The 54362-nt window shown below is 66.9% G+C and carries 61 protein-coding genes and 1 pseudogene (1 of these 62 running past the window's edge); 35 read left to right on the forward strand and 27 right to left on the reverse strand.

What is annotated here, in order from left to right:
• Positions 1-489: pseudogene (locus tag QA609_RS14745) on the reverse strand (electron transfer flavoprotein subunit beta/FixA family protein); the annotation flags it as partial.
• Positions 490-689: 200 nt separating this feature from the next.
• On the opposite strand from QA609_RS14745, the gene QA609_RS14750 reads away from it, so the two are divergent.
• The 6 genes from QA609_RS14750 to QA609_RS14775 all read left to right on the forward strand — a co-directional run bounded on the left by QA609_RS14750 (position 690) and on the right by QA609_RS14775 (position 5220).
• Complete coding sequence (locus QA609_RS14750; protein WP_278303373.1) at positions 690-1196, forward strand: TRAM domain-containing protein; 507 nt, start codon at positions 690-692, stop codon at positions 1194-1196.
• Positions 1197-1330: 134 nt separating this feature from the next.
• Positions 1331-1789, forward strand: a complete 459-nt coding sequence (locus QA609_RS14755) for a Tfx family DNA-binding protein (protein ID WP_278303374.1) — start codon at positions 1331-1333, stop codon at positions 1787-1789.
• 52 nt (positions 1790-1841) lie between these two features.
• A complete protein-coding gene (locus tag QA609_RS14760) occupies positions 1842-2627 on the forward strand; it encodes an SDR family oxidoreductase (RefSeq protein ID WP_278303375.1) in 786 nt (261 codons plus the stop codon).
• A 99-nt stretch (positions 2628-2726) separates the two neighbouring features.
• Complete coding sequence (locus tag QA609_RS14765) at positions 2727-3752, forward strand: AIR synthase-related protein (RefSeq protein ID WP_278303376.1); 1026 nt, start codon at positions 2727-2729, stop codon at positions 3750-3752.
• A 235-nt stretch (positions 3753-3987) separates the two neighbouring features.
• Positions 3988-4311: a hypothetical protein gene (locus QA609_RS14770; RefSeq protein WP_278303377.1), complete on the forward strand. Its 324-nt coding sequence runs from the start codon at positions 3988-3990 to the stop codon at positions 4309-4311.
• 81 nt (positions 4312-4392) lie between these two features.
• Complete coding sequence (locus QA609_RS14775; protein WP_278303488.1) at positions 4393-5220, forward strand: MBL fold metallo-hydrolase; 828 nt, start codon at positions 4393-4395, stop codon at positions 5218-5220.
• 22 nt (positions 5221-5242) lie between these two features.
• On the opposite strand, the gene QA609_RS14780 is transcribed toward QA609_RS14775, so the two are convergent.
• Both QA609_RS14780 and QA609_RS14785 read right to left on the reverse strand, forming a co-directional pair.
• The gene (locus tag QA609_RS14780) at positions 5243-6514 is read right to left on the reverse strand and encodes a divalent metal cation transporter (RefSeq protein ID WP_278303378.1); all 1272 of its coding nucleotides are present in this window, start codon (positions 6512-6514) and stop codon (positions 5243-5245) included.
• A 182-nt stretch (positions 6515-6696) separates the two neighbouring features.
• Positions 6697-7674, reverse strand: a complete 978-nt coding sequence (locus tag QA609_RS14785) for a DUF5787 family protein (protein ID WP_278303379.1) — start codon at positions 7672-7674, stop codon at positions 6697-6699.
• Between the two features lie 114 nt (positions 7675-7788).
• On the opposite strand from QA609_RS14785, the gene QA609_RS14790 reads away from it, so the two are divergent.
• Positions 7789-7932, forward strand: a complete 144-nt coding sequence (locus tag QA609_RS14790; protein ID WP_278303380.1) for a hypothetical protein — start codon at positions 7789-7791, stop codon at positions 7930-7932.
• A gap of 99 nt (positions 7933-8031) precedes the next feature.
• Positions 8032-8220, forward strand: a complete 189-nt coding sequence (locus QA609_RS14795) for a hypothetical protein (RefSeq protein ID WP_278303381.1) — start codon at positions 8032-8034, stop codon at positions 8218-8220.
• A gap of 148 nt (positions 8221-8368) precedes the next feature.
• Here QA609_RS14795 and QA609_RS14800 read toward each other — a convergent pair whose 3' ends face one another.
• Positions 8369-8689 (reverse strand): hypothetical protein, encoded by a 321-nt coding sequence (locus tag QA609_RS14800; RefSeq protein ID WP_278303382.1) that lies wholly within the window; start codon positions 8687-8689, stop codon positions 8369-8371.
• Between the two features lie 260 nt (positions 8690-8949).
• Positions 8950-9900, reverse strand: a complete 951-nt coding sequence (locus tag QA609_RS14805; protein ID WP_278303383.1) for a winged helix-turn-helix domain-containing protein — start codon at positions 9898-9900, stop codon at positions 8950-8952.
• 182 nt (positions 9901-10082) lie between these two features.
• On the opposite strand from QA609_RS14805, the gene QA609_RS14810 reads away from it, so the two are divergent.
• The 6 genes from QA609_RS14810 (at position 10083) to QA609_RS14835 (ending at position 13784) form a co-directional block, all read left to right on the forward strand.
• The gene (locus QA609_RS14810) at positions 10083-10673 is read left to right on the forward strand and encodes a hypothetical protein (RefSeq protein ID WP_278303384.1); all 591 of its coding nucleotides are present in this window, start codon (positions 10083-10085) and stop codon (positions 10671-10673) included.
• A gap of 113 nt (positions 10674-10786) precedes the next feature.
• A complete protein-coding gene (locus tag QA609_RS14815; protein WP_278303385.1) occupies positions 10787-12040 on the forward strand; it encodes a translation initiation factor IF-2 subunit gamma in 1254 nt (417 codons plus the stop codon).
• 16 nt (positions 12041-12056) lie between these two features.
• A complete protein-coding gene (locus QA609_RS14820) occupies positions 12057-12443 on the forward strand; it encodes a DUF188 domain-containing protein (protein ID WP_278303386.1) in 387 nt (128 codons plus the stop codon).
• Positions 12444-13013, forward strand: coding sequence for a DNA-directed RNA polymerase (locus QA609_RS14825; protein ID WP_005553099.1), 570 nt, complete (start codon positions 12444-12446; stop codon positions 13011-13013).
• 2 nt (positions 13014-13015) lie between these two features.
• Entirely contained in the window at positions 13016-13213 is a 198-nt protein-coding gene (gene spt4 / locus QA609_RS14830) for a transcription elongation factor subunit Spt4 (RefSeq protein WP_278303387.1), read from the forward strand.
• A 1-nt stretch (position 13214) separates the two neighbouring features.
• Positions 13215-13784, forward strand: a complete 570-nt coding sequence (locus QA609_RS14835; protein ID WP_278303388.1) for a GTP-dependent dephospho-CoA kinase family protein — start codon at positions 13215-13217, stop codon at positions 13782-13784.
• A 106-nt stretch (positions 13785-13890) separates the two neighbouring features.
• On the opposite strand, the gene QA609_RS14840 is transcribed toward QA609_RS14835, so the two are convergent.
• Positions 13891-15303, reverse strand: a complete 1413-nt coding sequence (locus tag QA609_RS14840) for an NAD(P)-binding protein (RefSeq protein ID WP_278303389.1) — start codon at positions 15301-15303, stop codon at positions 13891-13893.
• 149 nt (positions 15304-15452) lie between these two features.
• On the opposite strand from QA609_RS14840, the gene QA609_RS14845 reads away from it, so the two are divergent.
• The gene (locus tag QA609_RS14845; protein ID WP_278303390.1) at positions 15453-15632 is read left to right on the forward strand and encodes a hypothetical protein; all 180 of its coding nucleotides are present in this window, start codon (positions 15453-15455) and stop codon (positions 15630-15632) included.
• Between the two features lie 112 nt (positions 15633-15744).
• On the opposite strand, the gene QA609_RS14850 is transcribed toward QA609_RS14845, so the two are convergent.
• The gene (locus tag QA609_RS14850) at positions 15745-16122 is read right to left on the reverse strand and encodes a hypothetical protein (protein ID WP_278303391.1); all 378 of its coding nucleotides are present in this window, start codon (positions 16120-16122) and stop codon (positions 15745-15747) included.
• Positions 16123-16248: 126 nt separating this feature from the next.
• Between QA609_RS14850 and QA609_RS14855 the strand changes: the two genes are divergently transcribed.
• Both QA609_RS14855 and QA609_RS14860 read left to right on the forward strand, forming a co-directional pair.
• Entirely contained in the window at positions 16249-17340 is a 1092-nt protein-coding gene (locus QA609_RS14855; protein ID WP_278303392.1) for a geranylgeranyl reductase family protein, read from the forward strand.
• Between the two features lie 82 nt (positions 17341-17422).
• On the forward strand, positions 17423-18853 hold the full coding sequence (locus tag QA609_RS14860; protein WP_278303393.1) for an MATE family efflux transporter: 1431 nt from the start codon (positions 17423-17425) through the stop codon (positions 18851-18853).
• Between the two features lie 35 nt (positions 18854-18888).
• Here QA609_RS14860 and hisS read toward each other — a convergent pair whose 3' ends face one another.
• On the reverse strand, positions 18889-20187 hold the full coding sequence (hisS, locus tag QA609_RS14865) for a histidine--tRNA ligase (RefSeq protein WP_278303394.1): 1299 nt from the start codon (positions 20185-20187) through the stop codon (positions 18889-18891).
• Between the two features lie 138 nt (positions 20188-20325).
• Between hisS and QA609_RS14870 the strand changes: the two genes are divergently transcribed.
• On the forward strand, positions 20326-20850 hold the full coding sequence (locus QA609_RS14870) for a TspO/MBR family protein (protein WP_278303395.1): 525 nt from the start codon (positions 20326-20328) through the stop codon (positions 20848-20850).
• 4 nt (positions 20851-20854) lie between these two features.
• Here QA609_RS14870 and QA609_RS14875 read toward each other — a convergent pair whose 3' ends face one another.
• From QA609_RS14875 to QA609_RS14885, 3 genes are all read right to left on the reverse strand, one after another.
• Positions 20855-21445 (reverse strand): asparagine synthase-related protein, encoded by a 591-nt coding sequence (locus QA609_RS14875; protein WP_278303396.1) that lies wholly within the window; start codon positions 21443-21445, stop codon positions 20855-20857.
• Positions 21445-21801, reverse strand: a complete 357-nt coding sequence (locus tag QA609_RS14880) for a DNA-binding protein (RefSeq protein WP_005553060.1) — start codon at positions 21799-21801, stop codon at positions 21445-21447. Before QA609_RS14880 ends, QA609_RS14875 begins: the two co-directional genes overlap by 1 nt.
• 102 nt (positions 21802-21903) lie before the next feature.
• Complete coding sequence (locus tag QA609_RS14885; protein WP_005553061.1) at positions 21904-22359, reverse strand: 30S ribosomal protein S19e; 456 nt, start codon at positions 22357-22359, stop codon at positions 21904-21906.
• A gap of 115 nt (positions 22360-22474) precedes the next feature.
• On the opposite strand from QA609_RS14885, the gene thiL reads away from it, so the two are divergent.
• Complete coding sequence (gene thiL, locus QA609_RS14890) at positions 22475-23380, forward strand: thiamine-phosphate kinase (protein WP_278303397.1); 906 nt, start codon at positions 22475-22477, stop codon at positions 23378-23380.
• On the opposite strand, the gene QA609_RS14895 is transcribed toward thiL, so the two are convergent.
• The 3 genes from QA609_RS14895 to QA609_RS14905 form a co-directional block, all read right to left on the reverse strand.
• Complete coding sequence (locus QA609_RS14895; RefSeq protein ID WP_278303398.1) at positions 23381-24538, reverse strand: site-2 protease family protein; 1158 nt, start codon at positions 24536-24538, stop codon at positions 23381-23383.
• A 203-nt stretch (positions 24539-24741) separates the two neighbouring features.
• On the reverse strand, positions 24742-24987 hold the full coding sequence (locus QA609_RS14900; RefSeq protein WP_278303399.1) for a hypothetical protein: 246 nt from the start codon (positions 24985-24987) through the stop codon (positions 24742-24744).
• 332 nt (positions 24988-25319) lie between these two features.
• Positions 25320-26141, reverse strand: coding sequence for a molybdopterin synthase (locus tag QA609_RS14905; protein ID WP_278303400.1), 822 nt, complete (start codon positions 26139-26141; stop codon positions 25320-25322).
• Positions 26142-26219: 78 nt separating this feature from the next.
• Between QA609_RS14905 and QA609_RS14910 the strand changes: the two genes are divergently transcribed.
• The 4 genes from QA609_RS14910 (at position 26220) to QA609_RS14925 (ending at position 31644) form a co-directional block, all read left to right on the forward strand.
• Positions 26220-27215, forward strand: coding sequence for a CapA family protein (locus QA609_RS14910; protein WP_278303401.1), 996 nt, complete (start codon positions 26220-26222; stop codon positions 27213-27215).
• Between the two features lie 102 nt (positions 27216-27317).
• The gene (gene pyrH, locus QA609_RS14915; protein WP_278303402.1) at positions 27318-28043 is read left to right on the forward strand and encodes a UMP kinase; all 726 of its coding nucleotides are present in this window, start codon (positions 27318-27320) and stop codon (positions 28041-28043) included.
• A complete protein-coding gene (gene lysS, locus QA609_RS14920) occupies positions 28040-29737 on the forward strand; it encodes a lysine--tRNA ligase (protein WP_278303403.1) in 1698 nt (565 codons plus the stop codon). Before pyrH ends, lysS begins: the two co-directional genes overlap by 4 nt.
• A gap of 74 nt (positions 29738-29811) precedes the next feature.
• A complete protein-coding gene (locus tag QA609_RS14925) occupies positions 29812-31644 on the forward strand; it encodes a site-2 protease family protein (RefSeq protein ID WP_278303404.1) in 1833 nt (610 codons plus the stop codon).
• A gap of 166 nt (positions 31645-31810) precedes the next feature.
• On the opposite strand, the gene QA609_RS14930 is transcribed toward QA609_RS14925, so the two are convergent.
• Positions 31811-32335: a PadR family transcriptional regulator gene (locus QA609_RS14930; RefSeq protein ID WP_278303405.1), complete on the reverse strand. Its 525-nt coding sequence runs from the start codon at positions 32333-32335 to the stop codon at positions 31811-31813.
• 256 nt (positions 32336-32591) lie between these two features.
• Positions 32592-33113 (reverse strand): hypothetical protein, encoded by a 522-nt coding sequence (locus tag QA609_RS14935; protein WP_278303406.1) that lies wholly within the window; start codon positions 33111-33113, stop codon positions 32592-32594.
• A gap of 117 nt (positions 33114-33230) precedes the next feature.
• Here QA609_RS14935 and QA609_RS14940 point away from each other — a divergent pair, with 117 nt between their 5' ends.
• On the forward strand, positions 33231-34733 hold the full coding sequence (locus tag QA609_RS14940) for a heme-binding protein (protein ID WP_278303407.1): 1503 nt from the start codon (positions 33231-33233) through the stop codon (positions 34731-34733).
• On the opposite strand, the gene QA609_RS14945 is transcribed toward QA609_RS14940, so the two are convergent.
• From QA609_RS14945 to QA609_RS14955, 3 genes are all read right to left on the reverse strand, one after another.
• Positions 34730-34918: a hypothetical protein gene (locus tag QA609_RS14945; RefSeq protein ID WP_278303408.1), complete on the reverse strand. Its 189-nt coding sequence runs from the start codon at positions 34916-34918 to the stop codon at positions 34730-34732. The genes QA609_RS14940 and QA609_RS14945 overlap by 4 nt on opposite strands.
• Positions 34919-35185: 267 nt before the next feature.
• Positions 35186-35572 (reverse strand): DUF5611 family protein, encoded by a 387-nt coding sequence (locus QA609_RS14950; protein ID WP_278303409.1) that lies wholly within the window; start codon positions 35570-35572, stop codon positions 35186-35188.
• Positions 35573-35716: 144 nt separating this feature from the next.
• Positions 35717-36802, reverse strand: a complete 1086-nt coding sequence (locus QA609_RS14955) for a hypothetical protein (protein WP_278303410.1) — start codon at positions 36800-36802, stop codon at positions 35717-35719.
• A 140-nt stretch (positions 36803-36942) separates the two neighbouring features.
• On the opposite strand from QA609_RS14955, the gene QA609_RS14960 reads away from it, so the two are divergent.
• The 5 genes from QA609_RS14960 to QA609_RS14980 all read left to right on the forward strand — a co-directional run bounded on the left by QA609_RS14960 (position 36943) and on the right by QA609_RS14980 (position 42008).
• Complete coding sequence (locus QA609_RS14960; RefSeq protein ID WP_278303411.1) at positions 36943-37242, forward strand: DUF6432 family protein; 300 nt, start codon at positions 36943-36945, stop codon at positions 37240-37242.
• A 39-nt stretch (positions 37243-37281) separates the two neighbouring features.
• Positions 37282-38373 (forward strand): aminomethyltransferase family protein, encoded by a 1092-nt coding sequence (locus tag QA609_RS14965; protein WP_278303412.1) that lies wholly within the window; start codon positions 37282-37284, stop codon positions 38371-38373.
• Positions 38374-38698: 325 nt separating this feature from the next.
• The gene (locus QA609_RS14970) at positions 38699-39148 is read left to right on the forward strand and encodes a hypothetical protein (RefSeq protein WP_278303413.1); all 450 of its coding nucleotides are present in this window, start codon (positions 38699-38701) and stop codon (positions 39146-39148) included.
• 65 nt (positions 39149-39213) lie between these two features.
• Complete coding sequence (locus QA609_RS14975) at positions 39214-40512, forward strand: TIGR00341 family protein (protein WP_278303414.1); 1299 nt, start codon at positions 39214-39216, stop codon at positions 40510-40512.
• Positions 40513-40580: 68 nt separating this feature from the next.
• A complete protein-coding gene (locus QA609_RS14980) occupies positions 40581-42008 on the forward strand; it encodes an FAD-binding oxidoreductase (protein ID WP_278303415.1) in 1428 nt (475 codons plus the stop codon).
• Between the two features lie 22 nt (positions 42009-42030).
• Here the strand turns inward: QA609_RS14980 and QA609_RS14985 are convergent, their stop codons facing one another.
• The gene (locus QA609_RS14985) at positions 42031-42189 is read right to left on the reverse strand and encodes a hypothetical protein (protein WP_278303416.1); all 159 of its coding nucleotides are present in this window, start codon (positions 42187-42189) and stop codon (positions 42031-42033) included.
• Positions 42190-42305: 116 nt separating this feature from the next.
• On the opposite strand from QA609_RS14985, the gene QA609_RS14990 reads away from it, so the two are divergent.
• From QA609_RS14990 to QA609_RS15000, 3 genes are all read left to right on the forward strand, one after another.
• On the forward strand, positions 42306-43763 hold the full coding sequence (locus QA609_RS14990) for a sulfatase-like hydrolase/transferase (protein WP_278303417.1): 1458 nt from the start codon (positions 42306-42308) through the stop codon (positions 43761-43763).
• Between the two features lie 98 nt (positions 43764-43861).
• On the forward strand, positions 43862-44302 hold the full coding sequence (locus QA609_RS14995) for a hypothetical protein (RefSeq protein WP_278303418.1): 441 nt from the start codon (positions 43862-43864) through the stop codon (positions 44300-44302).
• A gap of 68 nt (positions 44303-44370) precedes the next feature.
• Positions 44371-45426: a S66 peptidase family protein gene (locus tag QA609_RS15000; RefSeq protein WP_278303419.1), complete on the forward strand. Its 1056-nt coding sequence runs from the start codon at positions 44371-44373 to the stop codon at positions 45424-45426.
• A gap of 10 nt (positions 45427-45436) precedes the next feature.
• On the opposite strand, the gene QA609_RS15005 is transcribed toward QA609_RS15000, so the two are convergent.
• From QA609_RS15005 to QA609_RS15025, 5 genes are all read right to left on the reverse strand, one after another.
• Positions 45437-45847 carry a desampylase gene (locus tag QA609_RS15005; RefSeq protein ID WP_278303420.1) on the reverse strand — a complete coding sequence of 137 codons (411 nt, stop codon included), beginning with the start codon at positions 45845-45847 and terminating at the stop codon, positions 45437-45439.
• Between the two features lie 2 nt (positions 45848-45849).
• Positions 45850-46821: an ABC transporter substrate-binding protein gene (locus QA609_RS15010; RefSeq protein WP_278303421.1), complete on the reverse strand. Its 972-nt coding sequence runs from the start codon at positions 46819-46821 to the stop codon at positions 45850-45852.
• Positions 46822-46875: 54 nt separating this feature from the next.
• On the reverse strand, positions 46876-47436 hold the full coding sequence (locus tag QA609_RS15015; protein ID WP_278303422.1) for a hypothetical protein: 561 nt from the start codon (positions 47434-47436) through the stop codon (positions 46876-46878).
• Positions 47437-47525: 89 nt separating this feature from the next.
• On the reverse strand, positions 47526-48266 hold the full coding sequence (locus tag QA609_RS15020; protein WP_278303423.1) for an SDR family oxidoreductase: 741 nt from the start codon (positions 48264-48266) through the stop codon (positions 47526-47528).
• Between the two features lie 70 nt (positions 48267-48336).
• Positions 48337-49872, reverse strand: a complete 1536-nt coding sequence (locus QA609_RS15025; RefSeq protein ID WP_278303424.1) for a carboxypeptidase M32 — start codon at positions 49870-49872, stop codon at positions 48337-48339.
• Between the two features lie 160 nt (positions 49873-50032).
• Between QA609_RS15025 and QA609_RS15030 the strand changes: the two genes are divergently transcribed.
• Complete coding sequence (locus QA609_RS15030; protein ID WP_278303425.1) at positions 50033-50959, forward strand: EamA family transporter; 927 nt, start codon at positions 50033-50035, stop codon at positions 50957-50959.
• 159 nt (positions 50960-51118) lie between these two features.
• Here QA609_RS15030 and QA609_RS15035 read toward each other — a convergent pair whose 3' ends face one another.
• Entirely contained in the window at positions 51119-52648 is a 1530-nt protein-coding gene (locus tag QA609_RS15035) for a carboxypeptidase M32 (RefSeq protein ID WP_278303426.1), read from the reverse strand.
• Between the two features lie 160 nt (positions 52649-52808).
• Here QA609_RS15035 and QA609_RS15040 point away from each other — a divergent pair, with 160 nt between their 5' ends.
• Positions 52809-53165: a hypothetical protein gene (locus QA609_RS15040; protein WP_278303427.1), complete on the forward strand. Its 357-nt coding sequence runs from the start codon at positions 52809-52811 to the stop codon at positions 53163-53165.
• 223 nt (positions 53166-53388) lie between these two features.
• The gene (locus tag QA609_RS15045; protein WP_278303428.1) at positions 53389-53694 is read left to right on the forward strand and encodes a zinc ribbon domain-containing protein; all 306 of its coding nucleotides are present in this window, start codon (positions 53389-53391) and stop codon (positions 53692-53694) included.
• A gap of 30 nt (positions 53695-53724) precedes the next feature.
• On the opposite strand, the gene QA609_RS15050 is transcribed toward QA609_RS15045, so the two are convergent.
• Positions 53725-54362, reverse strand: the 3' portion of a protein-coding gene (locus QA609_RS15050; RefSeq protein WP_278303429.1) for a M20/M25/M40 family metallo-hydrolase. Its footprint extends 442 nt past the window's final position; the window shows 638 of its 1080 coding nt (coding positions 443-1080); its start codon lies off the right edge, out of view — the gene reads right to left on this strand; its stop codon occupies positions 53725-53727.

The following is a 54362-nucleotide window of genomic DNA, read 5'->3' on the forward strand; positions in this document are numbered from 1 at the left end:
TTCGCGCCGGACCGAGGCGACGCCGTCCTCGAGGTCGTGCTCGAGGTGGTTGACGACGGCGCCCCACTCGAAGCCCAGGTCCTGGGCCAGGGAGACACCGGTGCCGCCCCAGTTGTCGTCGCCGGACTGGACGCCAGTCAGCACGAGGTCGGGCTCCTCGGCCTCGACGACCGCCCGCAGGATTTCGGTCTTCGCGCCGACGTCGAGCAGGTCGACGTCCTCGAGGGCGTCGTCCCAGACGCGGATCGCGCGGTCGGCGCCCTTCGCAAGCGCCTGGCGGATCGTCTGCTCGCACTCCTCGGGGCCGATCGTCACCGTGACGACTTCGTCAGCGATGCCGTCCTCCTGGAGCTGAACCGCCTCCTCGACGGCGTAGTCGTCCCACTCGTTGAGGTCGGCGCCGAGATACTGGTCGGCGATGGTCGTGCCTTCGATCTCGAACTCGTCTTCGACGGTCGAGACCTCTTTTACCGTCACGAGGATCTTCATCATTTATCGGTCGGACGCCCCTCCCGTAAACGTTTTCGAAACACCGTGTCACGAACGACCAGTTGATTCGGCGTTCGTCCCACGAATTCCTCTCTTGGCGCTCACCCGTCACACTCTCGGCGGGCGAATCCCGTGGGAGACGGTCCCAGCCCGGATCTCGAGACGGAAACGGTTTAACGGCGCCACCGGTAGTATACCGCATGGCAGACTGTCCACTCGCTGATGACTGCCCGAGCTTCTCCGAGCGAATCTCGGGGATGGGCTGTCAACACTACGGCGATCGGGGTGGCAAGGAGTGGTGTAACCACTACAACCAGCCCATCGAGGATCTGAAGACCCAGCCCGTCAAACCCAGCGAGGAGGTCGTGATCGACGTCGTCGACATGCACGAGAGCGGCGCCGGCGTTGGTCGAACCGAGGACGGTTTCATCGTGATGGTCGACGGCGTCCTGCCGGAGGCCCGGGCGCGAGTCGAGATCACCCGGGTCCACAGTAATCACGCACGCGCGGAGAAACTCGAACTCCTGCCGATGGACGGCGAGGAAGACGACGGGGACGAAGACGACGACGACGATGGCGACGGCGGCGAGGGAGTCGACGACGGTGACGACGTCACCCCCGCCGACGACGAGACCGAGTCCAACGAGAGACACACCGCACCGAAGCGCGAGCGACTCGGTAGCCGCGAGAACTTCTGGGGCTCGTAGCCCCCTCGAGTGGACAGCTCCGCTTCCGTTCGAACTCCCGGTCCGGCCGCGACCGTGGAAGCTTTCATCCCGCCACCGACTAGTGCCTCGTATGCCGACGCGAGCCCACTCGACTGGCGGTGGAGGGGATCGTCGTGATCGATGACATCGCGACGGTCCTCGAGGAGATCGGTTTCGATCCCGAGAACAGCGTGCTGACCTACCGCCAGGCGCAGGTGCTCGCGTTGCGCGAACGAGACGTCTCCCAGGCCGATATCGCCGACGCGCTGGGAACCTCCCGGGCCAACGTCTCCTCGATCGAGGCCAGCGCCCGAGAAAACGTCGCGAAGGCCAGGGAGACCGTCGCCTTCGCCGAGGCGCTTCAGGCCCCGGTCCGAGTTCGGGTTCCCGAGGGAACCGACCTCTACGACGTGCCACAGCTCGTCTACGAGGCCTGCGACGAGGCCGGCGTCAAGGTCGACCACACCGCCCCGGACCTGATGAAGGTCGTCAGCGACGCCGCCGGAAACGCGATCACGGGCCGGCAGGTCGCCGCGCCGCTGACCGTCAGCGTCAGCTCCGAGGGCGTGGTTCGGGTTCGCCACCAGGAGTGACCGCGGTGCCGGAGTCCGGAGGGCTTTGTATCCGGACGACATCGGTCGCGGTATGGAACTGGACCTCGACGACACGACGGCGCTGGTAACGGCCTCCTCGAGCGGGCTCGGGTTCGCGAGTGCTCGGGCGCTGGCCGAGGCGGGAGCGAACGTGACGATTTGTGGCCGGGACACCGAGCGACTCGAGGACGCCCGCGAGGAACTCGAGGAGACGGCCGCGGGCGAGGTGCTGGCCGTCGAGGCCGACCTCACCGACCCCGACCACGTCTCGCGACTCGTGAGCGAGACGGTCGAGAGCTTTGGCGGGCTCGATCACCTCGTCACCTCCGCGGGCGGCCCGCCGAGTACGACCTTCCTCGAAACCAGCGAACAGCAGTGGTACCAGGCCTACGACCTGCTGGTGATGAGCGTCGTCTGGACGATCGAGGAGGCCCACCCTCACCTGCTCGACTCCGAGCACGGGACGATCACCTGCATCACCTCCCGGACGGTCAGGGAGGTCGCCGACGGTCTCCTGCTGTCGAACTCCGTTCGCCGGGGCGTGATCGGACTCGTGAAGACGGTCTCGCGGGAGTTCGCTCCGGAGGTTCGCGCCAACACCGTGTTGCCAGGGACGATCGAAACGCCCCGCATCGAGGAGCTCGTCGACGCCCGCGTCGAACGCGGCGAGTACGACGACTACGAGTCGGGACTGGCCGACCTCGCGGACGACATCCCGATGGATCGCATCGGCGACCCGCGAGAGCTTGGCGAGGTCGTCGCCTTCCTCTCGAGCCCGCGGGCGAGTTTCGTCAACGGCGCCGAGGTACCGATCGACGGCGGCCTGTTGCGGAGTTAGGATCGACAGCGGCGGGCCGACCGCGTCCCGGGTGAAGTGCCTCGGTCGTCCGTTCCGGGAACCGCTGTCGCTAAGAACCCGTCCCCGCATTCACCGATCGTGAGCGACCTCGGCAAGATCGACCGACAGTTCTTCGAATCGCGGATCGCCCCCAACCTCGGCGCCGAGCGCGACGACGTCGCCCTGGGGCCGAGCCACGGCGTCGACTTCGGCGTCATCGACGTCGGCGGGCGGGCGCTGGTGACCGCCACAGATCCCGTTTCGATCCCTCCCGCACTCGGCCTCGAGCGCGCCGCCCGGTTCGCCCTCGACTTGATCCTCGCGGACGTCGCCGTCAGCGGCGTCCCGCCCTCGCATCTCTCGATCTGCTTTACGCTTCCGGAGACGATGAGCGACGAGGCGTTCGCCACGGTCTGGGAGACGATCCACGAGGAGTGTGCCGACCTCGGCGTCGCCGTCGTGACTGGCCATACCGCCCGGTACTCCGATCCCTCCCACCCCTGGGTCGGCGCCGCGACCGCGATGGGTGTCGGCGACCACGCTGACATCGTCCGTCCGGACGGCGCACGGCCGGGTGACCGCCTCCTGCTGACCACTGGCCCCGCCGTCGAATCGGTCGGGCTCCTGAGCACGCTCTTTCCCGAGGCACTCGGGCTTCCCGACGACGTGATCGCCGACGCCCAGGAACGGCTCGAGGAGGTCCACTGCGTCCGGGACGCCCTCACCGCAGCCGCGGCGGGACCCGCTCGAGCGATGCACGACGTCACTGAGGGGGGATTGGCGGGCGCGCTGAACGAGATGGCCGCCGGCGCCGGCGCGCGGTTCGAGATCGACCGCGCTGCCGTCCCGATGCGTCCCGGCGTCGCCGACGTCTGCGAGCACCTCGAGATCGACCCCTGGGCGGCGACCAGTTGCGGCTCGCTCGTCATCGCCGTCGATCCCGAGGGCGTCGACGCGGTTCGCGAGGCGCTCGAGGATCGAGGGACTGTGGTGGCCGAGATCGGGCGTGTCGAGGCGGACGAAGACGGGGACGGAACGGTAGCCGTCGACGGCGAGGTCCTCGAGCACCCGCGGGGCGACCCCTCGTGGGACGCCTACGCGGAGCTGGCTGAGAGACAGACGTAACGAATTTCTTCCCAAGAACGTCGCGTGAAACGTGTGTTCTGTACAGGTGAAGCAGGTATCACCGCCAGCATCCGCGAGCGAAGCGAGCGGTTCCCCGCCGAAGCGGGCGAAGCCCGCGGAGGCGGCTTTTTAGCGTAGATTTTTGCGCGAGTGGTTCCGCGCTTCGCGCGGAATCCCGACGCGGAAAAAGGTACGTGGGGAACACCCTTTATACGACGGCTTCGAATGGCCGACGATGAGCGATGGATCGAATCCGACGGACGCGACGGCGGCGTTCGCCGAGCGGGCGCAGGCCGAGTACGGCGAGTCGATCCGTCACCTCGTCGCGTTCGGCAGCGCCGTTCGCGGCGACGACCGCGACGTCCACAGCGAGGCGGAGCTCCTACTGGTACTCGAGGATCTCGAGCCCGAGCGCGAACTCGAGGCGCTGGCCCGCGAGGTCGGCCTCGAGCACGGGACCGTGCTCTCGGTACACGTCCTGCCGGCAGATCGCTACGAGGAGCGAACGGACCACGAGTTCGTCGAACGGGCGTTCGCCGAAGGGGAGGTATATGTGTAGGCGACGGTCGCCCGCGGGCGGTTCGGACCCGGACTCCGGCCGTTCGAGCGACGTCACCCTCGAGGTGACGGGTCGGTGACGATGCGGGTCACGCTGCTCGGCACCGGCGACACGACCGGGACCCCGACCGTGGGCTGTGACTGCGAGACCTGCCGGACGGCCCGCGAGCGGGGGATCGAGCGTACTCGCTTCTCGGTCCACGTCGAGAACGAGCGCACCGACGAATCCCTGCTGATCGACTTCAGTCCGGACTTTCGCTACCAGTTCCTACGCGACGACGTCGCCCTGCCCGATGCGGGGATCATCACCCACGTCCACTTCGACCACCTCGACGGGCTGGGCAACGCCTTCCGGGTGTTCGACTCGCTCGAGGTGTACGCGGCCGACGAAACCGATCCCCGAACCGGGAAGAGCGTGGCCGAGACCGTCGCCGAGGACTACCACTATCTGAACACGATCTCCGTTCGGCCGACGACGCCGCTCGAGCCGACCCGGATCTGCGGGCTCGACGTGACGTTCGTCCCGGTCGACCACCCGCCGCTGGTCTGCTACGGGCTCGCGATCGAAGATCCAGAGACGGGCGCAAAGCTGTCGATCACGGGCGATACGAGCTACGCTGTTCCCGATCGCTCTCGGGAGATCCTCGCCGATCCGGACCTCCTGCTGGCCGACGCGATCGTCCCGGCACACCTCTGTGCCTCCCATCCCGCCGGCGGGCGCCACGAGGGACCCGACGGGACGCCCTACACGTTCGGTTCGAAGCACATGACCCGCGAGGGGGCGCTGACGCTGGCCGAGGAACTCGAGGCGAGTCGAACCCGGCTCGTTCACCTGGCACACTACTATCCCGCAGAAGAAGCGTTCGAGGAGCCGCTCGCCGTCGACGGCGAGCGGTACGTTCTCGAGTGAGTGGCCTCGACCGCGACGGCGGTTAGAAGCCGCCGCCGAACAGCAGATCGAGGAAGTCCTGGACCGCGAAGATCGCCAGGACGAACGCCAGCAACACCAGGAACGCGTTGACGACGTTCAGCAGCGTCGTGTTCCGGTACTCGCCCATCGTCTCCTCGTCGTTGACCGCCCAGAACAACAGGAGGGCGGCCAGCGGCAGGCCGAAGATCCCGTTGTACGTCGGGAAGAGGATGACCATGTCGACGACCGAGAGGTCGAGGACGCTACTGATCAGCGGCGAGGCGAGCCCCAGCCCGGTCAGGCCGACGAAGATGAGTTTGAACAGTCGGCTGCCCTGATCGACCTCGATGTCCATCGCCTGCGGGATAATGTACGCCGGCGTCCACATGATCGGGATGATGCTGTTGAACGCCGCGGCCGTCACGCCCGCGATGAACAGGACCATCGCCCACGTGCCAAGCACCTCGACGAGGGCCTCGCCGGGCGTAATAAAGGACTCGAGTTCGGTGAACCCCATCGGCTGTAACACCGCGGCCGAGACGACCAGGATCGCGACCGTGGTGATCCCACCGACGGTGAAGCCGACGGCGAGGTCCCGGCGGGCGTCGGAGACGTCGCTTTCGTCGGTCCAGCCCTTCTCCTCGACGAGGATCGACTCGAGGAAGAAGTTGGGCCATAGCGCGGTCGTTCCGAGCAGGCCGGCCGCGATCGCGAGCGCGCCCAACGAGTCCGACGTCGGGACGAAGCCGAGCGCGACCGCGCCGAGATCCGGATTGCTCGGTCCGGCGACGGCGAGGTAGAGGACCATCACCGACAACATCATGATGATCATCAGCTTCTCGATCTTGTCGTAGTTCAACAGTCCGACGCCCATAGCCAGCAGCGTCGTCAGGACGGCGATCGGCTGCCAGGCGATGGCTCCCCCCGTGACGAACGAGACGCCCGCGCCGACGGCGGCGACGAGTCCGAGCGTCCAGGCGACGCAGCCGATCGAGAGGAATACGGCAATCGCCGTCGCGGGGCCTTTTCCGAGCTTCTCGCGGACGAAGGGCATGAGCGGCCGGCCGTGTATGCCCAGCCGTGCGCTCATATCCTGTGCCATGACGCCGAGCAACACCGCACCGACGACGGCCCACAGCAGCGTGTAGCCGTGCATGAGCCCGGCCTGGCTCGCGATGAACACGGATCCGGAGCCGAAGTAGCTGGCGACCATGACGAACGCCAGTCCGTACTCCTTTACCGCATCTGACAATTCTTGCGTTATTCGTGTCGTGAAGTTTTCAGTAGTTCCCATGAATTAAATTTCCCGGCAGTTTCGCCCGAGGCAGTTCGGTCAATGTACAGAGATAGTATCGCTAAGTCAACCAAATACAACGACTCCGTACGGAAAAGGCTCGGCGTTTCACTTTCCAGGTGAGGGCGACGACAGCCTTCGATACTCAGTATCGAAGGCGATCCGTATTCATCGGCGATCGCTCACCGAAAGCGCTCGAGTCCGGCCTGACTGTGGCGTTTTCCGTCGGGGTCTGCGACCCAGTCGGTTCGGTCGTCCCGTTCGGTTTCGAGATCGATCTCCGGTCCTGGTCCGGGCTCGTACCCCGGGCAGTCGGCGCCACAGTCGGTCTCCCAGTCGACGACTCGGCCCGCCCACTCGCAGTACGGTAGCGTCGCGCCGCTCGAGCCGTGGGCTCGACAGCTCGCACAGTCCGGAAAGCCGTAGGTTCGCCACCCCTTGCCGTAGGCTCGCTCGGCGAGGCGCCGACGAGCACGTGCCTTGGCCGCGGGCGAGACGACGGCGACGTCGGTCCGACCTGGGTGACTCTCGAGGGGTTCGACTCCCGGCTCGGCGACCGACAGGGGGGTCGACTCGCGGAGCACGTCGATCTCGCGGACCGCCCCTTCCTCGCGGTGGACTCGCCAGATCCCGACCTCGTCGGGAATCCGGTTGCGGTGGGCGCCCGTGACGTAGCTCTCGGTCGCCAGCACGACCTCGTCGACGAGCCCGAGGCTGACGTCCGTTCGAAGCTGGGCCTCGAGCTCCCCGGGCCGGCCGAGATCGGGCTTGTTCTCGATACCGACGATCCGGTCGTACCAGTCGTGGTAGCGGGCGACCTGCCGGACGTACTCCCGTCCGCTCTGGCGCTCGCGCTCGAAGAAACCGATCTCGAGGGCGCGCTCGGTCGCCCGCCGCGCCCGTTCGGGATGGCAGTCGAACGCGTCCTTCCAGTACCGCGCGCGGCCGGGGCCGACTCGCGATTCGATCGCCGCGGTGGGAATCGACTCGGCCGTGATCGCGGTCCGCTCCGCGAACGCGGGGCCGGGCTCGACGGCGACGATATCGAGGACGCGCCCGCCCGGATTCGCGACGCCCGCGCCGAGCTGTCGGGCCAGGAGGCGGTCGCCGCGGGACTCGAGGGCGGCACACAGCTCGAGTTCGAACGCAAACTCGCTCACGACGGGACGAACGGGCGGTAGCGAGAAAAGGAGGGTGGTCGCCCACTCCAGTGAGACACAGTGTCACGATAGACAACAGGATTAATCACCCTGCGGTTTGAAGCCGGATGGTGTATGGGGGTACTCGATGCACTCGGTGTTCGAGGCCGGGACGGGACGACGCGCTACGAGTGTCGAAACTGCGGGCGAGAGCTGACGGCCGACGACGAGGAGTGTTCCGGCTGTAGCTCCCGAGAGATCGCACACTACGAGTTCTGACTCCGTTTCGGTTCCACCTCTCAGATCCGAACGCCCGGAGTACGCGTCCCACCGCGAGCGAAACGCTGATTTACGAACAGCGCCATCGCCCGATGAAGGATGGCGAACAGGGACGACGTTTCCAGAGAACTCGCAGAATGTACGGAGTGCGGCACGGTCTACGCGGCCAGGCAGTGGCCCGACGGGAGGGTCAAGACGATCGGAAGCGAGAGCTGTCAGTGTGGCTGCACCGAGTTCGCTCTCGTTGAGACCGACGAGGAGACGATGCCGCCCGACAGGGCAGAGTAACCGACCCCACCGTCGGGTGGCGTTCGCGACGGGTCGATGCGCGAGGAGCGTCCGTCGACGCCCCGCCGACGGAGACGACACCAGCCCGGTTCGCGAGCGGCAAGCGTCGCTCGCGGCACGAACTACGGGTCCTCGACCGCGTCGGAACTCACCGCGCTTTCGGCCGCGGATCGGGATGGTTCAGATCGTCGGTCGCCGGTCGGCGACCGCGCCGGCGATAGCGCTCGAGTAGCCACCGACCTCCGATCGACGCTCCGACGGGAACGGCAACGACGGTCGCGAAGCCGACCGCTAGCGCGACCGAGGCGGTGACCAGCGGCGGTCCCGTAACGACCGCCGCCGTGGTCGTCGCGGCCACGAGCGCGGCGCTGAACGCGACGACGGTGAGGACACACGAGGCGAACGCCGACGCGAGACTGCGATCGGTGCCGGGCGGTACGGACGGAGACGGGGCATGTGGTTGGTGCATCGGTTTTCGGCCGTACTGACGCACCGGCGCGGATTAAGTGTAACCTGAAAAACATTTCTGTAACGTCCGTTACTGAAGGAGATTTCAGGGCGGTTGGCCGACTGTACGGCTACTCGATCGGTTCGCCCGTTCGGTCTCGAGCGATAGCTTCTCCGGTGGCTACGCGGTTCCATGCGGCGACGGTCCGCTATCGCTTCCACGATCGGTCCCAGCTGCGCCTCCGCCGCGGCAGCCCCCTGTCGTCCATCGGTCCCGTCCGCTCACCGACTCGTCTCGAGCACCGAGAGGTCCTCGGCCATCCTGACCCGGAGTTCGTCCCCGGCCACCGGCAGCCGGACCTCGAGACGGTAGGGGTCGCGCTCGAGGACCTGCGTGTACTCGGGGGAGACACACCACGGGAGCGTCCAGTAGGGCCGCTCGTCGAGCGAGACACCTCGCTCGTCGTGAAAGCGAACCACCGTCGAGTGATCGAGCAATCGGAGCCCGGTGGCCGAGCAGAGGGTGTGACCGCACTGGGCGCACTCGTGGTCGACGCGAACGTCGACGCCGAGACAGCACTCTTCGGACTCGACGATTCGGGTTTCCATCCGACCGCTGCACTCAGGACAGACGCCGTCGGCCGCCAGACAGTGGAGATGACGGACGCGCTGGTCGAAGGCGTCGGCGATCTCCGCGGGGCTTCGGTCGTTCAGACCACCGGGCGGGAAGCCGTACTCGCCGTGGCACTGCCCGCAGTCCCGACAGTCGATCGCGAGGTGCTCGTCCGCGTAGGCGGCCCGAAGCGAACCGCCGCAGTCGAAACACTCCCCCCTAACGGCGAACGGCTCGAGCGTCGGCCGCTGGTTGAACGAGCCCGCGATCACCGAGCGGACGACCTTCCGTCCGGCGTGTTTGAACGCGTACCCGACATCGGACCGTTGGCCCGGCGAGCCGCCGCTCCCTTCGGTCGCGGAGACGCCCTCGCACTTCGTGACGAAGTGGCCAGTGAGCTTCTGCAGGTGGTAGTTGAACTGTGCGGAGTCGCGCATCCCGACCGCTCGGCGCAGCTCCGAGAACGATACCGGGCGCTCGTCGGCCGCCCACAGCGCCTCGAGGATCGCGAGGCGGGTCTCGTTGCCGATCAGCGCGAACGCGTCGGCTGGCTCGAGACACTCCGTACACTCGAGAACCGATTCGGGATCGGTATCGCTCGAAACGGATGAGTCACTCATGCGAAAAGCTACCACCCGGCCGAGCTAAAGCGTTCGCTCAACGTCGTTTCTGTAACATGGCTGTCATTCCGACGGAACGGGAGTCGGCCCGACCCGATCCGCGGGGATCACTGGACCTTCAACCGCCAGCGGACGCGTTCGCGATCGGAAGGTGTTTAGGTCGTTGCAACGGCGTGCAATCGATGACCGGTAATCGACGCCCGACGACGCGCCGTCGGCTACTCGCCAGCGCGAGTTCGATCGCGGTTCTCGGAGCCGCCGGCTGTCTCGACGATGACGGCGAGTCCGGCGAATCAGCCGACGACTCGAGTCACGAAGACCACGACGACGGAGGAACCGACGAGCCCGACGACGGCGAGTTCGACGACGATCTGGTCGACGATCCGGTCGACGACGCGGACCACGAGGTCGATATCTCCGAGCTACTCGTCTACGAGCGCGACGGCGAGCAGGTCGCGAACTCCCACAGGGGTCACTGGCACTACGAGACCGAGACGAACGGACTACCGACGATCGAGCCGGGATCGACGATCGAACTCGAGACCGTCTTCACGAAAGACGGCGAGGAACTTCCGGTAGGCGAAGACGAGCCGTACCGCCTGGATGTCGAACTCGCGGACGGGAAAGACGAAATCGTCGACATCGACGTCGACCCCGCGACCGTCTCGGTTTCGGGCGAGCAGGCGGGAGAGACCGCAACCGTCTTCGAGCTGCTCGAGGACGGAGACGTCGTCTGGGAGGCGCCCCCGATCGACACCTTCGTCGAGGAGTAACAAGGCCGAGATCGCCCGACTGCACGGAACTGTTTGGCACCGTGATTCGGCCCGAGAACAGTAGGTTTATCAGTCGCACGGCGGAACCTCTACCTAAGATTACTCATCGTCTTATGGCAGGAAATCAACAACCGGAGGTGAACATCGGACTCGTCGGCCACGTCGATCACGGCAAGACGACGCTGGTGCAGGCTCTCAGCGGATCGTGGACGGACCAGCACAGCGAGGAGATGAAACGCGGCATCTCCATCCGGCTGGGGTATGCGGACGCGACGTTCCGTCACTGTCCCGAGCTCGACGAGCCCGAACGGTACACCGTCGAACAGGAGTGTGCGGACGGCTCGCCGAGCGAGCCGCTTCGAACGGTCTCGTTCGTCGACGCACCGGGCCACGAGACCCTGATGGCGACGATGCTCTCGGGGGCCTCGCTGATGGACGGCGCCGTGCTGGTCGTCAGCGCTAACGAGCCCGTCCCACAGCCCCAGACCGAGGAGCACCTGATGGCGCTCGACATCATCGGGATCGACAACATCGTCATCGCCCAGAACAAGGTCGACCTCGTCGACTCCCAGCAGGCCCGACAGAACTACCAGGAGATCCAGGAGTTCGTCGAGGGAACCGTCGCCGAGGACGCGCCCGTCGTTCCCGTCTCGGCCGGCCAGGAGGTCAACCTCGACCTGCTGATCCAGGCGATCGAGGAGGAGATCCCGACGCCCGAGCGCGATCCCGAGGCCGACGCTCGGATGCACGTCGCCCGGAGCTTCGACATCAACAAACCCGGGACGACCGCCGCGAACCTCGCCGGCGGCGTCCTCGGCGGAAGCCTCGTTCGAGGCGAACTCGAGCTCGACGACGACCTCGAGATCCGTCCGGGACGGGAGGTCGAGGAGGGCGGTCAGACCGAGTACGTGCCGATCCAGACGACGGTTCGATCGCTGCAGGCGGGCGGCGCCGACGCGGAGTCGGTCACGCCCGGCGGACTGCTCGGGGTCGGAACCGGACTCGATCCCTCGTTGACGAAGGGCGACGCCCTCGCGGGCCGGATCGCCGGCCCGCCGGGGTCGCTCCCGCCGACCTGGGAGCAGTTCACGATGGACGTCGATCTGCTCGATCGGGTCGTCGGCAACGTCGACGAGACGGAGGGGCCGGGCGACGCGGCCGACATCGACGAGATCAGCACGGGCGAGCCCCTGATGATGACCGTCGGCACCGCGACGACCGTCGGCGCGGTCACGAGCGCCCGCAGCGGGGAGTGTGAGGTCAAGCTCAAACGCCCCGTCGCGGCCGAACCCGGCGCGAAGATCGCGATCAACCGCCGGATCGGCGCCCGCTGGCGACTGATCGGACTGGGAACGCTTCGCGAGTAAGACGACGACAGCGAGCATGAGCACCCGGGTTGCCCTCGATACAAGCGCGCTGATGATGCCGGTCGAACTGGACGTCCGGCTGTTCGACGAACTCGAGCGACTGATCGGGTCCGCCGAACTGGTTGCACCCCAACCCGTAATCGAGGAGCTCCAGCGGCTCTCGGAGAAGGGCGGCACCGAGGGGACCGCCGCGTCGGTCGGCCACGACCTAGCGACCGAACGCTGTCTCGTCGTCGACACGGAGGAATCGTACGCCGACGACGCCCTGGTCGAACTCGCCCGCGAGGGAAGCGTCGACTACGTCGTCACGAACGATCGCCCGCTGCGCGACCGGGTGCTCGAGGCGAGCATACCGGTACTTGCATTACGCGGGAGAAACAAGCTGGCAATCACTCAACCATAGATGTACAAACGGGTCAAACTGAAGGATACGGTCGAAGTACCGCCGAAAGCGCTCGGTGACGTCTCGCCGAAGCTGGTCAAGCAACTGCTGCAGGACAAACTCGAGGGTCGGATGGACGAGCAGGTCGGCAGCGTCGTCTCGGTCACCCAGGTCCACGATATCGGCGAGGGAGCCGTGCTCCCGAACAAGCCGGGGGTCTACTACGAGGCCGAGTTCGACGCCGTCACGTTCGATCCGGATATGCAGGAGGTCGTCGACGGCACGATCGTCGAGGTCGTCGAGTTCGGCGCCTTCGTCGGGATCGGCCCCGTCGACGGGCTGCTCCACGTCTCCCAGATCTCCGACGAGTACCTCGCCTTCGACGGCGAGAACCAGCAGCTCGCCTCGAACGAGTCCAACCGCACGCTGGGCGTCGACGACGCCGTTCGAGCGCGTATCGTCACCAAGAGCATCGACGAACGCAACCCGCGCGACTCGAAGATCGGTCTCACCGCGAAACAGCCCGGACTCGGCAAACACGGCTGGCTCGAGGAGGACCACGAGAAGCGCGAAGCGGCCACGGGTGAGTAACGATGGCATCCGATCGACTCGTCTGTCGCGAGTGCCACCGAGTCAACGATCCCGACAGCGACACCTGTGACTCCTGTAACTCCTCCTCGCTGACCGAGGACTGGGCCGGCTACGTCGTTATCGCCCACCCCGAGGACAGCGAGATCGCCACGGAGATGCAGGTCACCGAGCCCGGATCGTACGCGCTGAAGGTTCGGTAACGTGACTCGCGACGACGGCAGCGATCCCGACCGCGTGGACGAGCAGCTACTGGTTTTACCCGACGACCTCCGCCACGAGCTCAAGGAGCCGATGGGCCCGATCGAGACCGACGCCGACGTCCTGCTCGAGGCGGTCTCGGGCCCGCTGATCGCCGTCGGCGACGTCGTCACCTACCACATCGTCCGTGCCGGACGCGAGCCCGACGTCGCGCTCGTCGACGAGCGGACCAAACGCCAGCTCGTCGAGGAGGAAATCCGCGAGACCGTCACCGAACGAGTGAACGTCGAGGCCCGCAACCCGCCCGCCGAGCTCACCGCCGACGTCCTCGAGACGCTCCAGGAGAGCCTCGAGCGCGAGGAGCCGACGACGGTCCTGGTCGACGGCGAGGAGGACCTGGTCGTGCTCCCGGCGATCATGGTCGCGCCCGACGGCGCCAGCGTCGTCTACGGCCAGCCCGACGAGGGGATGGTCCACGTCGTCGTCGACGAGGAGGTGCGCCGGGAAGTTCGAGCCCTGCTCGAGCGCTTCGAGGGCGACCAGGAGCGGTTCTGGAGCCTGCTCGAGGAGTAGACGGAATCGGAGACCGATTCTCGGGAACTCGCAGTTCGTCGCCGGAAGCTGTGTACACCAGTAGATAGCGACACGTCTTCTCTACAGGCAGCCCCTCGACAATCGTTCAGGCGGTCGAGGGCTCGGCGAGTTCGCGGAGTCGCTCGAGGTTGGTAATCGACGATTCTTGGTACTCAGCGATCCGCTCGAGCGCGTCCTGCACGCGTGGGTCCTCGAGGTGTTCGTTCATTCCTCGCGTAATGTTGAGTCGACATCCTCGTCGCCAGTCCTCGATGTCGGGTTCCTCCTGCCACGCGACGAGGCTCCGTTGGATGACGAGGGTTTGGCGGACGAGCTTCTCCGCGTTACCGAACCCGGGGTTGGGCGGACACAACCGGTTTTTCTCCGCGTCGTCGTCGCGGTTCGCCTCGACGTAGGCAGTGATAGCAGCGCTAAACGGGATGACTCCGGGAGCGTGAATATACTGAATGGTGATCCGGTCGGGGGCGAAGATCGGCCGCGTCGGGGGGGTATCGACACCGTGGGCGGTGCAGTCGACGTGCACGTGCTGTGGGTTGGTGGGAACGGTCCCATCGTCGAGTACGATGCGGTCGGCCTCGAGACGCTGGACGTATCCGTGACGGATGACGTTGCGGATCCGGCGCAGGTCATCGCGTTCGTCCTGGCTGAGGATCGCCCCGCGATAGGTTTCGGGTTCGACCTCGGGGTCGAGCGGGACCAGCACCTCGTTGGCTTCCAGCCGGCGGAACAAGTCGGGGACGTCCTCGGCCTCCGCGGCAGCTTTCGTCCACAGCGACCACATCTCCATGAACAACGGCACGTGCTCCAGGGGTTGATATTTGCGCCGGGAGGTAGTCCAGGGGTCGCGTGGTCGAACCCACCGGATTTCCGCCGGTGGAACGCCGTTATTGAGCAGCCAGCTGCAAGTGTCCATGGACGTCTTCCCCGCCCCGATGACAGTGAACCCGTCGGCTGGATCGGTGAGGTCGACGAGTTCGTTGGGGGTGACCAGCCGCACGTCCGGGTCGACGTCGAATGGTGGTGTGTGGGTCGCGGGGATGGACGATTCCACGTAGGTGGCGTCCACGACCCGGCGCCGGACCTCGACCTCGGTCGTCTCGCCGGTCAGCCGCGACTCGAACCGATGGCGACCACCATTGGAATCGATGTAGTTGGACGTGCCGAAAAAGCGGACCTGTCCCGAGCCGAGCAGCTCTTCGTCGAGTACGCGCCGGTAGTAGCCGCAGACCTCCGCGCCGGTCGCCCGCTCGTAGAAGCCGGCGTTGGGGCCGACCTCGTCGATCTCGTCGTTGCCGAGCCGCCGCGAGTCGACCCCATAAATCGCAGACGGCTGGTGGAGCCGCACGAACGGGTAGGCGTCGTTCCAGTGGCCACCCGGATTCGCCCGCCGGTCTACCATCACGACATCGGCGTCGGACTCGTCGATCAGCGTGTCCGTAAACGCCATCCCCGACGCCCCCGCACCGACCACCAGGTAATCCGTCTCAAGCGCTTCCATGTCGAACCACCCCGGTCGTCAGACGCTCAGCGTGATTGCTCCCGAAAGAGCCCCCACTGACCTGTTTCTCTTCGGCTTCGAACTGATCACTGGCGTCTGTCATCTGATGGACCAATCTGTGTGATACAGCCACATAGAGTTACGCTGTGATGAATCTGCAGGGGTTGAGCAATCTGCAGACGGTAACGGACACGGCGCGAGTAACTGCGTTTCAGTTCGATGTTTCGACCACGGTCGTGGCCAGCTTCGGGATCGGAGCGGTCGTCTCCGTGTCCGTATACGTGATGAGGAATATACTCAGCGCCCGTGAAATCGACGGCTGGAACTGAGGGCGCTATCGATTCGTCCGCTCGCGGTAATCAAGCAGGTACCACCCCAGGGGGGACTCGAGGACGTGTTCTTTCCTACTGGACCCCGGCCCAGGGAGCGGATTCGAGCCGACTACTGTCGAACCGAACTCCCTCGAGCCCGCCAGCGCCAGCCGTAGTACAACGTCGCTGCGGCGAAGCCGATCGCTCCGACGGTGTAGGTCGTTTCCGAGACCAGGATCGCAGCGGTCCCGGTGAGGACGGCCAGTCCACCCGAAAGCAGCAGCTGGAACTCGAGCGTGCGGTGGCGGTCGACGAGGACGGTGGGGACGACCGTCCCGCAGGCGTAGACCCCGATCAGGCCGGGGATGAGTCCGGCGACGCCCCGATCACCGAACCCCGCGTACAGTAGAACGACCTGGACGAGCAGGAACGGACCGAGGACGAGGACGGCGAGTAGCTGCCGCTCGCGTTCCAGCATCCGTTCGTCGACCGCGTTCCCGGTCTGCATACTGCGATCTAGTGTCGACTGTCTATTAATTCGTTCCACCGGAAACGAGATGACGGGTCCGAACGTCGTCCTCGCCCGCGAGCGATACTCGAGACCTTCTTACCGTCCGAGTGAGACGTAGGGAATATGTACGATTTCGTCGTCGTGGGCGTCGGCCCCGCCGGCGCGCGTTTCGCGCGTCGAGCCGCCGATCGCGGCCACGACGTCCTCGCTCTCGAGCAGGGGACGATCGGCACGCCGCTGGCCTGCTCGGGCCACGTCAGTACGGACGTCTGGAGCGTGACGGGCGAGGGCGCCCGCGAAGAGCTGCTTCAAAACGAGATCCACGGCGCGCGCTTTCACGTCGGCGGCCCCCGCAGCGACGCCTACCCCTTCTACAAGCGCGAGGTTGCCTCGAACGTCATCGACCGCGTCGGGCTGGATCGTCACCTCGCCGAGCTGGCTCGCGAGGCCGGCGCCGACGTCCGTGAGAACCACTCCGTCACGAGCGTTACGGAGCACCGCGACCGCGTCGAGGTCGTCGCCAGCGGGCCCGACGGGCCCGTCACCCACGAGGCGAAGATGGTCGCGGGCTGTGACGGCCCCCGCTCGAGGGTCCGTCAGGAGCTCGACCTCCCCGAGCCCGACGAACTCCTTCACGGCGTGCTCGCCTTTTCCGAGGAAGAGGACTACGAGGATTTCGTCGACGTCCACCTCACCCCGCCGACCTTTTTCGCCTGGCGGATCCCCCGCGGCGAGGCCGGCGTCGAGTACGGCCTCGCGGCCCCGCCGGGCGTCGAGGTGACCAAACACTTCGAGGAGCTGATCGACGGCTACGAGATCGACGTCGCCCACCGCTGTTCGGGTGCGATCCCGATCGGCCCTGCGGACCGGGTGACGAGCCGCCGGGGATTCCTGATCGGCGACGCCGCGGCCCAGACCAAACCGTTCACCGGCGGCGGGATCCTCTACGGGACGACGGCCGCGGACCACGCGGCCCGCGAGATCGACCCTGATCGGCCGACCAGCCTCGCGGCCTACGAACACGCCTGGCGTGAAGACCTGAAACGGGACCAGCAGCTCGGCCACTGGCTCCGCCGTGCGTACTCCCTGCCCGAGCCGATCCAGCGCGTCGGGCTGAGCGCGCTGTCGGGCGAGATCGGCGTCCACATGGATCGACCCACGTCGCTGGTCTCCCCGACCCACCTGAAGGCGATGCTCTCGAGACTGCGGCCGTGATCCCCGCGAGGCATCGCTGGAGCACGGCCTCCCGGAGCCGCAGGCGACGAACCGAAGGCCCTCGTCGCGAAACACTCGAGCGATGACCGGACGGCTGGCGGCCGTCGCCGCGCTCGTCGCGCATCTCCTCGAGCGACTGGGGATCATCGACGCCGAGCGACTGCGCCCGACGGTCGATCTGGCCTGGCCCCGGATCGTCACCGGGATCGCGATCATGTCCAAGCAGACGGCCGACCTCGCGATGGTCGGGATCGCCGTCGGCACTGCCGGCACCGCGGGGCTGGCCTTCGCGCTCGCCTACTGGGAGATCGTCGCGATGCTCGGACTCGGACTGGCGGGCGGGACCGTCAGCCTCGTCTCCCAGAACTACGGCGGCGAGGAGAACGAGCGGGCGTCGCTGGTCGTCACCCAGAGCGTTCTGCTCGCGGTCGGCATCTCGCTGCCGCTCGCGGCCGCGTTCCTCCTCGTTCCCGATCAGTTGATCGGGCTGTTCGGCGCCGGCCCCGACTCGCTGGCCCACGGCAGCACCTACCTCGTCTACGTCGCGCCGGCCGTCGTCTTCGAACTGCTGAACCTGATCGCCAGCCGCACCTACACCGGGGTCGGCGACACCTTCACCGAGATGATGGCCCGCGCGGGTGGTGCGGTCCTCAACATCGTGCTCAGCGCCGTCTTCATTTTCGGCTTCGAGATGGGCGTCGCCGGCGCCGCGCTCGGTACGACCCTCTCGACGGGGTTCGTCACGGTCGTCCTCGCGTGGGGGATGGTCGGACGCTCCTACGGGAGACTCGGGATGGAGCCCAGTCCGGTGCCGATCACCCGCGAGGGGCCGTGGCTCGAGGCCGGGGTTATCCGCGACCTCGTCGAGATTTCGACGCCCGAGATCGGTCGCCGGCTCGCCCAGGGGGTTGTCGTCTTCCCCATGCTGTGGATCGCCGCCTCGTTCGGCCCGGTGGTCGTCACCGCCCTGGAGGTCGGTCGTCGGGTCCGCAGCCTGATCAACAGCGTCAACTGGGGGATGGGGTTGGCCTCGAGTTCGCTCGTCGGCCAGCACCTCGGCGCGAACGAGGAGGAGGAAGCGGGCGCCTACGGCGAGGGGATCGTCCGGCTCTCGGTGGTCTGTTACGTCGGGATCGCCGCCGTCGTCCTCGCGTTCGCCGAGCCGATCGCGGGGCTGTTCGTGAGCGAGCCCGCCGAAATCTCGCTGGCCGCGACGTTCGTCGCCGTCGGCGCCGTCAGCGCAATCGGACTCGGCGTCGACGGCGCCGCGGCGGGCGCGCTGCTCGGCGCCGGCGACACCCGGCTGCCGCTGGTAGCCTCGCTGATCGGTCGGTACCTCTTTGCGTTACCCGCAGCGGCGCTCGGACTCGTCACCCCGCTCGGCGTCGGCGGGCTCTACCTCGCCTTCCTGCTCGAGACGTACGTCCCGGGCGGGATCAACTACTGGCTGTTCCGGCGCGGACGCTGGAAGGCCGTCAGCCGGCGATATCGCCCCGACACAGAGGCGAGCTGAAGAAAATCGTATCGGTCCGAGGGCGCGGGGGAGCGTTACGCCAGGTCCTCGTAGGTCGGGCGCTCGAGCTCTCCGGGGAACTCCTCGACTGGGGTCTGGAGCTGATCGCCCGACTCCATGTCCTTGATCGTCACCTCGTCGTTCGCCAGATCCTGCTCGCCGACGATGACGACCGTCTCGGCGTTGATCGAGTCGGCGTAGTCGAGCTGTGCGCCGAAGGAGCGGCCGGCGACGTCGGTCTCGACGACGTGGCCCCGGTCGCGCAGCTCGCGGGTGATGCGGGCGGCCTCGGATCGGGTGTCGCCGACCTGGAGCACGTAGTAGTCGGTGGCCACTTCCTCCTCGGGCCAGACGCCAGCGCGCTGACACAGTAGCGACAGCGTCGCGTGACCGGGCGCGACCCCGACCGCGGGGGTGGGCTGGCCGCCGAAGCTCTCGATGAGGCCGTCGTAGCGCCCGCCGCCGAAGATCGACCGGGAGACCTCGCCCGTCGAGTCGAAACACTCGAAGACGACGCCGGTGTAGTAGTCGAGCCCCCGGGCCGTCTCCAGCGAGATCGTACAGTACTCGCGGGCACCGAAGTCTTCGGCCGCCTCGAGGACGTGCTGCAGGTTCTCGACGGCCGCCGTAACCCGGTCGGTGTCGGCGAACGACTCGACGGCTTCGAGATCGCCCTCCGCGATGAGATCGGCGAACTCGGCGGCCTGGTCGTAGGAGAGGCCAGCCTCGGCGAGCAGGTCGTGGTACTCCGCGGTGGAGATCTTGCCGGACTTGTCGACCGCCCGAATCGCCTCGGTCGTATCGACGTCGGTCTCGTAGCTCTCGAGCACGCCGCCTAAGATGTCGCGGTGGGAGATCCGGAACTCGAAGTGGTCGCCGGTGAGCCCGAGGTCGGTCAGGGCGTCGGCGGCCCAGGCGAGGATCTCGGCGTCGGCCTCGGGCTCCGAGGAGCCGAAGATGTCGACGTTGGTCTGGTAGAACTCGCGCTGGCGGCCCTGCTGGACCTGCTCGTAGCGCCAGAACGGGCGCGTCGAGAACCACTTGATCGGCTTCGACAGCTCCTGTTGTTTCGCCACGACCATCCGTGCGACCGTCGGCGTCAGCTCGGGGGTTAGCGTGACGTGGCGGCCGCCCTGGTCCTCGAAGGCGTACAGCTCCTCGACGATCTCGTCGCCGCTCTTGTCGGTCCACATCTCGGCGCGCTCGAGTGCGGGCGTGCCGATCTCGCGGAAGCCGTACCTGCGAGCGGCGTCCTCGATCGTGTCGATGGTCGCCCGTCTGGCGGCCATCTCGCCGGGGTAGAAGTCACGAAACCCCTTGATGCCGTCGTACATACCCCACCGTTCGGCGACGGCGACCTTCTAACCTTTCGTTTGGGCGTCGACCACGCGACTCCGGAGTAGCGGTCACGACAGGCCACACTCGTCCCCGTGCGAGCGGAGAGATTTATACTGCAACGGTGAAGGCGTCGTATGCCCCGACGAATCGATCGGACCGCTCCCGAGACGCTCGGCGACGGCGAGTGGCGGGAGCTGGGCCTGGCCGTCGGCTTCTGCGAACTCGCCGGCGTCGTTCCCGGTCTGCTAACCGCCGAGGACGTGACCGAGTGGTACCCGACCCTCGAGCAACCGCCGCGAACGCCGCCAGGCTGGGTGTTTCCGCCCGTCTGGACGGTCCTGTTCGCGACGATGGGGGTCGCGTGGCACCTGGTCCGTCGGGACCGAACGGCGAGCGCGAGGGGAAAGCGGCGGGCCGAACGGGTGTTCCTCTCCCAGCTCGCGTTGAACGCGCTCTGGTCGCTCGTCTTCTTCGGCCGACGGTCGATCCTCGGGGGACTCGTCGTCATCGCATTGCTCGGGCCGGCGATCGCCGTGACGATCGCGGCGTTCGCTCGCATCGATCGTCGGGCGGCGCTGTTGCTGGTGCCGTATCTGTGCTGGGTCGCGTTCGCGACGGCGCTGAACTACGGGCTCTGGAAACGCAACCGCGACCGGTAGGATACTACCGGACGTTCGTCACGTACGTCTGCTCGTGGTCGGGGAACAGCTCTCCGACGGCTTCGGGACCGTCCTCGGCGACGATGATCGCCCGCAGCTCCGCCTCGTAATCCGCGCGGTCGATCGACTCGCTGGGACCGACGGTCACCTCGAGGTGGTTCTCGACGAGTCGGTCGACCGCCGTCCGGCCGAATCCCGACAGCGGTGCGATGTAGTCGATGCCGTGGCGATCCTCGAGGCTCTGGGCCTGGGCCCGCGAGACGGTCGGCACGCGGTCGTCCCGGCGAGTGCCGTCGGCGACCGCGTCGAAGCGGTCCTCGGCGAGGGCCTCAAGGGCGTGCTGGTGGACGTGTTGGATCCCGTTGCGGGGAAAGCCGTCCTCGCGGATCCGCTCGACGGCCTCGCGGGCGACGTCGCGCTCGAGGTCGAGGCGCTCGAACTCGAAGCCGGCGGTGTCGGCGGTCTCGCGGGCGTGTTTCCAGTCGTCGCCGACGCCGAAGCTGACCGTGACGAGCGTGACGTCGTAAAACTCCTCGAGGACGAGCGCCGCGAGCGTCGAATCCTTGCCCCCGCTGTAGAGCAGTCCGAGCTCCATCAGCGACGCTTGATGTCGAAGCTCTTCGAGTCGGGTTTGAGCTCCTGGAGGAGCTGTTTCATCTTCTCGTCGTCGATCTTGCCCTGGATGCGCCCGCTGCGAGCCAGCGCGATCACCTGCTGTTCGACCTGTTCTCCGAACTGCTCCTTGCTCATCTTGACCGTGTTGAGCCGCTTTCGCGCGTCGTCGGTCAGGTGCTGTCGGAGCAGCGCCTGCTTCTGGGCTTCGGCCTGCTGCTGGGCGGCTTCCTGGCTCGCCCGGTCGGCCTCACCGCCCCCCTCGGCGCGGTCCTGTAGCTGCTCCATCTTCTTCTGTCGGAGCTCCTCGAGTTTCTCCTCGTCGGGTGAGCCGCTCATAGTGGGACGTTGCGCGCGGGCGCAGAAAATGATTACGGACGATGAGAGCGAGAGACGCCGCTGATCGGCGAGCGGTCCGAAAAGACGTCTCGAAAGCGAGTCTTACGCGTAGCGCTCGAGTTCCGGGCGGTCGAGCTCCTCGAGAACCTCGCCGGCGGTGTCGTCGAGCAGGCTCCGACCCGCGGGCGTGATGCGGCGACCCTCGCCCTCGGCGGTCTCGACGAGGTCTTCCTCCTCGAGCTGCTGGAGGATCGTCCGGATCACGTTCTTCGAGCCGTCGGTTCGTCGGTCCGGGGCGACGCGATAGCGGTTCGTCCCGGCCTTGCCGCCGCCGTACTCCGTCGAGAGTCGTTCGACGCCGACGGGGCCGCGGTCGGCGACCTTCCGCAGGAGGCTCGCGGCGCGGGTCGCCCAGAAGTCCTCCTGCTCGGGGGGCAGTTCGCGGTCGACACCAGTCTTCGCGAACTGGCTCCAGTCGGGTTCGTCGAGTCGGTCCTCGAGGTCCTCGGCGAGCGCCTCGATGAGGTCGTCCGCCGGAACGTCGTACATCGTAGCCATTGGCGTTGGGTTCCCTGCCGCGGCATTTAAGGCCATCGTTGTCTCCCGAGCTCGACCCCCGAGCACCGTCCTCGCGGTCCGGACCGTTTTTCGTTCTGGCCCCGAAACGCCGGGTATGGACGAACGCGCCGCACTGGCGCTGTTGGAGGGGGAACTCGACCCGGTCGGCGACGACGCGGCCGTCGTCGACGGGCTGGTCGTGACGACCGACATGCTCCACGAGCGGACGGACTTTCCGCCGGGGACGAGCCGCTACACGGCCGGCTGGCGGTCGGTCGGCGCCTCGCTGTCGGACGTCGCCGCGATGGGGGCTTCGGCGACGGCTGCGGTCGCCGCCTACGCGGCCCCTGAGTTCGTCGCGGACGAACTGCTCGCGTTCGTTCGGGGCGCACGCGACGTCTGCGAGCTCGTCGACGGGGAGTACGTCGGCGGCGACCTCGACGGCCACGACGAGTTCACCGTTGCGACGACCGCGATCGGGCGGACCGACGACCCCGTCCCGCGAAGCGGCGCTCGACCCGGTGACGCGGTCTGTGTCACCGGCACGCTCGGGCGGAGCGCAGCCGCCCTCGAGCTGTTTCGCCGGGGTGAACGCGAGGACGACCCGGACGCCCGCGAGCGCGCGAACGAGCTGTTCCGGTTCGAACCGCGGGTTACGGCCGGTCGGGCGCTGGCTCCGCACGCGACGGCGATGATGGATTCGAGCGACGGCCTCGCGCGGTCGCTCCACCAGCTCGCCGAGGCCAGCGACTGCGGGTTCGCGGTCGACGGCGAGACGATTCCGATCGACGACGCCGTGCGATCGGTCGCGGAGAGCGAACGGGCGGCCCTCGAGCGCGCGACGACGTTCGGCGAGGACTTCGAGCTGGTCGCGACAATTCCCGAAGAGGTACTCGAGGCCGTTCGCGACGCGGTCGACGTTCCACTCGCGAGGGTCGGAACCGTTCTCGAGAGCGGTGAGGGAATCAGTCTCGACGGCGAGCCGCTCGCGGATCGAGGCTACACCCACGGCGAGGACTGATCACTGAACGACGGCGATCGGAACCGGCATGAAACACAGCAGGCCGAGCCCGAAGGTGACGACGCCGAGCAGGAATCGACCGGTCCCGAGCCGTTCGTCCCGAACCGGGCGTGCCGGGCCGACCGAGGCCAGCACCGCGGTGAAGATCCCCCAGAACACCCAGATGAACACCGAGTTGCCGCTGTGGCCGCTCACGTAGTAGAGGTACGCAGCGAGTCCGAACAGCGCGCCGGGAACCAGCGCCGCGATCGTCTCCTGGAGGTTTCCGGTCATCGCCCGGAGGATGTGGCCGCCGTCGAGCTGACCGACCGGGATGAGGTTGAGAAAGGTGACGAACATCCCGACCCAGCCGCCGATGACGACGGGATTGACCGCCGTGGCGGGATCGTCCCGGTACAGCGGCTGATCGAAGAGGACGGCGAGCCACTCGAGCAACAGCGGGTAGCCGAGGTCGATCTGGATCGCGTTCGGGTCCGCGACGACGTCCTCGGGTGCGGTAACGGGAGGCATGTGGAGCCCGACGATCGTGACGACGACCGTCGCGATCAGCCCCGCCAGGGGACCGGCGACGCCGATGTCGAACAGCGCCTTCCGGTCGGGCATTCGCCCCTTCATTTTGATCACCGCGCCCATCGTCCCGATCAGCGTCGGCACCGGGATAAAGTAGGGCAGGGAGGCGTCGACCCCGTGGTAGCGGCTCAACACGTAGTGGCCCATCTCGTGGACGCCGAGAACGCCCAGAATTGCGACCATGAACGGCCAGGCCTCCCACATCGCCAGCGGATTCGCGAACGGATCGATGTGATACCACATCGAGCCCGCGAACAGCGTCGAGACGACGGTTGCGAGCAACAGAATGACGTTCGTCCAGGGGATCCCGTCGATCCCGATAGACCGGGGCTCGGCGACGAGGGCGTACTCGCCGTGACGCCGCGTCAGCTCGACGTCGTACCCCTCCTCGCGAAAGACGGGCCACAGCTCCCGCATCAGCGGTTCGGGGGCGACCAGCGGATCACCGTAGTAGACGAGCTGGTCGTCCTCTCGTCGGGTTTCGTAGACCGCGAACACCGACTCGACGCGCTCGAGCGGTGGTCCGCCCTCCGGGGGCGAGCTCCGGTTGCCCGCCGTCCCGTAGTCGGACGAATCGACGTCGTCCATCGTCCGAAGTCAGCGGTTGCTCGTATAAATTGCCTTCCCTAGGCGACGGCGATCGCTCTCGAAGAAGTGAGTGAGCCCGCGTGCCGAGACAGTCAGTCGGACGCGGGCGAGACCGCAATCGTTCGATCAGGGGGGAGACCGCGCCGGATGGCGTCCGTGGCGCGCCGGCGCGGGTGAGCGTCGTTCGTTGCGTAGACGACAGCTCAGGCGGACTGCACGCGCCAGGTCGTCGCGCTCGTGTACGACCACTTCTCGACCTCGAGGTCGCCGTCCGAATCCGAGAGTTTGACCATCAGCGCGCCGATCTCCTTCGGGGACATGCCGACGTCGTCGGAGATGAACTTCCCCTTGAAGTACAGCTCGCCGTCTTCGACCTGTTCGCGCAGGTAGTTCTTTAGCCGCCGTTCTTTGCTTTCCGTGGAGGATTGGGCTGTCGTGCTCATCGACAACACTCTCTTGCAGCCAGTATATGTTATAAAGTAAGGACGTTTAGCGAGTTTTTGGTTGCATTTAGCGTACAGTCGAATAATAGGTTCTTTATCGCCGCCGTCGAGACGCTTCACGACGGCACGAAAGGTATTTAGATGTTTTATACTCCCCTCTAACGTATTATTCTCTTCTGAACCATAGAATAATACGAAATATCAATTTAATATACTGTTTCAGTAGAGCTTGCAGTGTCATGCCGGCCAACGATGCTCGAGGTATCCTACCTGCCATAGCAGGGCCGTAAACGTCCCCTCACCCGAGCCCCGAACTCGAGAATCCGCCGGAACGAGGGCTATGACTGCTCGTGAACCCAGAACTCGTCCTCGACGGTGACTTCCTTCTTGAACAGTGGCACCTCGTCTTTGAGTCGGTTGATCCCGTCCTCGACCGTTCGGAACGCCTCCTCGCGGTGGCCCGCGAGGACGACGACGAAGACGATATCCTCGCCGTCGGCGACGACACCGGTTCGGTGGTAGAGTTCGACGTCCAGTACACCTTCCCGGGACTCGAGGTCCGTCTCGAGGGCAGCCATCCGCTCCTCGGCGACGCCCTCGTACTTCTCGAACTCGAGGTACTCGGTTCGCGCGTCGTCGGCGCCGTCCTTCGCGCGCACCCGTCCGGTGAACGTCGCGATCGCACCCGCACGATCGGCCCGGGGCGAGCGCTTGACCCGCGCGACGAGCGACTCGAGGGTCTCGTAGTGCTCTTCGGCCTCGAGTGTCTCGACCAGTGAATCCTCCTCGAGGTCGCCAGGACCGGAGACGGTCGCGAGGACGTTTTCGACGTCGTCGGACGACTCTCCGACGACGAGCGTCGGGTACCGAAGTCGAGGGACGCCGACGACGACGGCGTACTCGCAGTCGGTCGAGAGCGCCGTTAGCGCGTCCGCGACCGACATCCCCGTTCCCGAGGCGGTCCAGTCGCCGTCGGCACCGAGCGCGTAGGTGACGTCGCCGCCGATCGTCAGCGACTCCTGGGTGCCGTCGGCGATCGTCGCGTCGTACCGGACGACGCCGACGCGTCCCTCCCGGGAGAGCCGATCGACGACCCGGTCGACGACGCGCTCGAGTCGCTCCTCGCTCGTACCACGGTTCAGACAGCCGAGTACGTACATGTCGGAGGATTGGTTCGGTTCCGGTTTGTAGCTGTCGACGGGGAGCGGTCTTTGGTCCCGCGACCCGTAGACGAGGGTATGGCCAGTCGAATCGGCTTCATCGGCGACGTCATGCTCGGCCGCGTCGTCGACGACCGTCAGCGGCACCGCCCCGTCGACGCGGTGTGGGGGACTGCCTTCGAGGATCTCCGCGAGCTCGACGGGCTGGTCATCAACCTCGAGTGCGTCCTGTCGACGCGAGGTCGGCAGTGGCGGCGCACGCACCGCCCGTTTCACTTCCGCGCGGATCCCGACTGGGCCGTGCCCGCCCTCGAGCGGGCCGGCGTCGACGTCTGCGCGCTGGCGAACAACCACGTCCTCGACTACGAGGCGGTCGCGCTGCGGGACACCCTGAACCACTTGGACGAGGCCGAAATCGCCCGCACGGGTGCGGGCGAGACCCTCGATGAGGCCCTCGAGCCTGCCGTCGTCTCGATCGGGGGAGTTAGGATCGCGGTTATCGCCCTCACCGACAACACGCCCGAGTACGCGGCCGAGGACTCCTCGGCGGGAACGGCCTGGATCGAGATCGACCGCGAGAACCCGGAGACGAGACGACGCGTCCGCGACGCCCTCGAGCGCGCTCGCGGGGCGGATCCCGACCTGCTGGTCGCCTCCCTCCACTGGGGGCCGAACATGGTCGAGGAGCCGCCCGCGTCGTTTCGGGAGTTCGGTCGCTGGCTGGTCGAGGCGGGCGTCGACGTCGTCCACGGCCACAGCGCCCACGTCTTCCAGGGGGTCGAGGTCCACGAGGGACGGCCGATCCTCTACGATACGGGCGATTTCGTCGACGACTACGCGGTCGATCCCGAGCTTCGCAACGATCGGAGTTTCCTGTTCGTGCTGCGGACGAGCGACGACGGGGAGTTGCTGAAGCTGCGCCTCCAGCCGACCGAGATCGACGACTGTGCAGTCCACGAGGCGAGTCCCGACGCGGCCGACTGGTCCCGCGAGCGTATGCGGGAGCTGTCGGCCCCGTTCGGAACCGTCTTCGAGCGCGACGGCCCGGCGCTGGTCCTCTCGCTCGAGGACTGATCGACGGCTCGCGGGGTGATCGGCCGACTGTCACGAGAGCGCGTCACAGCCGCCGCGGAGTTGGCAATCCTTAAGATAGCGACTCCGCTACACCGCGTTAGGATGAAAGTGGTCGTTTCTATCGGCGGGAGTGTCCTCGTCCCCGAGCCCGGGGCCGATCGGGTTTCCGAACACGCCGCGGTCATCGAGGACCTGGTCGCGGACGGCTGCCGGGTGGGGGCCGTCGTCGGGGGCGGCGGCGTCGCCCGCGAGTACATCGGCGCCGCCCGCGAACTGGGGGCCAACGAGATCGAGCTCGACAAGCTGGGGATCGACGTCACCCGGCTCAACGCGCGCCTGCTCATCGCCGCGCTCGGCGAGGACGCCGTCACGGCACCGGCGGAGGACTACGAGGCGGCCGGCGACGCGCTTCGCCGCGGCGACGTCTCCGTCATGGGCGGCGTCGCACCCGCACAGACGACCGACGCCGTCGGCGCCGCCCTCGCGGAGTACGTCGACGCGGACCTGCTCGTCTACGCCACGAGCGTCCCCGGCGTCTACAGCGACGACCCCAACGAGGTCGACGACGCGACGAAGTACGACGACCTCACCGCGACCGAGCTGGTCGACGTCATCGCCGGCCTCGAAATGAACGCCGGCGCCTCCGCACCGGTCGACCTGCTCGCAGCGAAGATCATCGAGCGCTCGGGGATGCGAACGATCGTCCTCGACGGAACCGACCCCGACCGCATCGCCCGCGCGGTCCGCCACGGCGACCACGAGGGAACCGACGTCGTTCCCGACGGCGTCGGCGAGGAGCCGACCTACTGGGCGAGTAACGAACGATGAGCGCGAACGAGGACGAGACGATCGACGGCGGCGAGCCGGACGCCGAGAGCCCCTACACCCTCCAGCGCGAGGACGGCGACGACGCTCGCCACGTCTTCTGGGCCGACGCGGTCGCCGACCGGGTGGAAGATCGCGATCCCACGGAGCCGATCGTGATCAAGGGCGGTATTTCGCCGTCGGGCGTCCCCCACCTGGGTAACGTCAACGAGGTGATGCGGGGGTACTACGTCGCCGAGGTGCTCCGCGAGCGCGGCCACGACGTCCGCCAGGTGTTTACCGCCGACGACCGCGACCCGCTTCGGAAGCTTCCGCGCACGCTCTGTGATCTCGAGGGGAACCTCGTCGATCTGGGCGAGGTCGACGCGGGCGCGCTCGGCCGGAACCTCGGCTCGCCGTACACCGACATTCCGGACCCGTTCGGCTGCTGTGACTCCTACGGCGCGCACTTCTCGGGGATCATCCAGGACAGCGCCGATGCGATGGACGTCCCGATCGACCTGGTCTCGACGACCGAACTCTACACCGACGGCGAGTTCGACGACGTCACCCGTCACGTCCTGGCCAACCAGGAGCGGGCCCGCGAGGTCCTCTCGCAGTACCAGGACAAGGTCGACGAGGACTACGTCCCGTTCAATCCGATCTGTGAGGAGTGTGGCAAGGTCACCGAGACGGTGACGAGCGTCGATTTGGAGAGCGATCCCGCGACCGTCGACTACCGCTGTACCGACATGGACGCCGGCGACCGCACCATCGAGGGCTGTGGCCACGAGGGAACCGCCACCATCCGCGAGGGGAAGATGCCCTGGCGCTTCGAGTGGCCCGGCCAGTGGCAGGCGCTGGGCGTCGACTTCGAACCCTTCGGCAAGGACCACGCCGAGGGCTCCTGGCCCAGCGGCCAGGACGTCGCGCGCAACGTCCTCGAGATCGACCCCCCGGTGCCGATGGTCTACGAGTGGTTCACCCTCGAGGGCGAGCCCTTCTCCTCCTCGGAGGGGAACGTCATCCTCGTCTCGGACGTCCTCGAGCTGCTCGAGCCCGAGGTGCTTCGCTACTTCTTCGCGAAGGACCCCTCGAAGGCGCGGGACTTCAGCATCGAACGCCTCGACCAGCTCGTCGACGAGTTCGACCGCTTCGAGGCGACGTACTTCGGCGAGGTCGACGCCAGCGAGGACGAGCAGGCGTTCGCGGAGCGGGTGTACCCACTCGTCGTGGAAGAGCCCCGCGAGGAGCGGATTCGGCTTCCCTACACCTTCGCCGCGGTACTCGGAATGTTCGACGACCCCGAGCTTCGCGAGGAGGTCGCCCGCAAGGAGGACCACATCCCCGAGGACGCTCCCGAGTGGGCCGTCGAGGGCGCCTTAGAGCGCGTCGAGCAGGCCCGCAACTGGGCACGTCGGACCGGCAACGAGTTCGACTACGAACTCAAGCGCAGCGAGATTCCGGAACACGACTTCGACTCTGCGACCGAGGCGGCCCTCGAGGAGCTCGCCGATTTCGTCGCGGAGGGCCACGGGCCCGACGAGATCCAGGGCGAGATCTACGAGACCGCAAAGCGCCACGACGTCGATATCGGCGACTTCTTCGGCGCCGGCTACCGGCTCTTTTTCGACGAGCAACAGGGACCGAAGCTCGGTCCGTTCCTCGACAAGGTCGACCGGGAGTTCGTCGTCGCGCGACTCCGTCGGGATCGCTAACAGGTTCTCTGCCCTCGCCCGGCGGGCTCCGGCCAACACAAACCATTTGAGAGCCCCACCCCGAACTACGGTAGATGCAATACGGCTCTCCCGCTTTCGTCTCGATGCCGGAACTTTTCGGTTCGACGACGCTGACGTGGGTGCTCGTCGGTCTCCTCGCCTACTGGTTCCTGGTCCTCTCGCTTCGCAACGCCGGACTGTTGCCCAGCTACGTCGGGACCCAAGGGCCGATCACGACGTTTCACACCAAGCGCGGCCGGGAGTTTCTGGACTGGCTTTCCGGACCGAAGCGGTTCTGGCGAGCGTGGGCCAACGTGGGGATCGGCATCGCGATCGTCGTCATGGTCGCGATGTTCGCGTTTCTGCTGTTCGCTGCGATCGCCGCGCTGTCGGCACCCCAGCCGACGTCGTCGGTCCAGCAGCCCCGGAACGTGTTGATCATCCCCGGCGTCAACGACTTCCTGCCGCTCTCGGCGACGCCGGGAATCGTCTTCGGACTGCTCGTCGGCCTGGTCGTCCACGAGGGCGGCCACGGCCTGCTCTGTCGCGTCGAGGACATCGAGATCGAGTCGATGGGCGTCGCGATGCTTGCGATTCTCCCGATCGGCGCCTTCGTCGAACCCGACCAGGAGAGCAGCAAGAAGGCCGACCGCGGAGCCCAGACCCGGATGTTCGCCGCCGGCGTCACCAACAACTTCGCGATCACGATCGTCGCGTTCGCCCTGCTTTTCGGACCCGTAGTCGGCTCGATTGCCGTCGCCCCCGGCGCCGCAGTCGGCGGGGTCGCCCCCGGCTCACCCGCTGCCGACGCCGGCCTCGAGCCAAACGATCGCATCACCGCGATAAACGGCGAGGAGATCGAGGACAACGATCACTTCCTCGAACTGCTCGAGACCGCCGAGGGCGAGAGCGTCGAACTCGAGCGAAACGACGAGGAGACCGTGACCGTCCAGCGGTCGCTGGTCGTGACTGCCGCCATCGACGGGAACCCGGCCGGCGTCGACACCGGCGAGTCGGTGTTCGCGGTCGACGGCGAACCGGTCGCGACCGAGGACGAGCTGCTCGAGGCTGCCGGCGACGACGAGATCGTTACGCTGACCGTCGGCGAGGACGGCGACACCGACCAGCGGGAGGTCCCGATCGGCGCGGCCGTTACGATCGTCGAGGACGGACCGCTCGCCGACGCCGGCGCCCCCGCCGGCGAGCAGATGGTTATCACCGAACTCGACGGCGATCGCACCCAGTCCGCGTCGGTGCTCCAGGATCGACTCGGCGAGACCGATCCCGGCGACGAGGTCACGGTCGCGGGCTACCTCGACGGCGAGCGCGTCGAGTACGAGATCACACTCGGCGATCGAAGCCAGGTCACCGGCGGCGGAACCGCGGGTTACCAGCCGGTCGAGGGCGTCTCCGGCATCTCGGCCGAGGCCCTCGGCGTCCAGCATTACCCCGCCGAGGCGTACCTCACCGTCCTCGGCGGCGACGGCGACGGCCAGGTCAGCCCGCTCGTTGACTCGTTCCTCGGGAAGATCGGCTTCGCGCTGTTCCTTCCGCTGGCGGGCTTTCTCGACGTCCTGCCGTTCAACTTCGCGGGCTTTACCGGCGGGGTCGAGAACTTCTATCAGGTCGAGGGCTCACTCTCGATGCTCGGCGACTGGACGGTGTTCGTCATCGCCAACCTGCTGTTCTGGACGGGCTGGATCAACGTTCAGCTCGGCTTTTTCAACTGCATTCCGGCGTTCCCGCTCGACGGCGGGCACATCCTCCGGACCAGTACGGAGGCAGTGATGTCGCGGCTGCCGATCGACGCCACCCGCGGGATGGTCCGGATGGTGACGACGACGGTCGGACTGGCGATGCTCGCCAGCTTCGTGTTGATGCTGTTCGGGCCGCAACTGCTGAACTGAGCGGCTACTTTCGATCGTCGACGGGCGTCGTTCTCCGGCGTCCTCCCGTTCGAGCGTGGTCGCGTTCGAACCGATTCGACAGCCCGTTGCGGTAGCTCTCGACGGCTATCGGATTCGCACAAAGCGAGTCAGAGGAAACGTCGGACCCTCGAGAGCGACGGGACGGCTACTCCTCCTCGTCGATCCCGTGGCGCTCGTAGAACTCCGGAGGCGTCTCCTCGATGCGCTCGAAGTCGGCGTCGAAGTAGTGTTCGTGGTGGCGAACGACCTGCTCGACGATCCAGGCGCTGAACTCCTCGTTGAAGCGCCACTCTCCCTCGATCTCGGGGATTTCGAAGCGTTCGTCCGTCGAAAAGGCCGCGTAGACGTGGAAGAACCCGAGGATGACGTCGGCGAAATCGTGAGCCTTCTCGGCGCCGCTCTCCCGGCGGTCGGCGAGCTCCTCGTGGCCGTCGTCGGTCAGCTCGAAGTACTTCCGATCGGGTTCGTCCTCGCGTTCGATCCGCTCGGCCCACCCCTTCTCCTCGAACTTGTAGAGGATCGGGTACACCGAGCCGTAGGACGGTTCCCAGTGGCCGCCGCTGATGTCGCGGATCTCCTTGAGAATCTCGTAGCCGTACCGGGGTTTCTCCTCGAGCAGTTCGAGGACGAGATACGCGATCACTCCCTTCGGCGGTCCACTCTTCCGCATGTGAGTCGAGATTTTGACGGATGTACGTAAAGGGTTTCGGTCACCCCATTCGCGAGCAGTGCATCGAGTTCTCGAGGATCGAGTGATCCGTCGGTTGCCGTCGTCGGTGATCCGAATCGTCCCGTCGAGTTCCAGCAACCGGGGAGACGCCCCGTACCGAGTGTACTGTCGAGGGCGACTCAAAGACGAGCCGGATTCTCCCTACAACGAGAGATCGGCAAGCTCGTCGAAATCGATCGACGTCGGATGCCAAGGACTACTCCGCTCGGAGTTCGACGGCACCGGCCATCTCCTCCGGGTGCGTTTCACAGAGATACTGTTCGACCTCGTCGGTCGCCTCGGCGACGAGCGTCTCCGTCTCTCCCTCGTCCTCGAGAAACTCCGTGGCTGCGACGGGCTCGGAGCCGTCCCACAGTGCGAAGTTGTGGACGTCGCCGTCTCCATTAGTGAATCGGAACTCGTACTCGCGGCCCTCGTAGAGGACGATATCCGGGTTCTCCTCGTCCTCGATGGGGTCGGGCTCGATCCCGATCCAGCCGTCGGTGTCGGCCTCGAACTCGAGCGTCGAAACGTCCTCCCACTCGTCCTCGTCGTCCTCGGGCGGGTCGGGATCCTCCTCGTCGGCTTCGTCGGTGACGGTGTCGTCGGTTTCGTCCTGATCGGGCTCGCCCTCGCCGTCGCCCGTTCCTTCGGTGCAGCCGGCAGCGAGCGCGACTCCGGCGGTCGCGCCGACCAGCCGAAGCGTCGATCGGCGTGACCATGAGTTGGTTCGGGGCATCGGTCGGTGTTCGTTCTCGAGGCACCTGAAGTAGCGGCAGACATTCGCGGGGGTTCGATAATCGACCGGCAGCGCGAAACCCTGTCCTTCTTGACGACGCCGGCCTAAGCCGCGCGTATGGAACGACGACGACCGCCACAGACCGAAGAGGGCTGGTACGTGCTCCACGATTTCCGGTCGATCGACTGGGACGCCTGGCGGGACGCCCCCGAACGGCACCGCTCGAGCGCGCTCGAGGAGGGGGTCGACTACCTCTCGGCCGCCGAGGACGCCGTCGACGCCGAGGAGGGCGAGTCGGCGACGTTCGCGATGCTCGGCCACAAGGCCGATCTGCTGGTGCTCCACCTGCGGCCCACGCTTTCCGACATCGACGCGCTGGAGCGCGGGTTCGAACAGACCGCGCTCGCGGAGTACACCGAGCGTGCGGACTCCTATCTTTCGGTGACCGAGGTCTCGGGGTACATGTCCGAGGAGTTCTTCGAGGACGACGAGGAGGTCGAGGACACCGGGATGCGCCGGTATATCGAGACCCGGCTGAAGCCGACGATCCCAGAGGCCGAGTTCGTCAGCTTCTACCCGATGGACAAACGCCGCGGCGACGAGGACAACTGGTACGACCTGCCGTTCGACGAGCGGGCCGACCACCTCTCGAGTCACGGCGAGATCGGCAAGGAGTACGCGGGTCGGGTCACCCAGATCATCTCCGGCAGTATCGGCCTGGACGACTTCGAGTGGGGCGTGACGCTGTTCGCCGACGACCCGACCGACGTCAAGGACCTGCTCTACGAGATGCGGTTCGATCCCTCGACCTCCCGATTCGCGGAGTTCGGCCGGTTCCTCTCCGGACGGCGGTTCCCAGCCGAGCAGCTGGGAGCGTTCCTGGCGGGTGAGCCGATTCCACAGGACAAGACCGATCACGGCCACCACCACGGCGACTCCGCACATGGCGACTCGAGCGGCCATCACCACGGCGATTCCGACGGCTCCGACGGCCACCACGGCGGAGACGACGAGGACGAGGAATCGGTCCGCAGCGAACTCGAAGAGATGGGCGTCTACGCGGGCCAACCCCACGGCGAGGACGTCCACGCAGTCGTGCTCTACTCGGCGGCCGACCCCGAGGAGTTGTACGAGGAGGTCGACGGCCTACGGACGAACTTCGATCACTACGACACCCACGTCAAGACGGCCGTCTACGAACCCAGTGAACTCGCAGACGAGGAGAGCGAGACGGCGGTCGTCAGCCTCTGGGAGACCGAGCGTGCGGCCAACACCGCCGCCGGGTTCCTCGCCGACCTCCCCGATATCGTTCGGCAGGCGGGCGATGACAGCGACGACTCCTGGGGAACGATGGGGATGTTCTACGCGGTCAAGCCCGAACACCGCGAGGACTTCGTCGACACCTTCGAGGACGCCGGCGCCCTGCTCGCGGACATGGAGGGCCACCGCAAGACCGACCTGCTGGCCAATCTCGAGGACGAGAACGACATGTTCATCGCCAGCCGCTGGGACTCCCGCGAGGACGCAATGCAGTTCTTCCGCAGCGACGCCTTCGCCGACGCCGTCGAGTTCGGCCGGGACGTCCTCGAGAAGCGACCTCGACACGTCTTCCTGGCCTAGAAGGGATCCGACGGGCCGATTCCGTCGTAGAAGAGGTAGCCGGCGACCCCGGCCAGCCCGAGGGCGAGCGTGAGATAGGGCCAGTTGCCGGCGTCGTGGTCGGTCAGTGTGGCGTGTGCGACGATGACGACTGCGAAGCCGACGTTCGCGACCGCCATCGCGAGCAGGAACGAAACGGTCTCCATCGTTCGTAGGGTTCGGCGTCGGTCGGATAGCCGTTTCGGACCACCGTCCGTCGGCTCGTTCTCGCTCGAGCGGATCGAACTTTTTTCGGCGAGATTCCCGCAGTGCTCGGACCGTTACGCGTGACCTGACGGGAACTCGCCACGGGCGACGCTGTGATCGAATCGAGGTCGGTACAGAAGGGGTCCGATCGACCGATCGAAAGCGCGAGCGGCCCTCGTTCGAGTCGATCGTCCGGGATGCGGCGAAGCCGCACCCGAAGAGTACAGTTAGTCGAAGTCGTGATCCGGGTCGTCCTCGACTTTCCGTTTCATCGATTCGCGGCGGGACTTGGCGTCCCGACCCGTCGCCTCGAGCAGGAAGTCGTTTTTCGCGTCGACGGCCTCGCCTGCGGCCTCGAGCTCGTCGGGACCGAGCTCGGTCGGGTCGCGCTCGTAGAACTCGACGGCCAGCTTGTCCTTCTTGCCGGAGTATTCGACGGCGCCGACGACGATCTTCTCGAAGACGGGGTTGTCGGGCTCGGCGATCACGTACAGGTCGCTTCCCTTGAACTCCTCGGTGCCCGTAATCGGCCCGAAGTAGTCCTCGACGGTGGCCTCCATGTCGGGGATTCGCTCTTCGAGATACTCACCGCGGCGCATCTTGTACTCCTTCATGAATTGGTGATACACGGGGGAGTGTTTACCTCTTTTCATAGCCGCTGTCCGTGATCCCGCCGGCTCGGGCCGCGAGTACGGACGTTGCTCGAGCCGAGCGAACCGCGACGAAAACGGACGGGCGGAAAATCCGGAACTCGGCGGTCAGCGGTCGAGCTGTGCGCCGAGGTACCCCCTTCGGCAGTCGGGACAGATGTCGCCGGTTCGAAGGGAACTACGGTCGCTGCCCGCGGTAAAGCCACAGCGGGGGCAGTGCAGTTTCGCCTGCCCGTCGCCGCCCGGGATCCCTCCCTCGCTACCGGGTGTCGGCGCCTCGCTCGCTCGCTCGATGCCGCTACCCGAATCGACGTCGGGCCCCGCGTCGACCGCCGCGTTCTCCCCGCTTGTGGTCGGCGGACTGCCCGCCGTCGCCTCGGACACCGCCGGCTCCGACTCGGTCTCGACGTCGTTCGAGGGTCCGTCCGGCGCTTCGGCACCGGTGTCGAGCAAGATTGCGTCGTCCTCGAGCGGTTCGGACTCCCTGTCGGGCCAATCGTCGGGATCGTCGTCAGTCCCGCGCTCGACCGGCGGACCGACGTCGCTGGAGTCGGGCCACTCGCCGTACTCGCGGTCGGTCGGCGCCGTCCCGTCGTCCTCGAGGATCTCGCCGTCGTCGGTAACGGGGTCGCCGTTCTCGTCGGTCGGGAGCTCGAGTCCGGTGTCGGCGGTGTCGGCTCCGTCAGCACTCGAGCCCGTAGAGCCAAAACTGGTGGAGTCGGTTTCGGCGAACTCAGTCTCGGTGACGTCGCCCTCGGCGACTTCGGATCCGGGGGTTCCTCCCTCGGTTCCGGAAACGCCGTCCTCGGCCTCGGCCTCGGGCGACGACGGATGCCGTGCCGGCGCGGGCTCGCTTCCGGCGTCGTCGACATCGTCGGCATCGATAAACGTCGCGTCCGTTGCTCCCGGTTCGGCCGTGAATCCGCTCGCGTCGGCGCCGCCGGACTCGGTTGCCGGCGGCTCCGCCGATCGGGGTGTCGATTGCGGCTCGGGTTCGTCGGGTCGCGGGCCGGCGCCAGTCATCGAGATGCTCCGCACTTCGGTGTTCTCGCTGACGACGTGTTTGTCGCCGCAGCGAGCACACTCCTCGTACTCCCGGACGGTGACGACGACCTCACTCCCCCGCTCTTCGCGCTCGCGTTCGACGTCGACGTCTCCGTAGTCGTGACCGAGCAGCGAACATCGCAGGACCATTGTCTCACCGTATCGAGTCAGGCCATAAAAAACGTACTGCATGGGCGCTGTCGCGGCGCTGTCGGTCCGACTTGCCGATCGTTCGAGGACGGTAGCCGAACGACAAACGTCAAATCCCGGGTCGACCAATAGGCTGACGGATGAGAGCAAAGCGGGAGTACCGGAACCGAGCGGAGACCGAGGTGGCGGTACTCGACGCGCTCGTCGACCGGGCCGACGACGGGATGACCGTCTTCGAACTCCGCGCGGAGGCCGAAGTCGACATCGACGAACTCGAGGAGGCGCTGGCGACGCTCAAGGAGGACGGGCTGATCGACGTCGATGCGGAGACGAGCGAGACGGTGATCAAGCCCGACGAGCGCGTCGTTCCGGAGGTGCCGACCGACGACGCCGACGAGCAGTCGATCGGCGACTGGCTCCGCGAGCGGATGCCCTTCTGAATCGAAACGCCTGTGGGTGCCTGTCCCCTCTCGGTATCCATGAGCGTCATCGAGGCCATCCACACTGATCTCGGAGCCACGTTCGGCGATCGCGCCGGCCGAACGGTCGTCGAACACTACGGCCGCCCCGAGCGGGCCCACCGCGCGGTCAGAAACGGCGTCGGCCTGTTCGAGGCCGCCTACGGCGTCGTCGTCGTCGAGGGTGAGGACCGCCTCGAGTACGTCGACAACGTCGTCTCGAATCGGGTCCCGAGCGAGGACGAGCAGGGCTGTTACGCGCTCGTTCTCGGCCCCCAGGGCCGAATCGAGATCGAACTCTACGTCTACAACGCCGGCGAGCGGCTGCTCCTCTTTACCCCGCCCGCCCACGCCGACGACCTCGCCGAGGAGTGGTCCGAGAAGGTATTCATCCAGGACGTCGAGATCCGGGTCGCGACCGACGACTACGCCATCTTCGGCGTCCACGGCCCCCACGCGACCGAGAAGATCGCCAGCGTGCTCAACGGCGCCGCCTCACCCGACGAGCGCTACTCGTTCGTCCGCGGCTCGATGGGCGACGACGGCGTCAGCGTCGTCCGAACCGACGCGCTCACCGGCGAGGAGAGCTACGAGGTGATCTGTGCGGCCGACGCCGCCGAGGACGTCTACGACGTCCTGTTGAACCAGGGACTCAACGCCGCCCCCTTCGGTTACCGAACCTGGGACACCCTCTCGCTCGAGGCCGGCTCGCCGCTGTTCGAGACCGAACTCGAGGGGCAGATCCCGAACGTACTCGGCCTGCGAAACGCCTTGGACTTCGAGAAGGGCTGTTACGTCGGCCAGGAGGTCGTCTCCCGGGTCGAGAACCGCGGCCAGCCCAGCAAGCGCCTCGTCGGGCTGACCCTCGAGGGCGAGGCCGTTCCCGACGCCGGCGCCGCGGTCTTCGACGGCGACTCGTCGGTCGGCGAGGTGACCCGAGCCGATACGAGCCCGCTGCTCGAGGAGCCGATCGCGCTCGCGGTCGTCGAGTACGGGCTCGAGAGCGACGCGCTGACGGTCCGGGTCGGTGGCGAGGAGGTTCCCGCCGCGCGCACCAACCTCCCGTTCGTCGACGGATCGGACCGCTCGGACCGGTTGCCGGAGTACCAGTAGTATCGTCGTTTTCGGCCCGTACTGTTCTCAGTCCGTCCCTTCACAATGCGGTGGCGCGCGCTGTCGGCCGACCGAGCGGAAGCGAGGGCGGTCGATGACACTGTGCGAGGGATGAGCGAGGGAGCGACGCGAGCGAGCTTGGCGCGGAACCGAAGGTTCCGCGAACCATGCGAACGGGCACTCCGTGCCCGTGAGCAGGAATCGGCTGGGGAGGACGTGGAAATCACTGGTGCCAGAATAGCAGGATGGGTCGTTTTGCTCGTCCGTTCGAGAAGAAACGTCCTTCAGAGCAACGTCGGCTGATGCGGACTGAAACTGATCTGCTATGCCTGAACTGGCCGGGCACACGATAAAGGACGCCGACGGTGGCGTCGGGACCATGGACGAGAGCACCGACTTCGAGGAGCTGGCCTCGCGCGTCCGAACACAGTCCGAGGACGCCGCCGGTTCCGACACCGATCGCGTGACGATCCGCTCGCTCGACGAGCTCGACGCCGACGCGCTCGCCGAACTACTCGAGGCCGCCGAACCTAACGCCTCGGAACCGGGCTCGCTCGCCTTCGTCCTTTCGAGAGCGAACACGGACCTGTTGCTCGAGCGCGAGACCGACCTCGAGGGTGTCGAGGACCTCGAGACCGAACTCGGCCGCGAGATTCGGGTCGAGAAGGGGATGCCAGACGACACGATCCTGCTGCTGGATCCCGAGGCCGTCGACGGCGAGGAGCTGCTCGAGCCCGAGTCGATCGCCTGCGGGATCGTCGGCAGCGATCACTGAGGAGCCGTCGTCTCTGCAGCCGACTCCCCCTCCAGTACTATTCGTCGGCCCGTTGTCGTGGACCTATGCGATATCTCGAGATCACGGTGCCGGAGGGGCGACGCCAGGCCGTCCTGAACATCCTCGAGGACGAGGCGATCGAGTACGTCGTCAGCGACGAGACCAGCGGCAGGGGGTACACCGCCGTCGTTCGGTTCCCGCTCCCGACGCGGGCGGTCGAACCGGTGCTCGACCGACTGCGGCAGGCGGGGGTGAGCGACGACGCCCAGGTCGTCGTCATCGACGCCGAGACGGTCATCTCGGAGGAGTTTACGACCCTCCGGGACCAGTACAGCCAGGGCGGACAGCGAGGCGCGCGCACCTCGAGGCAGGTCCTTCGAACGAAGGCCGAGGAGTTCACGCCGCCGGTTTCGATCTACCTCATCATGCTGCTGATCAGTGCGGTTGTCGCCACCTCCGGACTGCTCGCGGACTCGCCCGCGGTCGTCGTCGGTTCGATGGTGATCGCGCCGCTGCTCGGCCCCGCCCTCGCCGCCAGCATCGGGATCGTCACCGGCGACGACGCCCTCAAGGCGACCGGGTTTCGGTACCAGGCTGTCGGCGTCGGGATCGTCGTCGCCGCCTCGATCGGCCTCGCGACTCTCGCGCGGCTGGCCGGCCTCGAGCCCGCGGGGGTCGACATCGTCGTCGCAACGGAGCTCGAGGAGCGCGTCTCGCCGAACCTGTTCTCGATCGCCGTCGCGCTGGGCGCCGGTGTGGCGGGCATCCTGAGTCTTACACGCGGGTTCTCGGAGGCAATCGTCGGCGTGATGATCGCCGCGGCGCTCATTCCGCCCGCCGCCGCGGTCGGCATCACGGCCGCCTGGGGGATGTACGGCGCGGCCCTGGGTGCGAGCGTGCTCGTCGCCGTCAACCTGCTCTCGATCAACCTCGCCGCGCTGGCCACGCTGTGGATCGCCGGCTACCGTCCGCAGGGGCTGTTCGAGGTCTCGCCGACCCGCGGACCGACCTACAGGTACGCGGCCGTCTTCGGGGTCGCGCTGCTGGTGCTCGCCGCGCCGCTCGCCGGGATCACGCTGCTGGATTTCCAGACCACCCAGCTCGAGTCCACCGCCGAGGACGACGTCGAGCGCGTCCTCGCAGAGCCCGAGTACGACGGGCTCGAGGCCGCCGGCGTCGAGGTCGAACTCGACGGCGACTACCCGTTCCAGTCGGTCGAACGGATCACCGTCACGATCACGGGACCCGAGCCGGGACCGGAGCCGGGGCTGGCCGATCGACTCCACGCGGAGCTCGGGCCGGACGACGGCCTCCTCCTCGAGGTCCAGTACGTCGTCGCCGAGGAGCGCGGCCCCGAAGAATGAGCCCGTTTTTCTGACCGTCCGGCGTCCGTGGCTACGTCGTTATCTCTATCGGCGGCGTTCCTTCGAGCATGGGAACTACCGGCAGATCGCCGGGTGAGGAATCGTTCGCACGGCTCCCGAGCGAGGACGTCGCGTCGCTCACGACGGACTTCGCCGGCGAGATCGTTCGGCCCGTCGATCCGGGCTACGACGACGCACGCGAGATCTGGAACGGGATGATCGACCGCTGTCCCGCACTCGTCGCGCGCTGTTCGGGCGTCGCCGACGTCGTCGCCGCCGTGAACTTCGCCCGCGAGCAGGGTCTCGAGGTCGCCGTTCGCGGCGGTGGCCACAACGTCGCCGGAACGGCGGTCAACGACGGCGGGCTCGTCGTCGATCTCTCCGAGATGACCGCCGTGCGGGTCGACCGTGAGACGGGAACCGTTCGGGCCGAGGGCGGGGCGACGCTGGGCGACGTCGACCGCGAGACACAGCTGTTCGGCCTCGCGACGGCCCTCGGCGCGGTCTCGCAGACGGGGATCGCGGGACTGACGCTCAACGGGGGGTACGGCCACTGCAGCCGCGAGTACGGGCTCGCGCTCGACAACCTGGTGGGCGTCGACGTCGTCACCGCCGACGGACGGGTTCGGACGGCGAGTCGCGAGCGGAACGCGGACCTGTTCTGGGGACTGCGCGGCGGCGGGGGTGCCCTCGGGATCGTCACCTCCTTCGAGTACGAACTCCACGAGGTCGGCCCCGAGGTGTACGCCTTTTTCCCCTGGTACCGCGCGGACGACGCGCCCGCCGTGATGGCACGCTACCGGGAGTGGATCGCCGACGCGCCGCGGGACGCGGGGGTCCTCGTCTTCACCGCTCACGTCCCCGACCTCGAGGAGTTTCCCGAGGCGGCGTGGGGTGAGTCCGCGATCGCAATGCTGGGGTCCTATCGCGGTGACGCGGACGCCGACGAGGTCTTCGGATCGCTGCTCGAGGCTGCGACCCCGCTGGTCGATCTCAGCGGCGAGATGGCCTACGTCGACCTGCAGTCGATGCTCGACGAAGACTACCCCGACGGGCTGCGCTACTACTGGAAGGCGATCTACCTCGAGGAGCTGGACGACGCGATCGTCGATCTCATGCTCGAGTACACCGAGGCCGCGCCGTCGGCGCTGTCGACGCTCGACCTCTGGCATCTCGACGGGGCGGTCGCCGACGTTCCCCGGGAGGAGACGGCGTTCTGGCACCGCGACAAGCCCCACATGCTCACCGTCGAGGCCAACTGGGAGGATCCCGAGCAGGACGACGCGAACCTCGAGTGGGCCCGCGGGGCTATCGCGGCGGCCGAGACGCTGCCGGTCGCTTCGGGGCGGTACGGGAACTTCCCGGGACTGGAGGCGGAGGCCGCGAAGCTGCGCTACGGCGGCAACTACGATCGGATGGTCGACCTCAAGACCGAGTACGATCCGGAGAACCTGTTCCGACTCCCGGGGAACGTTGCGCCTCGAGTCGACGACTGAGCAAAGGGGACCCGCCCGACCGCTACGACTCGAGCTCGCGATCCGACTCCCGGAGCTCGCGTTGCTCGACCGAGTGACCGGTCTCGACGTAGTGGCGGATCATCACCTCGTTGAGTTCGCCGTCGGCGTCGTCCTCGACGCGGCGGCTCCACTCACACACCTCGCAGTACGCGATTGGCACAGCCGGAGTTTCGAGTACGGGATCTTGAATTATCTGGTTCGATTCCGTGAATTACGGGAGCAGTCTCCCGGGATTCGAGGACCACCGTTAACTGCGGGCCCGCCGTACGACGCCCGATGCCAGACGCCGACGGTCGTCCGAACGTGTTGTTCGTACTCACCGACCAGGAGCGCTACGACTACTCCGCGCCCGACGGCCCGCCCGTCGAGACGCCCACCATAGATCGGCTCTCGAGCGAGGGGATGCGCTTCGAACGGGCCGTTACCCCGATCAGCATCTGCACGAGCGCCCGTTCCTCCCTGCTGACGGGGCTGTTCCCCCACGGCCACGGAATGCTGAACAACAGCCACGAGGCCGACGCGATCCGGGCGAACCTGCCGACGGAGCTACCGACGTTCTCCGAACTGCTCGCCGAATCCGGCTACGAACTCACCTACACGGGCAAGTGGCACGTCGGCGACGATCAGACCCCCGAGGACTTCGGCTTCTCGTATCTGGGAGGCAGCGACGTACACCACGACGACATCGACGAGGCGTTCCGCGAATACCGCGAGCAGCGAGGGACGCCCCTCGAGGGGACCGAACTCGAGGACGAGATCTACACCCGCGGCGGCGAGGAGTCGGGCACGTTCGTCGCCGCGACGACGCCCGTCGACGTCGAGGACACGCGAGCCTACTTCCTCGCCGAGCGGACGATCGACGCGATCGAGGCCCACGCCGAGGACGACCGCGAGGAGCCGTTCTTCCACCGGGCGGACTTCTACGGCCCGCACCACCCCTACGTCGTCCCCGAACCGTACGCCTCGATGTACGACCCCGAAGACGTCGAACGGCCCGACAGCTACGCCGAGACCTACGACGGGAAACCGCAGGTTCACGAGAACTTCCTGCACTATCGGGGCGTCGCCGACTTCGACTGGGATACCTGGGCGGAGGCGATCGCGAAGTACCGCGGGTTCGTGACGATGATCGACGACCAGCTCGAGCGGATCCTCGAAGCCCTCGAGGAACACGGACTCGAGGAGGAGACCGCGGTCGTCCACGCCTCGGATCACGGCGACTTCGTCGGGAGCCACCGCCAGTTCAACAAGGGACCGCTGATGTACGACGACACCTACCGGATCCCGCTGCAGGTGCGCTGGCCCGGCGTCGTCGACCCCGGCTCGGTCTGCGAGGATCCCGTTCACCTCCACGATCTGGCCGCGACCTTCCTCGAGATGGGCGGTCTCGAGGTTCCGGAGTCGTTCCACTCGCGAAGCCTCGTTTCCCTGCTCGAGGGCGAGGACTCCGAGGAGCGCCCCGACTCCGTCTTCGCGCAGTACCACGGCGACGAGTTCGGGCTCTACACCCAGCGGATGGTCAGAACGAGAGGGTACAAGTACGTCTACAACGGGCCCGATATCGACGAACTGTACGATCTCGAGGCCGATCCCGCGGAGCTGCAGAACCTGATCGACCACCCCGGCTACGGCGACGCCCGTCGGGAGATGCGAGACCGACTGGTCGACTGGATGGACCGAACCGACGACCCGAATCGGAAGTGGGTGCCGGACGTCCTCCGAGAACGGGACTGAGGCGGGATCCATCGCCCGACCCGGAAGCGTACGTTTACGGTCCCGAAGCGGGTAGCCACGTCCATGACCGACGGACCGATCGCGATGGAGGGGAACCGATGAGCCGATCCGGACGCGACGAACCGGACCCCGAGGAGCTCCGCGAGCGAGCCACCGAGGACGAGGCGATCGCCGACGCGCTCGAGGAGCTCGTCATCGAGCTGCGGGACGAACCGGTCAAAGAGAGCCGACTCGAGGGGTTGTTCGACGAGGCGACGACCAGCGATCCGAGGATCTGGAACACCGTCACCGCATTCATCGACGTCGAGGACGGCGACGCCGTCGTCACCGACGAATCCAAACTGGCGGCGGGGAAGTGGGCGCCCGAGATCGTCGACGACTGCGACACGATGGTGACGATCGATATCCAGCGCGGGCTGATGCCCGACGATTTCAAGTATCAGGTCGGCCGCGAGCTCCAGGATCGGATCACGGAGTTCCGCGAGGAGGCCGCGAGGAAACGACAGGAGGCCGACGAACTCGAGGGCGACGGGGAGTAGCGTTTTCGAGGCCTCCGTTCGGTGACCGATCGCGACAGAAATATGTCAGCTCGGATTGACGTCGACGTATGTCCGAGTTTATCACGCCGCCGCCGCTGGAGCGCGGCGACCGCGTCGCCGTCCTCGCGCCCTCGAGCGCCGGCGCGCGGGAGGCGCCCCACGTCTTCGAGCTGGGTCTCGAGCGACTGCGCGAGCGGTTCGACCTCGAGCCGGAGATCTACCCGACGGCTCGACAGGGGAACGACTTTCTCGCTGCCAACCCCCGCGCCAGGGCCGCGGACGTCCACGCCGCCTTCCGCGATCCCGACGTCAGCGGGATCGTCGCAACCATCGGCGGCAGCGACCAGCTGCGGATCCTGAAACACCTCGATCCGGACGTCCTCCGGGCCAGCCCGACCCGATTCTACGGGATGAGCGACAACACCGCCCTCCAGCTGCTGCTGTGGAACGCGGGCGTCGTCTCGTACAACGGCGCCCAGCTGATGAACGAACTCGCCGTTCCGGGCGAGCTACCCGCCTACACCGAGCGGTACTGTCGACGCGCGTTCTTCGAGGACGACCTCGGTCGGCTCGAGCCGGCGGCGGAGTGGACCGACGAGCCCTCGACGTGGTGGACCGATCCCTCGGCGATGGACTCGCCGCCGACCTACGAGCCGAACCCGGGACGACGCTGGGCGGGCGGGAGCGAGCCCGTCGAGGGTCGGACGTGGGGCGGCTGTCGCGCGATCGTCGAGTGGTTCCTGGCGACCGATCGGTTCGTGCCAGCACCGAGCGCCCTCGAGGGGGCGATCCTGTGTCTCGAGACCGCCGAATCGATCCCCGATCCCGAAACCGTCGGCGGGACCCTCATGTGTCTCGGCGAGCGCGGCCTGCTCGAGCGGTTCGACGGCGTCGCGATCGCTCGCCCGCCGACCCGGAGTTTCCTGAGGGAGCCGCCCCGCGAGCAACGGGAGGCCTACCGCGAGCGACTCTACGAGGAGATCGTCGAGCAGGTTCGGCGGTACAACCCGGACGCGCCCGTCCTGCTGGGTCTCGACTGGGGACACACGACCCCGATCGCGCCGCTACCGATCGGGGGTCGTCTGGAACTGGACCCGAGGTCGGAGACCGTCCGGTGTCGCTGAACGACCTCGATCACTCGAGCACGACGTCCTCGTGCTCGAATCCGTCGTCCTCGCGCCACCGCCAGGAGCCGACCTCGAACGGGTCGAGCGAGACGATGACGTACGAGCGGTCGGGCCAGGTGGCGTCGGCCGCGTCGGTCTCGCTGGGGTGGGGTGGGCCCTGCGGGTGGGAGTGATAGAAGCCGACGATCTCCTCGCCTCGAGCCTCGAGGCGATCGAAGATCGCGAGCTGTTCCTCGGGGTCGATCCGGTACCGGGTTCGAGGAGGCTCGGCGACGTTTTCGGCGGGATACTGTGACCGAACGGTGCTCGACCCGTTCGGTTCGTACTCGCCACCGAGGACGCCACAGATCTCGAGCGGACTGCCGTCTCGGGCTCGCTCGACGATCTCCGTGCGAACCGCTTTCGGGAGAACGAGCACGGTCAGGGCGCCTGATCGGCCCGGGTCTCGGTCGGTCCCGACGGGTTCGACACGAACTCCTCGAGCTCGTCGAACGGAACGGCGACCGACTCGGGCGGGGCGTCGAACCGCTCGGGCTGAACGATCGGTGCCAGCGCCTCGAGGGTGTCCACGAGCCGCGGCCCGGGCCGGTTGAGGTAGTGGTGGCCGTCCATCGCCCACACCCGACCCTCGCGGACCGCCGCGAGCTCGTCCCACCCCTCGCGTTCGGTGAGGTCCGATCGATTCGCCGCGGTCTGCTCGAGGTCGAACCCGCAGGGAGCGACGACGACGAGTTCGGGATCGTACTCGAGGATTTCCTCCCATTCGCGGGGCGTCGAGCGCTGCCCGACGTCCGCCAGCCCGTACTCGCCCCCGGCCCAGTCGACGAGTTCGGCCGTCCAGTGGCCCGCGATCATGGCGGGGTCGGTCCAGTCGAAGATGGCGATCCGCGGTCGCTCCCGGCTCGCGATACCGGCCGTTCGCTCCCGAACGGCGTCGATCCGTTCCTCGAGGTCGGCTCGGACCTCGCGGGCTCGCTCCTCGCGGTCGGTCGCACGGCCGACTCGCTCGAGGTCGTCCAGTACGTCGTCGACGGTGTGGGGGTCGACCGTCAGTACGTCGGGATCGGCCTCGATGCGGTCTACCGCGTCGGCGATCACCGCCTCGTCGACCGCACAGACGTCGCACATCCCTTGCGTGACGATCAGCTCCGGCTCGAGCTCCTCGAGCAGGTCGACGTCGACCTCGTAGACGCCGTCGTCGGTCTCGCCGATCTCGAGGACCTGCCGGTCGATTTCCTCGCTCGAGGCGTCGGCATCGATACGGGAACGCGTGATCGAGGGAAGCGACGCGACGCTCGGCGGATAGTCACATTCGTGGGAGACGCCGACGGGCTCGAGCCCGAGCGCGGCAACGAGCTCGGTCGCCGATGGAAGCGTCGTAACGATTCGCATACCCTCCGTAGGAACGGCAGGATCAAAAGTTGGGGCCCCGACGAGGCGACGGGATCAGTACTCGTCGAGATCCCGCTCGGAGTCGTCGCCGAGGTCGTGATCGGGTTCCTCCGAGTCGCCCGGCTGCTCGGTCGGGTCGTCCTCGATGTCGATCGTCGTCTCCGAGGACTCCTCGTCGATGTCGAACTCGTCGGTCTCGAGTTCGCGTCCCTCGACGCCGACGCTGCCGTCGGTGATCTCGATGGTGACGCCGTCGTGGACCGACTTCGGGTCGCGGCCGACCATCTTCCCGGTCGCGGACTCGAGCTCGTCGTTGACCGCCCACGCGAACCGGAGGACGGTCTCGAGCTCGGTGCCCGCCTGCCGGATCCCTCGCTCGGCGGGGAGCTCGCCGAGGCTCTGGGCGCCCTCTGGATGGAGGTACTGGATAGGATGGTCGGTCGGCACTTCGCGGAGGTCGACGTTGAACGACCAGAGGTACGGCAACAGCTGCACGGCGTACCCCTGCGGTTTCGGCGCGCGGCGACCCGCCGCGGTAAAGGCGAGGGTCAGCGCCGACGACTCCGCCTCGGTGTCGAAGTAGACGCCGTCGAAGCCGGGAATCGAGATGCGCATACACGAGGATCGGTCTCGTCGGGGGTAAGGGTAGAGCCGGCACTCCCAGCCTCTTTTATCCGTGCTCGTCGGAGACGGGACTCGTCACCTCAGAAACGATCGGCGAACTTGTCTCGCCTGTTGATGTCGAGTTCGCTCACGCTCGAGTGGTCCTGGCTCGCGACAAAGCGGATGGCTTCGGCGACCTCCTCGGGCTCGCTGGCCTCGCTCTCGTCGAAGGCCTCGGCGAACGTCTCCCCACTGGTAGTTTCGAACTCCGAGCGGACCTCCGCGGGGTTGACGATGCTGACGCCGACGTCGTCGTCGCCGACCTGGGCCGCGACGCTCTTGGCGAACCCGCGAACCCACCACTTCGAGGCGGCGTAGATCGGGTTGAACGACCGGGGGTACTGCCCGGCGAAGCTCCCGAGGAAGATCAGGTGGCCCTCCCGCTCGCGGACGTGGGGGATCGCCGCGCGGGTCGCGTAGAAGACGCCGTCGACGTTGGTCTCCTGCATCGTCTCGTACTCTTCCGTGCTCATCTCGGCGACCTCGCTGCCCCGGGAGAGCCCCGCGTTGTTCACCAGAATATCGAACCCGTCGAAACGGTTGACGGTCTCCTCGATCAGGTTGTCGACGTCGTCCTCCTCGCGGACGTTCGTCGGAACGACGAGCGTCTCGACGCCGTGGTCGGTCTCGAGGTCGTCGGCCAGCTCCTCGAGGTCGCCCTCGCTGCGGGCCGCGAGGACGACGTTTGCCCCCGCGTCCGCGAGCTCTCGGCAGGTCGCCGCGCCGATTCCCGCGCTCGCCCCGGTGACGATCGCCGTCTGCTGCTCGAGCGTGTCGGTCATCGTACCGAGTCGGACGGCCGTTACCCCCTAAGCGTTACCGAAGGGCTCGAATGTGTCCGGTTCGGATTCGTCAGTAGTTCTCGAGCTCGTACAGCTCGCCGTACTTCGACTCGACGTACTCGAGGAAGTAGTTCGCCGTGAGCGGTTCGCCCGTCGCGACCTCGATCAGCTCCTCGGTGGGGTAGCGCTGGCCGTGGCGGTGGACGTGCTCGGTCATCCACTCCCAGAGTGGCTCGAACTCGCCCTCGCGGATCAGGCCGTCGACGTCGAGATCCTCGCGGATCGCGGCGTCGAGTTGGGCGGCGAGTACGCTGCCGACGGTGTAGCCCTGAAACGCCGCGAAACGGTACGACCAGTGGGTGTCCTGCAGGCAGCCGTCGGTGTCGGTGTCGGGAACGACGCCGAGGTAGTCGCCCATCTTCGCGTTCCAGGTCTCGGGAATCTCGGCGACGTCGAGGTCGCCCTCGACGAACGCCCGGTCGATCTCACAGCGAAGGATGATGTGGAGGTGGTAGGTGAGCTCGTCGGCCTCCACCCGAATCAGGTTCTCCGGATAGATCCGGTTGACCGCGGCGTAGGCCTCGTCGACGGTGACGTCCTCGAGCTGGGGGAACTGCTCCTTCATGGTCGGAAGGAAGAACTCCCAGAACGCTCGCGTCCGGCCGACGTGGTTCTCCCAAAATCGCGACTGGGACTCGTGGACGCCCGAGGACAGCGAGGCGCCCAGTGGGTTACCGTACTCCTCCTTCGGCAGTCCGAGCTGGTAGCTCGCGTGGCCGAACTCGTGGATCGTCGCCATCAGCGCGTCGATCGGGTCGTGTTCCCGGAACCGGGTGGTGATCCGAGCGTCGAACTGATTGCCCGACATGAACGGATGGGGCGCGGTGTCGAGACGGCCGCGTTCGCGGGGGTAGCCGAGCAGGTCGACGACCTCCTGGGAGAGGGCCATCTGATCTTCCTCGTCGTACGAGTACTCCGGAGCCCGGAACGGCGACGGTAGCTCCCGGCCCTCGGCCTCGATCGTCTCGATCAGCGGGACGAGCCCCTCGCGAAGCTCGTCGAAGATCCCCTCGACGGTTTCGAGCGGGAGGTAGGGCAGACTGTCCTCGTAGAGCACCCGATACGGGTTCGCGTCGGGCTCGATCGCCGCCGCCCGTTCCCGATGAAGGTCGATCAGTTCTTCGAGGTTCGGCGCGAACTGCTCGAACTCGTCCGCGGCTTTCGCCTCCTGCCAGACCTGTTGGGTCTCGGTCTGGTGGGCCGCGACGCGTTCGACGAGGTCACCGGGCACGTCGGCCGACCGATCGTACTCCCGGCGTAGTTCTCGGACGACGGCGGCCTGCTCTTCGTTTAGGTCGACGGAATCGACCTCCTCGAGCCACCCGCCGACCTCGTCGTCGACCAGTAGCTCGTGACCCAGTCCCGACAGCGTCGAGAGCTGGCCGGCCCGCGCAGGCGTCCCGCCTTCCGGCATCATCACGCGCTGGTCCCAGCCCAGCGCCATCGAGGCCGTTCGGACGTCGGTGAGTTTCTCGGAACGCTCGAGGAGAGCGCGGTAGGCGTCGGGTGCGTCTGCGTCGTCGTGGGTTTCGTCAGCAGTTCCCATATTTCGGTTCGAAGTATACGGTAGGGAGTACTAAACGCTCGGATCGAGGCGCCGGGTGGCGCAGTGATTCCCGAGTACGGGTTCGCTCCAACGAACTCGAGAACGAACCCACAGAAGTGGTTCGGTACGCTCAAGCACGGGTGCAGAGAACACCCGATCCGTGACCCGATATCGGAACGGCGGTCTGTTTCTCACCCTCTGTCTCATCTGGGGAACGACGTTCGTCGCGATCAGCGCCGGGCTGTTGCACTTTCCACCGGTGTTGCTCGCCGCGTTTCGGTACGATCTCGCCGCGGTACTGCTCCTCGCGTACGTCTATCACACGGAGACCGCGTGGCGTCCACGAGGGCGAAACGAGTGGGCGGAGGTCGCCGTCGGTGCGGTGTTTCTCATCGCCGCGTACCACGCGTTCCTCTTTACCGGCCAACAGTACACGACCGCCGCGACGGCCGCAATCGTCGTGAGTCTTACCCCGATTCTCTCGGCCGGTTTCTCGCGGGTGTTCGTCCCGGAGTACTCGCTAACCCCGATCGGCGTCGGTGGCCTTCTGCTCGGCGTCGCCGGCGTGGTCGTCATCGCACGGCCCGACCCCGCGAACCTGCTGTCCTCGGACGTCGTCGCCACCGGCCTCATCTTCTGTGCCGCTTCGGCGATGGCGCTCGGAAGCGTCCTCTCGCGGCGGATCGAGTCGTCGCTTCCCACGCTTACGATGCAGGCGTGGGCGATGCTCGGCGGCGCGATCCTCATGCACGCGGTGAGCGCGTCGATTGGCGAACCGATCGACGTCAGTGCGTGGACCCACCCGGAAGCGATCGGCTCGCTGGCGTTTCTCGTGATCGTCTCGAGCGTACTCGGCTTCTTCCTGTACTTTACCCTGCTCGAGAATCTCGGCCCGGTCGAACTCAACATGGTTTCGTACGTCGCACCCGCCATCGCCGCGGTCGTCGGGTGGCTCTATCTCGGCGACGAGATCTACCTTTCGACCGTCTTCGGATTCGTCCTCATCGCCGTCGGATTCGTCCTCACGAAGCGGCGTTTTATCGCACGGGAGCTTTCGACGTTGAAAACGGAACAGACGGCCGACTGATCCCCCGCGGCTGGCGTCGTGGGATTTCACACCGCAGCCATGTAACTCCTTTCGGAACGCGGAACTCCATCGTCGCGTTCCCGAGCGCACGAACTACCGAGTGACACCTGGAACGTCGGACACTCGTTCTGAAAACAAAAAAGATCCCGACGGCCGATCTCAGTACTCCTCGAGCTCGTACAGCTCGCCGTACTTCCCCTTCACGCAGTCGAGGAAGTAGTCGGCCGTGTACGCCTCGCCGGTCGCGTGCTCGACCAGGTCCGGGGTCGTGTAACGCGCGCCGTGCTGGTGGATCCGCTCGCGCAGCCAACCGTTGAGATCGTCGAACTCGCCGGCTTCGATGCGGTCATCCAGCTCGCCGAGGTCGTCTTCGGCGGCGGCGTACAGCTGGGCGGCCAGCACCGATCCCAGCGAGTACGTCGGGAAGTAGCCGAAGGAGCCGTGAGACCAGTGGATGTCCTGCAGGCAGCCCTCCGCGTCGGTTTCGGGCCGAACGCCGAGGTACTCCTCGTACTTGTCGTTCCAGACTTCGGGGACGTCCTCGACCTCGAGATCCCCCGAGATGAGGTCGCGCTCGATCTCGAAGCGGATCACGATGTGGAGGTGGTAGGTGAGCTCGTCGGCCTCGACGCGAATGAGGTTGTCGTCGTACACCTGGTTCGCGGCCTCGTAGGCCTCCTCCGGGGTGGCGTCCTCGAGCTCCGCAAACCGGTCGGCGACGGTCGGCAGGAACTGCGCCCAGAACGGCTGCGAGCGGCCGACGTGGTTCTCCCAGAGGCGGGACTGGGACTCGTGAACCGTCAGGTCGCGGGAGTCCCCGAGGGGGGTGCCGTACGCTTCGTCCGGAAGCCCGAGCGTGTAGTTGGCGTGGCCGAACTCGTGGATCGTCGATGTCAGCGAGCCCAGCAGGTCGTCCTCCTCGAAGCGGGTGGTGACGCGGGCGTCGAACTGCGTTCCCGAGGAAAAGGGGTGCGGAGCGGTGTCGAGGCGGCCCCGTCCCCAGTCGTAGCCCAGTTCGTCGAGGACGTCGCGGGCCAGCGCCTCCTGGTCGTCGTCGTCGAACTCGCCCGCGAAGGTGTCGGTCGCCAGATCGACGTCACTGTCCTGGATCGCGTCGATTAGCGGGACGAGCTCCTCGCGCAGGCGCTCGAGCACCCGCTCGGCCGTCTCCAGATCCAGGTAGGGCTCGTAGTCGGCGAACAGCACGGCGTAAGGGTCGGCGTCGGGATCGATGTGTTCGGCGTACTCCCGCTTGAGCTCGACCAGCTTCTCGAGGGTCGGCGCGAACTGCTCGAAGTCGTCCTCCTCCTTCGCCTGCTTCCAGGTCGGGTGGGCGTTGGCGGTCGTCTCGGAGATCTCCTCGACGAGCTCCTGGGGAACGCTCGTCTCCCGGTTGTACTGCCGTCGTACTTCGCGGACGGCGGCCCGCTGTTCGTCACCGAGGTCGCTCGATTCCAGCTCCTCGAGCAGGTCGCCGGTCTCGTCCGCCGTGAGCAGCTCGTGGCTGATCGAGGACAGCGCCGAGAGCTGCTGTGCGCGGGCGGGGGTCCCCTCCTCAGGCATGACGACTTCCTGGTCCCATCGAAGGATACCGGCCGCATTGCCGACGTTCGAGATCCGCGTAATTCGCTCTTCGAACTGTTCGTAGGTCTCCTCGTGCTGCTCGCTCCGGGCCTGGTCGGTTGCCATTGGCTGGCAATACTTACGGGAGTGCCATCAACGTCGTGGTTCCGGAACGGACTCGCCGCGGCGATTCGGTTCAGTTCTCCAGAAAACGATCGAGAATGATATACCTGTGGGAACTGCAAGCCACGGACTGTTTGTCGAGACTGGTGAGTAACGTGATGTAATGGTCGTCGCATCACTCGTTGTGTTCATCGTCAGCTTGCTCATCGGCGCCCTCGGGATCTTTCTCGGGGCGAAGTTCGTCGTGGACGTCGAGGACTACACCTACGCGTTCATCACCGCCCTCGTCGGGGCGGTCGTCTGGGCGGTCGTCGGGTTCTTCCTCGGGTGGATCCCGCTGTTGGGCCCGATACTGGTGTTCCTCGCGTACCTCGCCGTGATCAACTCCCGGTATCCGGGCGGCTGGATCGAGGCGCTCACGATCACCGTCGTCGCCTGGCTGTCGGTGCTCGTCGTGCTGTACGTGCTCGCGTTCGTCGGGCTCACCGGATTCGAGGCGGCCGGCGTTCCCGGCGCCTGACGCCTACCTGCGGTACGTACGAACTTTTTTGAACGAGGAGCCGTCGTGAGGACGGCATCCACCCCGTCTTTCGCCGCCCGAACGCTCGATCGCTCGGATGCGATGTCGGTCGTCCGTTCACAGGAACGGTCGAGTACTCGTCGCTAACAGAGGGAGAGTCACACCCGGTGTCGCTCTGGTCGACGGTGAAGAGTTATCCGGATCGATCGCCAATTCGTGACCAATGGGACTGTTCGAGAAGCTCGGCCGGAAGGTCGGCGAGTTCACGCACGAGGCGAAGGAGGCGGCCGCCGACGAGGCAGGGTACCGCTGCGAGGAGTGTGGAAACACGTTCTACACCGAGCAGGCGTGCCCGGAGTGTGGCAGCGAGAACGTCACCGAACGCGGCGCGAACGCTGGTGACGACCACAGCCCGGACGAACGCGACGCGGCGGAGCCAACCGACGGCGAGGAATCCGAACCGTCGACCGATTCCGCCGACGTCTCCCCGCCGACCGACGGGGCCGACGACACGACCGACCGCGAGTGAGGAGTCAGCGCGACAGCGGCGACAGCGGCGTCAGCGCGGCCACGTCTCGGCCGCGCCCCGGTAGAGGTCGACACAGCGCTCGAGCACCGCGATCGAGACGCTCTCCGTATCGGTGTGGGCCTCGCCGGGTTCCGAGGCACCACAGATCACGCACTCGGTCCCCGCTCGGGAGAGCCAGCCGGCGTCGGTCGCGTGCGGTTTCGTCACGAGTTCCGGCGCGCCAGACTGAGCGCCGTCTGCCGCCTCGAGGACCGCCTCGGCGAACGCCTCGTCGTCACACTCCATCGGTGGCAGGTCCTGATCGATCGTCCACTCGACGCCCTCGAGTTCCTCGACCCGCTCGAGAGCGGCCCGCTCGCCGGGAACGGTCCGTTCGTCGACCGTCAGCTCGCAGCGGTCGGGAACGACGTTCATCGCCGTCCCGCCCTCGATCTCGGTGACGACGACGCTGCCCGCGAGCCGTTCGCCGGCCACTTCGACCGTTGGCGCCTCGAGCCCTCGAACGACGTCGACGGCATCACTCGCCCGGTAGATGGCGTTCTCTCCCGCCTCCTGTTCGCTCGCGTGGGCGCGCTCGCCGCGGGCCCTGATCGTACTCCCGCGGCGGCCCTTGTGGGCGACGGCGACGTCGGTGACCCCGGGCGCCGAGTAGCCCGTTGATCCCTCGC

The sequence above is a fragment of the Natronococcus sp. A-GB7 genome, assembly GCF_029688865.1.
Classification (GTDB): Archaea; Halobacteriota; Halobacteria; order Halobacteriales; family Natrialbaceae; genus Natronococcus.

Bases quoted from the DNA above. Each gene is read 5' to 3' on its own strand.
- QA609_RS14750 (WP_278303373.1), top strand. From the start codon at position 690: ATGGCAGACTGTCCACTCGCTGATGACTGCCCGAGCTTCTCCGAGCGA.
- QA609_RS14760 (WP_278303375.1), top strand. From the start codon at position 1,842: ATGGAACTGGACCTCGACGACACGACGGCGCTGGTAACGGCCTCCTCG.
- QA609_RS14770 (WP_278303377.1), top strand. From the start codon at position 3,988: ATGAGCGATGGATCGAATCCGACGGACGCGACGGCGGCGTTCGCCGAG.
- QA609_RS14775 (WP_278303488.1), top strand. From the start codon at position 4,393: ATGCGGGTCACGCTGCTCGGCACCGGCGACACGACCGGGACCCCGACC.
- QA609_RS14780 (WP_278303378.1), bottom strand. From the start codon at position 6,514: ATGGGAACTACTGAAAACTTCACGACACGAATAACGCAAGAATTGTCA.
- QA609_RS14790 (WP_278303380.1), top strand. From the start codon at position 7,789: ATGGGGGTACTCGATGCACTCGGTGTTCGAGGCCGGGACGGGACGACG.
- QA609_RS14795 (WP_278303381.1), top strand. From the start codon at position 8,032: ATGGCGAACAGGGACGACGTTTCCAGAGAACTCGCAGAATGTACGGAG.
- QA609_RS14800 (WP_278303382.1), bottom strand. From the start codon at position 8,689: ATGCACCAACCACATGCCCCGTCTCCGTCCGTACCGCCCGGCACCGAT.
- QA609_RS14805 (WP_278303383.1), bottom strand. From the start codon at position 9,900: ATGAGTGACTCATCCGTTTCGAGCGATACCGATCCCGAATCGGTTCTC.
- QA609_RS14810 (WP_278303384.1), top strand. From the start codon at position 10,083: ATGACCGGTAATCGACGCCCGACGACGCGCCGTCGGCTACTCGCCAGC.
- QA609_RS14815 (WP_278303385.1), top strand. From the start codon at position 10,787: ATGGCAGGAAATCAACAACCGGAGGTGAACATCGGACTCGTCGGCCAC.
- QA609_RS14820 (WP_278303386.1), top strand. From the start codon at position 12,057: ATGAGCACCCGGGTTGCCCTCGATACAAGCGCGCTGATGATGCCGGTC.
- QA609_RS14825 (WP_005553099.1), top strand. From the start codon at position 12,444: ATGTACAAACGGGTCAAACTGAAGGATACGGTCGAAGTACCGCCGAAA.
- spt4 (WP_278303387.1), top strand. From the start codon at position 13,016: ATGGCATCCGATCGACTCGTCTGTCGCGAGTGCCACCGAGTCAACGAT.
- QA609_RS14840 (WP_278303389.1), bottom strand. From the start codon at position 15,303: ATGGAAGCGCTTGAGACGGATTACCTGGTGGTCGGTGCGGGGGCGTCG.
- QA609_RS14845 (WP_278303390.1), top strand. From the start codon at position 15,453: ATGAATCTGCAGGGGTTGAGCAATCTGCAGACGGTAACGGACACGGCG.
- QA609_RS14850 (WP_278303391.1), bottom strand. From the start codon at position 16,122: ATGCAGACCGGGAACGCGGTCGACGAACGGATGCTGGAACGCGAGCGG.
- QA609_RS14855 (WP_278303392.1), top strand. From the start codon at position 16,249: ATGTACGATTTCGTCGTCGTGGGCGTCGGCCCCGCCGGCGCGCGTTTC.
- QA609_RS14860 (WP_278303393.1), top strand. From the start codon at position 17,423: ATGACCGGACGGCTGGCGGCCGTCGCCGCGCTCGTCGCGCATCTCCTC.
- hisS (WP_278303394.1), bottom strand. From the start codon at position 20,187: ATGTACGACGGCATCAAGGGGTTTCGTGACTTCTACCCCGGCGAGATG.
- QA609_RS14870 (WP_278303395.1), top strand. From the start codon at position 20,326: ATGCCCCGACGAATCGATCGGACCGCTCCCGAGACGCTCGGCGACGGC.
- QA609_RS14875 (WP_278303396.1), bottom strand. From the start codon at position 21,445: ATGGAGCTCGGACTGCTCTACAGCGGGGGCAAGGATTCGACGCTCGCG.
- QA609_RS14880 (WP_005553060.1), bottom strand. From the start codon at position 21,801: ATGAGCGGCTCACCCGACGAGGAGAAACTCGAGGAGCTCCGACAGAAG.
- QA609_RS14885 (WP_005553061.1), bottom strand. From the start codon at position 22,359: ATGGCTACGATGTACGACGTTCCGGCGGACGACCTCATCGAGGCGCTC.
- thiL (WP_278303397.1), top strand. From the start codon at position 22,475: ATGGACGAACGCGCCGCACTGGCGCTGTTGGAGGGGGAACTCGACCCG.
- QA609_RS14895 (WP_278303398.1), bottom strand. From the start codon at position 24,538: ATGGACGACGTCGATTCGTCCGACTACGGGACGGCGGGCAACCGGAGC.
- QA609_RS14905 (WP_278303400.1), bottom strand. From the start codon at position 26,141: ATGTACGTACTCGGCTGTCTGAACCGTGGTACGAGCGAGGAGCGACTC.
- QA609_RS14910 (WP_278303401.1), top strand. From the start codon at position 26,220: ATGGCCAGTCGAATCGGCTTCATCGGCGACGTCATGCTCGGCCGCGTC.
- pyrH (WP_278303402.1), top strand. From the start codon at position 27,318: ATGAAAGTGGTCGTTTCTATCGGCGGGAGTGTCCTCGTCCCCGAGCCC.
- lysS (WP_278303403.1), top strand. From the start codon at position 28,040: ATGAGCGCGAACGAGGACGAGACGATCGACGGCGGCGAGCCGGACGCC.
- QA609_RS14925 (WP_278303404.1), top strand. From the start codon at position 29,812: ATGCAATACGGCTCTCCCGCTTTCGTCTCGATGCCGGAACTTTTCGGT.
- QA609_RS14930 (WP_278303405.1), bottom strand. From the start codon at position 32,335: ATGCGGAAGAGTGGACCGCCGAAGGGAGTGATCGCGTATCTCGTCCTC.
- QA609_RS14935 (WP_278303406.1), bottom strand. From the start codon at position 33,113: ATGCCCCGAACCAACTCATGGTCACGCCGATCGACGCTTCGGCTGGTC.
- QA609_RS14940 (WP_278303407.1), top strand. From the start codon at position 33,231: ATGGAACGACGACGACCGCCACAGACCGAAGAGGGCTGGTACGTGCTC.
- QA609_RS14945 (WP_278303408.1), bottom strand. From the start codon at position 34,918: ATGGAGACCGTTTCGTTCCTGCTCGCGATGGCGGTCGCGAACGTCGGC.
- QA609_RS14950 (WP_278303409.1), bottom strand. From the start codon at position 35,572: ATGAAGGAGTACAAGATGCGCCGCGGTGAGTATCTCGAAGAGCGAATC.
- QA609_RS14955 (WP_278303410.1), bottom strand. From the start codon at position 36,802: ATGGTCCTGCGATGTTCGCTGCTCGGTCACGACTACGGAGACGTCGAC.
- QA609_RS14960 (WP_278303411.1), top strand. From the start codon at position 36,943: ATGAGAGCAAAGCGGGAGTACCGGAACCGAGCGGAGACCGAGGTGGCG.
- QA609_RS14965 (WP_278303412.1), top strand. From the start codon at position 37,282: ATGAGCGTCATCGAGGCCATCCACACTGATCTCGGAGCCACGTTCGGC.
- QA609_RS14970 (WP_278303413.1), top strand. From the start codon at position 38,699: ATGCCTGAACTGGCCGGGCACACGATAAAGGACGCCGACGGTGGCGTC.
- QA609_RS14975 (WP_278303414.1), top strand. From the start codon at position 39,214: ATGCGATATCTCGAGATCACGGTGCCGGAGGGGCGACGCCAGGCCGTC.
- QA609_RS14980 (WP_278303415.1), top strand. From the start codon at position 40,581: ATGGGAACTACCGGCAGATCGCCGGGTGAGGAATCGTTCGCACGGCTC.
- QA609_RS14990 (WP_278303417.1), top strand. From the start codon at position 42,306: ATGCCAGACGCCGACGGTCGTCCGAACGTGTTGTTCGTACTCACCGAC.
- QA609_RS14995 (WP_278303418.1), top strand. From the start codon at position 43,862: ATGAGCCGATCCGGACGCGACGAACCGGACCCCGAGGAGCTCCGCGAG.
- QA609_RS15000 (WP_278303419.1), top strand. From the start codon at position 44,371: ATGTCCGAGTTTATCACGCCGCCGCCGCTGGAGCGCGGCGACCGCGTC.
- QA609_RS15010 (WP_278303421.1), bottom strand. From the start codon at position 46,821: ATGCGAATCGTTACGACGCTTCCATCGGCGACCGAGCTCGTTGCCGCG.
- QA609_RS15015 (WP_278303422.1), bottom strand. From the start codon at position 47,436: ATGCGCATCTCGATTCCCGGCTTCGACGGCGTCTACTTCGACACCGAG.
- QA609_RS15020 (WP_278303423.1), bottom strand. From the start codon at position 48,266: ATGACCGACACGCTCGAGCAGCAGACGGCGATCGTCACCGGGGCGAGC.
- QA609_RS15025 (WP_278303424.1), bottom strand. From the start codon at position 49,872: ATGGGAACTGCTGACGAAACCCACGACGACGCAGACGCACCCGACGCC.
- QA609_RS15035 (WP_278303426.1), bottom strand. From the start codon at position 52,648: ATGGCAACCGACCAGGCCCGGAGCGAGCAGCACGAGGAGACCTACGAA.
- QA609_RS15040 (WP_278303427.1), top strand. From the start codon at position 52,809: ATGGTCGTCGCATCACTCGTTGTGTTCATCGTCAGCTTGCTCATCGGC.
- QA609_RS15045 (WP_278303428.1), top strand. From the start codon at position 53,389: ATGGGACTGTTCGAGAAGCTCGGCCGGAAGGTCGGCGAGTTCACGCAC.